The sequence below is a fragment of the Virgibacillus halodenitrificans JCM 12304 genome (genome assembly GCF_001310895.1).
Classification (GTDB): domain Bacteria; phylum Bacillota; class Bacilli; order Bacillales; family Amphibacillaceae; genus Virgibacillus_Q; species Virgibacillus_Q halodenitrificans.
Map to the genome: position 1 here is coordinate 1 of NZ_BAZS01000026.1, position 57,671 is coordinate 57,671.

A 57,671-nucleotide genomic window follows, 5' to 3' on the forward strand; every position below is an offset into this window, starting at 1 on the left:
GAATAGCATGAGCTGAAGACCCTGCACGGAGCGTAGCGGAGGAAGCGGCTGAAGCCATGCCGGCGGAAAGCGTCCATCTGTAATGGAAATCAATGGGTATATCCACTTTCTAAAGTCATTTAATACATATAAAAGTTTTCACTAGTTTGCAGCCTTCTCCTATTATGAATGTACAAGAGGTAGCCCTACATTTGAAATAGGGCAAAAATAAAAAGCGAAGCAGTTTATCACTGCCTCGCTTTTATTTTATAGTTCAGCTGGTCTTAAGCTGTTCAAGCGTAATTGCAACCATTCATATTCTCGAGTTTTACGTGGGATAAACTGTCGTATTTCATCGTCATGATACCCCACCTGCATTCGCTTCTCATCCATAATAATCGGACTACGTAACAAACCAGGATGCTTCTGAATAATTGTAATTAATTCTTGTAAAGATAATGCATCAAAATCCAAATCCAATTCCTTATACACTTTGGATCTTGTAGCAATGATTTCATCTGTACCATCTAATGTACGATGTAGAATTGCTTGTAATTCCTGCACTGTTAATGGTTCTTTTAATATATTTCTTTCTACAAAGGTTAGTCCATGATTTGCGAGCCAGTTTTTTGCTTTTCGAGTTGATGAACATGGTGCGCCGTAAACTTTAACAGTCATATTGCATACCCCATTTTCTAATTTAAAATTACCGTGAAATAATTCACATAGTAGCTTACTTTATTTCAAGGCATATCACTTGGATAAACCTCTTTTTAATAAGCTTATTTCAGCAGTATAATTATGTACTGCCTCTTTATACGTTAGATCCTTAGCAAAGGTTTCAATTAAATTACGCAAAGTTACCACGGTTAAAATCTTCATAATATGTGATAGATCACTCTCATGCTCAATATTTAACTTACCCTTATTAATTAAAGATCTCACTTCATCTAAGTGATCTTCCATAACCGTATCTATAAATATCTTTTCGAAGGTGTTCTCAATTTTATGGTTCATATTTAATAACGCGTTTTTAACAAAGTGAAGATTCCCCTTGTTTGTTGCATTACTTATTGTTTGACAATACATCTCTCTCATTGTCTCAAAGATATCACCATTCGTCTGTTTTAAAAAAGTAATAAAATTTATTTGTCTTCTTTTCGCATGCTCTTCCAGCAGAAAAAAATAGGCATCTTCTTTATCCTCAAAATACTGATAAAAACTTCCTCTAGGAACCTTTGCCATTTTAACAATGTTAGCAATTGAGGCTTCAGAAAGTGCAACTCTTGAAAATTCAGCTTCCGCAGCCTCCATTAATACTTTTTTCTTTGACTCTGCCAAATTATAAAAGGTTGGTTTGGGCATTCAATCCCTCCTCAAATGACATCGTGTCATCTTCTGTAATTTAAGTATAAATGACACCGTGTCATAAGTCAACCAAATTCGTTAATAGTTAACTTACCAGCGATTCACATGGTTCTTAAATGCCTGGATAAATAAATAAGGAGGTTGTGCTACCATATAAGTAAATATACCTTTCATTGTATGTAAGTATAATAAACCTCCACTTCCGTTTATTTCTCTAAATGATACATCGTTTACAATCTCTAATGGAAAGGTATGATACTGTGTAACGATTTCCTCTTCATACATGTACATCATTCTTTGATGCTTTATGTGTTGTTGGCCTGCGCTGCTTATAACTCGCTCCACCTTACTATAAGGCTGCCGTGCGATTAAATACATTGATTGATTCCTCCGTAGACATTACACATATCTTACTATTCCCCACTGTATTGTTCAATAAAACGCTGAATATGTAACAAATTTTTAACAAATTTGGCTTTCTTAAAAAATGCTCGCTCAAAAAACGAAAGCAACCGGCTCTCACAACCGGTTGCTTTCGTTATTTTACTTCAATATCATATTCTTTATGCTCATGAAGGTCTTTATCGTCTTCTACATGTATAACTGTAGTGTATGCTCCACTTTCTTTAAACGTATGCTCAGCTGTATATTCGCCAGCCTTATCTTCCTTGGCATCTACCCACATTGTTTTCTCTTTATTTCCATCAGGCACAATCTCATATCTCACTTTTACACCTTTTAATGGTTGGTCATCCTGAGTCAGATGAACAATTAACGGAGTAGTTTCTCCTGCTTTTACATCTTCAGGTTCCTTGAAGTGCATGGAGAATCCATCTGTGTGAGCATGTCCATCCCCATCACCTTCATGTCCACTATGACTTTCATGTTCTTCCTTGCCATCTTCATTAGCAGCATGATGCATGTCAGACTCCCCATCCCCAACGGTGACTGATTTCTTGGGCATCGTATGCAAATCTCTTGCTGTCACATGTGAGAATATCTCGAACATGGCATTTTTATCAAAGGTGACATTCGCTGTATACGTGCCGTCTTCATTGTTCGTAGCTTCTATCTTTGTGCTATCATCTTCATTGCCCTTTATCCAATACTCGAATTGTACTTCATCTGCATCTTTTACCTTCTCGTCGCCATATGTAACTACAGCTTTTAATTCCACTTCTTCTCCCTTTTCCACAGTTTCAGGCACTTCGAAATTTACATCTAATGATTTTAATTCTTCCTCGTCTGTTTTAGAATTGCTCTGATTTTCTTGATCTTCTCCACATGCAACAAGAAAAATTGCTGATAAAAGCAGGATTGTTCCTACCCAATATAATTTTTTCATGTGTGTACTCCTCCTATTATTGAACCTTTTCTAAATCCTTTACAATTTGATCTAACTGTTTGGAATCTATACCACTGTATTGTTTTATAACTTCTCCATCAGGGTTTACTAGAAAGAAACTTGTTCCATGTGTAACCTGATCTGATTCGGCAGGTGCTTCTTTTACTAAAGAACGGAATGATTTAATGGAAAGCTCTTTGATTGTTTGGAAGTCATAGCCTGTTAAGAATGACCAGTTTTTAAGATCTGCATTATATTTCGTTGCATAATCTTTCAATACTTCCGGAGTATCATTTTCCGGATCAACACTGAAGGATACTAACTGAGCATCAACACCAGCTTCTTTTAGATCTTTTTGCAGTTTTGCCATGTTTGATGTCATTGGCAGACAAACTGTCGTACAATTCGTAAAGACAAAATCAGCTACCCACCATTCGCCTTTTAAGTCATCAAGGCCTAATTTTTCCTTATCCTGTGTTGTAAATTCAAAATCAGCTACCTCTTCTGACATGTTTGTTTCAACCTTTTCTCCACACGCAGTAAGAAAAAGTATAAGTATAAAACCTAACAAACCTAGTTTCTTCATAAAGAATTCTCCTTTTGTTCATATATTTTCTACTTCATTAACACTATGGCAGCAGTCGCCATTCATCTGGTTGTAAATCATTTCAGATACTTCCTGAAATGGAAGTACTCTGCCACCAAAGCCTTTAACAAATTTATAAGCTTCTGTTTTCCTTTCAAAAGGAAGTGCTTGTGGCTGACAGCAGTCCAGTTGTAAACTAGTATCCACCACATACCATGCTACTAATGCACTGATTGTTGTATGTCTGAAAAAGTCCGCACAAATTGCTTGAACCACTTCTTTATCCAGTTGGCGGTGACGGATTAAACCACAATGAGCGCAACACGTTACTTCTATTCGATTATCAGAAGTTATCAATCTGTAAGCCATTCTCTCATTGACCGTTTTACAGCAAATCACACACTTTCCTTCATTCACTTTTTTTTCGTCCGCTTCGGATTGAAGAGATATTCCCCCAAATGTTTTTTCTATAAAGCCATCCTCAATCAGTGGCTTGACATCTCGGTGTATAGTCATTTCCGATACTTGAAGCTCTTTACTTAGCTCAGAAATCTTCATATGTTGATTATCCAAAATCAATTCTCTTATCCGCTTCTGCCGTTCAATTGGCAACATACCAAACCAACCTCCCACCATATAATGATTTCACTCACGAACTAATTCATAAATTTAGATAAATCGCGAACTAACTTTTGGTATTTAAGTTACGTATTAAAAATATATTTGTTGTTGGAAAGCTCACTGAAATATTGAAGAGGTAAGCCCCATTGATTTCCATTGCATGCGGACGCTTTCACACCTCCGGGTACAAGGGCGACATCTGTTCGTAACCTCACAGTGTCTTCTTTGCCGCCCGGCATGGCTTCAGCCGCTTCAGCCGCTTCCTCCGTCCAGGGTCTTCAGCTCATGCTATTCCGGCAGGAGTCGCGGGCCAACAGGACAGGGAAAGCTTCTAAGAGAAACATCGCACGCAGAAAAGCGGGTTTCTTTTTCAAGGACGTTGGTCATGCAATCGTTGCCACAAAGGTCTTCGGTGGGGCGAGTTAGCGCAGCCCCAGTCCCAGGACGTGGCGGTCTTAGATTGCCGCATTCCACTCCAATCAATTTGTATTGCGCTTTACTATAAAAATATATTTAAGTGAAAAAATGTACCTCAGCGAAGGAAAAATACGGAGACTTCTGGGGGAGATGAGGCATAGGTGAGACCCCGGAATGCGTTAGCATGAGGAGGCTCATCAGCCGCCCCCGAAAAGCGCAGTGTTTTTCCGTAGCGGTGTTATTTAGCTATTTTGTGTTAGCTGAGAAATAAGTTTCCTCAGTTCGCAGTTTCCTACTATATAAAAAATCATCTATATTATGAGAAATGTTTCTAATAATTAGTAACAATATCAAACAAAGCATAACATAGGAAGAGTTCTTAATCTGTGACATTCTTGTGAATCATAGATAGAAAAGAAAATAATTATGTGTTATTTTCATCAGATTTTCACAATTGCTCGTTATACTGGTAGAGACAGTGTTTACCTGTCATGCTATAGATATCTTAGTACATCAAAGCTCAAATGAAGGAGTAAAAAAATGGCATATACTGCTATCTTAACCAATATTGGAATACTTATATTAAGCATACTCGCCGGGCTATTCTCATTTTATTTAATAAGTGACCTACCAAAAGAAGAAAAAAAGAAGCAGGCAGAGGAAATTACATCACAGTTAATTAATTTTATACTGTTTATTTGGCTGGGGAAAATCATACTTCATCTCCCAATATTTATTCAAGATCCTCTGGCTGTCCTTGCTTATCCGAGCAATTCCCATGCTCTTTATCTTGGTTTATTATTTACCAGCTTAGCAATTGCTTACAAAAAATATAAACAAAAAATCGAAGTAAGCTCATTTATTCTTTCTTTTGTACCGGTATTTCTTGTAGCTTCTTTTGTATATGAATTCATCGAAGTTGTTTGGAGGGACAATTTTTACCACTGGAAGTACTTAACTTTATTACTAATCTTACTAGGCGCCTATTTAATTTTACATAATCGCCTGTCTAAGTGGAAATTGATTTGGGTGACACTGACCGGCTGGATAGCGGGGCAGCTCCTTTTAAGCTATCTCATGCCATATACTACAGCTTTTGGCTATACAATGGCTCCTTGGTTTTTAATCCTATTTTATATAGCTAGTAGTTCACTAATATTTTTTAGAAAGAAGGTATTTAAATGACATCAGCAGCTGATCTAACTATTTGGCTGGCATTTGGCGCAGGGTTGTTATCATTTCTTTCACCATGTACCCTGCCAATTTTTCCAGCATATTTATCCTATATTACTGGGATGAGCGTAAAAGAAATGCAGGACAAACCAAGTATGAAAATCCGAAGTAAACTATTAATTCATTCTGTTTTCTTCCTACTCGGCGTATCGCTCATATTTATAGGTTTGGGTATTGGGGTTTCTTTTCTTGGCCAATGGATTCAGGGTTTGCTTGCCGGTCAATCAGGCTTATTTATCCAGCGAATTGCGGGGATTTTCATTATCATTATGGGTTTATTTGTAGCAGGATGGATTAATATTACTTCATTTATGAAGGAAAAGAGATTTCGTTTTACAAATAAACCTGTAGGCTATCTTGGCACGGTTTTCGTAGGAATGGGATTTGCAGCAGGTTGGACGCCTTGCATTGGTCCTATTTTCGCTTCGATACTTGTAGTTGCTGCGAGTAACCCGGGTCAAGGCGGCTTTATACGCTTATGTATGTCATCGGCTTCGCTGTACCTTTCTTGGTACTAACTTTCTTCTTGGGATCAACTCGGTGGATTGTTCGGTACAGCGACAAAATTATGAAGGTTGGCGGAATTGTAATGATTCTAATGGGGGTTCTTCTCTTCACTGGACAAATGCCGCGAATTTCCGCTTTCTTACTAAAATTGGTGCAGGATACATGGTTAACGAAACTAGGATAATTGGAGGTATTGGGACATGAAAAAAATAATTATTGGCGTTATTATTACAGCTATGTTTGCATGGGCGGTTTTTGATTTAGTTAGTAATCAGTCAGATGATTCGACTAAGACAGAGAACGAGGAGTTCACTTCTACTGATAGCGGAAATAGTATAACCTCTCCACCAAAGGAAGAGAATCAGGAAAAAGAAAAGCCTGCCGATAGTAATGCAGTGGGCTTGGAGGTAGGTAATATTGCACCCGATTTTGAACTCAACACATTAAATGGTGAGGTTGTTAAACTATCGGAATTTAGAGGACAACGTGTGATGTTAAACTTTTGGGCCACTTGGTGTCCGCCATGCAGAGCGGAAATGCCTGATATGGAGAAATTTCATAAAAATAAAGATGTAAAAATCCTTGCTGTTAATTTAACGGAAACAGAGAGCAGCAGACAATCTATAGAAGACTTTATCAAGGAATTTGGAGTTAGTTTCACCGTTCCATTAGATGAAAAGACTACCGTTGCAGATCAATACCAAATACAGCCTATTCCAACATCCTACATGATTGATTCCGATGGGCGAATTCAATTTAAAGCGTTAGGGGCAATGAATTACGAGTTTATGGTTCAAGAGTTTGAAAAGATGCAATAACCCTTGGCAAGGTTTAGACTATTAAAGGGGTGTATTTTTCTTGAAACAAACCATTATGATTGTTGAAGATGATACAATGATTCGTCAACTCATCCGGATGTATTTAGAGAAGCATAACTATGATGTAGTTGAAGCAACTGACGGAGAAGAAGCACAGCATATATTTCTTACCTACCGTCCTTGCCTTATTATATTAGACCTTATGCTGCCAAAGTTAAGTGGGGAAGACTTCCTTACATGGCTGCGTGAAAAAGAAGAGCAGACGGTGTCCGTGATTATGTTATCAGCAAAAGCTTCCACCACAGATAAGATTGTTGGTCTTCGTTTGGGAGCAGATGATTACATCACAAAGCCTTTTGATCCAAATGAGTTGGTAGCTCATGTGGAAGCAGTACTTCGAAGGACAGGTCAATTTTGTCAAAAGGTGGTTCTGGACGGTTTATGTATTATGCCTCGTAAAGGTGAAGTACTACTTTATGATCAGGTAGTGAACCTAACTAAGCATGAATTTGAACTGTTATATTATTTCATGCAAAATCCAAATGTTGTCTTATCCCGTGAACAGCTTATTTCACAGCTCTACCCAAATGAAGAGCAAACTGTAATGGATCGAACGATCGATGCACATATAAAAAAGCTAAGAGAAAAAATTGAGACTTCGCCAGCTCAACCTAAAAGAATTCAGACGGTAAGAGGAATGGGGTATAAATTTGTTACAAATACGTAAATTTATCTCAGCAATTATTCCTTCAGGTTTTTTATTGAGATTAACCTTTTTAAATATTGTTATAGTTGGAATTGCGACCGTCATTCTAGGTTGGTCTTTATATAATACGGCTTGTACACTGGCTGATGCGGTTGGTAATATGAATGCATATTCGCAGCAGCAGTATAATAACACACTAAGAAACTATCTGATTATATTTCTTTTATTAACAATTACAATGGGAAGTCTTTTGCATTATTACTTAACTAAACACTTTATTAAACCAATTCGAATGTTAATGAAATCTACAGATCAAATGAAATCAGGCAATTTCCCCGAGCAAGTACCAATTAAAAAAGAAGATGAAATTGGGCTGTTAATAAAAAAGTTTAATGAGCTTGTACAACAATTAAATACAAATGAACAACATCGAAAAAGAATGGTTGCTGATCTATCTCATGAATTCCGTACGCCTTTGGCTAATTTAAATGGATACCTACTTGCTCTCGGAAATGGAGATATTAGAGGAGATGAGAACCTTTTCCGCTCCTTGCATCAAGAAGCAGAACGGCTGACTTCATTAGTTGAGCAATTGGATGATTTAAAGGAATGGGAATATTTGTCCAGTCATAACCTTTATGAAAAAGAGGAAACAGAAATCACAGAGTTAGTTCATCAATGTGTAACAATGTTTAATAGGAAGCTCAAGAAAACAGAAATAGCTCTTCATATCGATGTTACTCCTGCAAAACTACAGCTCCATAGGGAAGGTATCCAGCAAGTCTTAACAAATTTTCTTGATAACGCTATTCGCTATTATCAAGGTCCGGGTGATATTTATCTAAAGGGAGAACAACTCCAGCCCGGATATAAAATTTCTTTGGAAAGTCCTGGTCCAACAATAGAAGAAAACGAAAAAGAAATTATTTTTGAACGATTCCACCGGTTAGATCCCTCTCGAAATAGAAATACAGGTGGGTCTGGGTTAGGCCTGGCAATATCAAAGGCGATTATAGAACGGCATGGAGGGGAAATAGGGGTGCAACCTAAAGAAAGTACAAACACCTTTTGGATATTACTCCATATTAAATGATCTGTGACTTAACAATAATTTGGAAAGTTTTATCATGCGGATTGTTTTTTCAAATCCATAAGAGAGGCAATATAACTGAAGTCGCTAACTTTCCTAAATTAATAATTTCATATCTTTTCAGCATAGTAAATAGCCGTCTGACCTCCAGATTTTATTGGAAATCAGGCGACTTTTTTATAGTTTGGTAATAGGCCAATATATCCACTTGGCCGAATTAGCATAAGTATAATGATCTAAATACTTATAATAATATTTACAATTTACAGAAAAAATTATATTATAAAAATGTTCATTAACTTTTTTTGGAAACTATTAAGAAATAAGGGGGACATTAAATGAAGAAGAAACAAGCAATTATTTCTAGTACTTTAGCATGTATACTAGGGCTTGGAACATTTGGCGCTGTAACTACCACACCCACTGTCACCGCACCCGTCAAAGCTTCAGCAGCTACGGAAGTCGGTTCACCGATAGATTTGGGTATCGCAAATGAAGATAGATTAATAGAAAAGTTAAAGGAAGAAGGTATAATTCCCAAAAACGCATCACCTGCGGAAGCAGAAAAGAAGCTGAAAAAGTTTCTCCAAGCAAAGGCCAAAAATGCAAAAAAGACAAAGGACAAGCTCCCTAAAGGACTTGATGCAAACCTTAAAAAAGAGAATAATTCTGCCAATAAAGGGTTAAAAAAGGGCAAAGGAAATAAATTAGGCCAAGGAAAGAAAAATGAAGTTGATACTGTAAAGAAAGAAACATATAGTGGAGAAGTTCGTTCTGACAAAGTATTGGTATTAGCAATAGAATTTCCTGACTACTCCAAAAGCTCTATTACAAAAGAGGAATCGGATTTCTGGTATGAAAATTACACGCATGACCACTACCAGGATATGATTTTTGGAGAGAACGGATACACTGGACCTAATGGTGAAAATCTTGTATCTATGAAGCAATATTACGAAAAACAATCAGGTGGTAGCTATACCGTTGATGGAACGGTAGCTGGCTGGTATACAGCAGATCACCCTGCTGCCTATTATGGCGGAAATATTCCGTCACCTGATGGAAGTGATGCACGCCCTAGAGAATTAGTATATGAAGCGTTGACGAAAGCAGGGGCGGACCCCGAGGTTGATCTAAGTGAGTACGATGTCTGGGATAGAGATGACTATGACGGGGATGGCGTTTATAATGAACCGGATGGAATTATTGACCATTTGATGGTTGTTCATGCTGGAGTAGGTGAAGAAGCTGGCGGCGGTTCTCTCGGTGGAGATGCCATCTGGTCACATCGCTGGAACCTCGGACAATTGGTTGCAGTGCCTGGCGGAAAATCAGATAGTGATCGTTTCGGTGGTTTGTTAGGAGCCTATGACTACACTGTCGAGCCTGAGGATGGGGCAGCAGGCGTATTCATTCATGAATATGGCCATGATCTCGGTCTTCCAGATGAATATGATACGATATATAGTGGAGCTGGTGAAGCAGTATCCTATTGGTCTGTAATGGCAAGCGGTAGCTGGGCCGGAGATATTCCCGGAACAGAACCTCCTGGAATGAGTCCATATGCACGTGAAATGCTTCAGAATATGCATGGAGGAAACTGGTTATCTGGAGCTACACTGAAAGCAGATGAGATTACGAGTGAAGGTACTAATGTTTTAATTGATGAAGCAATAACAAAAGGTGTTAACAACGATGCTGTTCGCATTGATTTGCCTGATAAGCTAAATGTTTTAAATACTCCACGAACAGGTGAATTTGAATATTATGGTGGTAAAGGTGACGAAGCAGATCATAAAATGTTTACCAGCATTGATTTAAGTAATGCAACTACAGCCACACTTGAGTTTGATGCTTGGTATAATATTGAAAAATACTGGGATTATGCAATGGTACAGGTCTCTATTGATGGAGGGGAAACTTGGGAGTCTCTAGCTAGTGAGAATACCTCTAGTCAACTTGATCCAAATGGGTATCCAGCCATTTCAGAAAACCTCCCTGGATATACTGGTTCAAGCAATGGCTGGATTCATGAGTCATTGGATATTAGTAAATATGCAGGGCAGGAAATTCAGGTGCAATTTCGTTCAATGACAGATTGGGCAACAAATTTGGATGGTTTTTTTGCGGATAATATTACTGTAAGAGCAGACGGTAAGGAAATTTTTAAAGATGGGGCAGAGACCGAGCCGAATTTCACCTTAGATGGGTTTAAGAAGCACGATGGAACTTATACTACAAACCATTACTATCTTCTTGAATGGAGATCTCACAATGGGGTTGATGAAGGATTGGCGCATATTCGCCGTGGGGCAAGCCTGATGTCTTATGATGAAGGATTGGTCGTTTGGTATGTTGATGAATCCTATGATAATAACTGGACAGGAGAACATCCGGGAGAAGGATTCCTAGGCGTAGTTGATGCAGATCAGCACACCAATTATTGGAGTGATAAAACCGCTGGATCGACATCTTACCAGTTACATGACGCAGCCTTCAGCTTAGATAAAACGGAGAAAATGTCCATTACTTATCCTGATCTATATAATATGAAGGATAATTTCACTAAACGTATTCCTCTATTTGACGATAGTGCAGACTACAGCAACCCGGGGCAGATAGATGCTGGTCGGAATATTCCAGAATACGGTTTAAAATTCCGAGTAGCGGGACAAAGCAATGATGGAACAGTCGGAAATATACTTATTTACCGTTAGGCAAGCAATAGTTGAAGTGTTATTAATACAAAGAACCTACCTCTCGTTCAGAGGTAGGTTCTTTGTATGAGGGGGATACCTTATACCCAGGCACTCATACCGCCTTTTACATTGGATACTTTTTCAAAACCTTGTTTCTTAAGCATTTTTGCTGCCTTCGTACTGCGCATTCCGCTCTGACAAATGACAACAACCTCTTTAGATTTATCTAATTGCTTTGTTTGGCCTGCCAAATTGGATAAAGGGATATTCTTAAACGGCTTTCGATTCTTTGCTTTAAACTCCCCAGGGTACGTACATCAATGAATTGAATATTTCTATCCTTCATCTTCTGCTTTGCATCGGAGGACTTTATATTCTCCACCCCTTTTGCAGGCATAAAACGGCTAAATATAAACGCGATTGCCAACAAGATTACTATCCATTGTACTATTTCCATATCTACATACCTCCTAGAAAAAATCCAGCCAAATTTTTATAGCTGTACCTAGTATTAAGATCGCCAATAACCATTGCAAGATTTTCGTATTGACCTTTTGTCCGAACTTTGCTCCAAGTGGGGACGCAATTAAGCTTGCTACAATCATGATTACGGCAGGAACAAATAAAACCTGTCCCGTTAATAACTTCCCAGTAGTGGAACCAATGGATGAAATAAATGTAATCGCCAAAGAGGTGGCAATCGTCATCCGAGTAGGGATCTTTAGTACAATAAGCATAATTGGAACTAAAATAAATGCTCCCGCAGCTCCTACAATTCCTGCACCAACACCTACAATAAGGGCTAATACAGCTGCAAGCCATTTATTAAAAGTAACCTGATCCAGCGGAATATCATCGAGCCCTTTTTTAGGGACAAACATCATTACCGCTGCGATAGTCGCAAGTATTCCATAAACAAGATTAATTCCTTGGTCTGTCATGAGCTGAGAGCCATAGCCACCTATAAAGCTACCAATAAGAATGCTAATACCCATATAAATGATTAACGTCTTATTTAAATATCCGCCTTTTCGGTATGCCCATACTCCCCCAATGGTTGCAAATAGAACCTGTACTGCGCTAATCCCTGAGACTTCATGCGCAGAAAAGGCAGACAGTCCAAGCATGGCTGGGATATATAATAGCATTGGATATTTAATAATAGAGCCACCAATTCCTACCATTCCAGAAATAAACGACCCAATAAATCCAATGAGGAAAATGGTTATTAAAAAAAGTATACTATATTCCATCAATCTACCTCCTAACTAAGAAAAGCGGAAGCACCCGTTTAGCAACGTACAAACTGGAAATCTTCTGCACGAGATAAAGGAAACACGATGAGCTATCTAGCGAATCGATGTTGACTTATCGTAGAAAGAAGATTGAAGTTTGGGGCTGCGCTAAATGCTCGCCCCCTCAAAACCTCTGCTAGTTGCTGGGTGCTGTAGTTGGACATGACTTCTGCGAATTGAAAGCTTCACAGAGTCTGCAACTTCCTTTCTTATCATCTAGAGAAGACCCATATTGCATGGGTCTTCGTCTTTTTATGCTTTCTTAATCCAAAATTTAAATACGCCATCTTCTTCCGCGTCTTGAACGACTGTATGGCCACCTGATTTCGCCCATGCTGTCAAATCACTCTTTGACCCTTTGTCTGTCGCATGCACTTCCAAAATCTCACCTGAATTCAAGTCTTCCATTGCTTTTTTTGTTCTTACAACTGGCATCGGACAAGCAAACCCTTTTGCATCTAAAAATTTATTTGATTCCATCTTAAAATTCCTCCTAAAAAATAATTTGTTTTTATATTTCTATACTATTTATTACGATCGCAAGGTTTTTAAATTCTTCTTACTTTTCTCTAACCTTCTACCGCACAGCGGTTTGGGCCGGATTCCATTTCTTTTTGTTCTTCCACTTCAGGTTTTATTTTCCCCATATTTGTTTGGCGTATTTCCTGATAAGCATTTGGCTGTGGTGGTAAATTCTCTGTAACCATTCTCCTGAATTCACTTTCATCTTCCACGTTCAAGCCTTCATTCTTTTTATATAGATCTCCTAATTTAGCAGCAACTTTTCCGCCTTCTCCCAGCTCCTCTGCAAATGAATAGTGTGCCGGAAGAACAAGCAGGTCATCGCTAAGCTCTTTATACTTGTTATAAAGTGTATGACGGAGATCTCCCACCCAATCTTCTGCTTTTCCTGCTAAGTCTGGTCGACCAATGGATTTCACAAATAGGATATCTCCTGTTAATAAATACTTGTCATCAATAATAAATGACGTACTCCCGATGGTATGTCCGGGTGAATAAATTGGATGCACAACAACTTTTGTATTACCAACCGTAATGTCTTTTCCTTCTTCTAATGCACTATAATCAAACGTAACCTCTGTCGCATCCTTCGGTGGCAAGTGATATGTTCCACCTGCTTTTTCAGCAAGGGCACGCCCTCCTGATATATGATCTGCATGTAAATGGGTATCGATTAAGTGCTTGATCTCCACCCCTTTGTCCGCAGCAAATGTCTCATAAGCGTCAATCATTCTTGCCGTATCAATAATGGCAGCTTCTCCATTAGACTCTATAAAATAAGAAAGACAACCTTTTCCGAGACGGACAAATTGATACAATGCTCCTCCACCATTTAAATCACCAATTTTCACTGGCTCAAGATGTTCACTCCAGGCCTTCATACCACCTTCCAGATTATACACTTTGGTAAATCCAGCCTCTTCCATCATTTCGGCAACCATTTGAGAGGATCCGCCTTTTGCACAAACAACCACAATTTCTTTATCTTTATCTATTTCAAGGGAATCAACACCGTCTAATAAATTAAAGTACGGCTCGTTAATAACCCTGATTTTGCCACCTTCAATTTTCCAATTATCATATTCATCTGTATTTCGGACATCCAAAATTAACAACTCTTCGTTCGCAATGATTTTTCGGGCTATATCTTTTGTAGTTACTGATTTAGACAATCAGATCTCCTCCTTCATTAAAATGATAATGTTATATTTGCATCCTTCGCGTATTCAATAAATGAAGCGGCTCCGCCTACTTCAATCCCATCAATAAAGGCTTCCTTTTCGAGGTTCATAACATCCATCGTCATTTGACAAGCAATTATTTTAATATTTAATTCCTGAGCTATTCCAACCAGCTCTTCAATTGAGGGTACATTTGCCTGTTTAAAGCCTTCTTCAAAATGTTCTTTTCCTTCAGGAAGTGGTAAATTTTTGTGTGCTTCCTTATGAATGAGGTTTAATCCTTCAAACGTAAAGAATATGCCTACCTCTGCATCAGACGCTGCCGCTGCAGTCGCCACATTAAAAACTTTATATGCATCAAATAAACTTCCGTTTGCAGCAATAATTGCTACTTTCGTGTTAGCCATATTCCATTCCTCCATAGTAATTAGTTGTTTTTATCTGTTGGCCCTTCCCATGTGGACATACCAGGTATGACATTCTTTACATTAGGAAAGCCTTTCTCTGTCAACTTTTGTGCAGCTAGATCACTACGGTTTCCTGTACGACAAATTACATGTAGCTCGTTATCTTTATCCAATTCTTTCATTCTTTCCTCAAGATCTCCCAGTGGAATATTAATTGCATTAGGGATATGGCCAAATGCGAACTCAGCTGGTTCACGCACATCCAATATAGTCAGATTTTCTCCTGCTTCTATTTTTGATTGAAGATCTAATAATTGCTCCACATCTTCGTGCTTTGTTTCTTGTTTTGTTTCTGCATCACTTGCTTTACGTAAATAATGCGTTAAAACTCCAGCTTCTTCTACCGTGCCAAGATATTGATGACCTGTACTTTCTGCCCAGGCTTTCATATCTGTGGTAGAACCTTTATCTGTAGCTTGGACTTCAATAACCTGGCCAGCTTCCAGGTTGGTCATTGCTTTCTTCGTTTTCACAATTGGCATCGGACATGCTAATCCTTTTGCATCTAATATTTCATCTACTTGAATATTCATGTTCATCCTCCTATTTCTTTACTTCTCCATTCCAATCAAGCATACCGCCAGCAACATTGGTTACCTCATAGCCTTGACTACTAAGAAATTCACAAGCTTTCCCGCTTCTGCCGCCTGACCGACACACAATAAAGTGATGTTCATTCTTATCCATTTCATTCACTCGTTCAGGTATTTCACTTAATCGAATATGCTTTGCCCCAGGAATCATTCCCTGTGCTACTTCCTCATCTTCTCTAACATCGATTATGCTTAACCCCTTTTCGGTTTCCATCTTTTTTGCTAGTTCTGTTGTAGTAATTTCTTTCATTTTAAACAGCCTCCGTTTCGTATTATTATTTACCCCTATAGGTATTAGTAAAGGTAAAATTTTTTAAATAAATAAATTAATATTTCCATCCTCTGCATCACCTATATATGCAGCAACTCCACCGTAATCAACACCATCCATCATTTCCTTTTGTTCAATACCCAGTAAATCCATTGTCATTGTACAAGCGATTAACTTAACATCTAACTCTTTCGCAAGATCAATTAGATCTGGCAATGGCATGGCATTATGCTTTTTAATTACCTTCTTAATCATTTTCGGGCCCATTCCCAAATAATTCATATTGGAAAGCCCCATTTTGTCAGCACCTCTTGGCATAAATTTGCCAAACATTTTTTCCATAAAACCTTTATTTACAGTGATCTGTTCATCTTTTCGAAGAGCATTCAAACCCCAAAAGGTATGAAAAATAGTTACTTCATGATCATATGCAGCAGCCCCATTTGCGATAATATACGCAGCCATTGCTTTATCATACTCACCACTAAATAGTACAATCGTTGTTTTTTTCTTTTCCGCCATTTATTCTCTCCCTTTCTGCTACCTTTACTCATATTACATATACGTGTACGGGTATTAATTTATTTCTAAAAAATGGGCTAGCTATTTGCTTCACCCACTTGTATTATATTAAAGGTCCTTTAATTGTTCGTCAAACCTCTAGCCTTATCTGCTCTTCACCAATAGATTAACCGCTTCTTTAATAAGCTCCTCTGTATTTTCCCCGTTTTCTTTTTCCTCACGAATGCACTGCTCTAGATTCGTACTGACAATTAAAGCAGCAGTTCGATCTAGTGCGTTTCGGGCTGCAGACATTTGAGCAACTACATTTTTACAGTCCTTTTGCTCTTCCATCATTTTAATAAGACCTCTAACTTGCCCCTCTATCCGCTTCATACGATTCATTACTTTTTCATCATATTTCATAGGAATACTCCTCCTCTTTACAATCATTTGATAAACATAAACAATACCCTGTTACCTCAATTCCTTTTCCTTTCAGAAATCGAGCAGCCAGGTTTTTCTCAACCAGGTCAGTACCAATAAGGATAATGCGTTTATTTGGTATTTCATGATAATGACGTTTTAAATAAGGTAGCGGCAAGCAATGTGCGTCTATAATAAAATCACGATTGGAGGTCTGGTAATCTCTTATATCCAATAACTGCACGTTTTCTTCCCGAGAAGCTGCGACTTCTTGTGGAGTCATTTGTTTTACTCCTCGGACAGGCATATACCGTTGATAAACGAAATACGTTGCAGCCATTAGTCCTAAAGCAACCAAATAAATCATCGCCTACCCCTCTCTTCTTTGTAATACATTTACTATAATATACCCCTATAGGTATTTTGTCAAACCCTTTTATTGTTGTAAATTATTTTTTATTATTTGCACCCGTTTTAGCATACGTTCGTCTACGCTTAATACCTTAAATGATAAGTTATTTCTTTCAAGTGTTTCTCCTTCAGAAGGGAAATAATTAAACTCCCTCAGTAAATATCCAGCAAGTACATCCTCTTCCTCAGGAATATCTGTATGAAAAATAGTATTCAAGCGATGTAAGGGGATTTTTCCATTACAAATAATTTCTGTATTAGTAACCTTTTCTACAAGTGGCTCATTTCCTTTGTCCATTTCATCTTCTATTTCCAGACCAAGTAATACTTCTAGAATATCTTCGTGAGTAAGAATACCTTCGGTGCCGCCATACTCATCTAATACAATTGCCATGTGTTTCTTTTCTTGCATCATTTTACGAAATACCCATTCAATGGAATGAAATTCAAAAACAATTAATGGATCCATATCACTGTATGATTCAAGTGATTCCTCCGGTTCAATGGACCAGGACAGTACGTATTTCGAGTGAAATACTCCAACAATGTTATCAATATCTTCCTCGTAAATAGGGTAGCGGGTAAACGGATTTTCAATTGCCATATTCCTCACTTCTTCAAAATCTGCTGTGTGTGGTAGGGCAACAATATCTACACGAGGTGTTTTCAATGCATCTTTTACGTTCAGATTATTAAACTCCAAGACGCCTTTAATCCGGTACGACTCGTCCTGCTTAAATATCCCTTCTGTTCTTGCAATATCAACCATTGCTCTAATTTCATCTTTAGAAATAGAGGTGCTGTCTTCCTGCCCTTTGGACAGAAATTTTATAATGAAGCCAGTCATTGCATTTAGTACAATGGTTAACGGCTTAAACAACAAAACAATTCCTTTGATAACAGGATAAATTATATAAGAGATCCGATCAGGGAAGGTCGCCGCAACGGATTTTGGTATTACCTCTGAGAAAATAATGATTACAATAGTTAATACAGCTGAGGCAACCGCAACATTTATTCCATAATCTATTGCTACCATCGTTACTAACGTAGGTAGTAAAATATTTGCGATATTATTCCCGATCAGTATTGTTGTAATAAATTCTTCCGGCTTGGACACCAGATTTAACAGTTTCTCTGATTTTTTATCATTATTATTCGCTTTGGATTGCAAACGCATTTTGTTTGCAGCAGTTAAAGCTGTTTCACTTCCAGAAAAGAAAAATGAAACAAAAAGTAGTACGATGATCGCGATGATCACTATTATATTCCTCCTTATGTTGACTCACTTGTTTCTATGATAAAGGAACCTGATTAATAAGAAAAGTACAAGCGCTTTGCTTTAGTTGAAGTTTCTGTGAACATAGAGTACATTCGCGCCCCAGAGCTGCATATGGAAGGATGGCACCTAAAATAAATAAGAATTAGCGCTCCTGTGGCAATCTTAGCTTAAGTTTTTTGCCTTAGGTACTTATTTTTCCCACGTGTTTTTGATATAAACCTGGTTAAAGTAATAGTACCCCATTTATAGGAGGCTCAACATGAAAAGCACACATGAATTTGTAGAGAAATTTAATGATACAAAAAGAAAAGATCAGTTAAATAAACATCGACAAGGGCATAATGACCCGGCAAAAAAACTGCCTAATAAACGCCATTAGTTAGTGCTTAAAGAAGGAGTGGGGATAGTATGGATAAGCAGCGCGCCCAGGAAATCATGGATTCCTTGGCAATGATTCAGGTCCATTATCATGGAATCCCTGTATATATTGAGGGTATTAACAATAAAGATGAAACAGCAACTGTTTTCCCATTGGATGAGATGCATAACAGTCAGCACGTTGAATTGCATGGGTTAAGCGAGAATAGAAGTACACCTTAGAAAGCAGCCACACCGGTTAATAAAAACTCGACCGAGTGAGAAAAAAAACCGAACTGGAGCATAATGTATGAGCCAGTTCGGTATAAGAAATCTACCATACAATATGTCACCTTCGTATACCCACGCCCCTATTGTTTATCCTTGTTCTTTCTTTCCAAGGTCATATACGCAAGCGGTCGTTCTGGATCAGACATCAGTTTCGCTACATAGGAGGTTGTTAAATGGTATCCTTCTTCGACTTTCTCCGCTAAATAATTTGTTCTTTCAAATAGAATGGAACGAAAATGGTCCATTTGGCGGGTGATTTTCTCTGTAATCGCTTCTTGATTTTCCATTCTTTCCAGAACCTTTTCTTGACTCACTTCATGTTCCTTCACTTTTTCTCCAATTTCCTTTTGCCATTCTGTCTGTTGCTCAACTTTTGAAGTAAGCTTTTCATTTACTTCCCTGTGTCTTTCCAATTTGTCCGCGATGTCCTGGTAGCCTGAAGTAATCTCATTAAGCTGTTGGTCATACGTTTCCTTTGATAAATAATTTTCTTCTATTAATTTCTGTATGCTCAGCTGATTACCTTCCAACTTTTGCAGTACTTTTATAACATCGTTCTCCAATTTGTCATGTGTATCATTTAACTCCTTTAGTTGATTCAATTGGGTCGTAATATCTTTCCACTGATGTGTTTGTTTATTACTCTGTTGTTCATAGAGATTTTTTAATTCATAGAATGATGTAGATAGTGACTTATTTACCCTTTGCTGCTCTTCAATCATTTCTGCCACATGGTTTTTTATAAACACCTCCTGATTAGGTGCTTGTATTCCTTCATTATTTTTATAAATATCACCATGACGATGATTAATATATAAACCCATAAACTACACTCCTTGATCAGTTAACTGTTATAGCTTATGCAATTTCTGGACTTTTGACATAGAAGAGGGAGGTCAGTGTTACTGGGGCATATTATGCTAAAATAACGGGTATAACATTGGATGGAAGGGGAGAGTTCACATGTTAAAAAAGTGGCTACAGAATTCCAATTATACAGTCGTTTTCACTGGGGCAGGAATGTCTACGGAAAGTGGGCTACCTGATTTCCGATCTTCTAACCAAGGACTATGGAATAAAAAAGACCCAAGCAAAATTGCCAGTACGGATGCATTAAATAATAATGTAAATGACTTTATTTCCTTTTACAGAGAACGCGTATTAGGTGTGAAAGAATATAGTCCACATAAAGGGCATTATATTCTTGCTGATCTCGAAAAACAGGGATATGTGAAATCCATTATCACGCAAAATGTAGACGGCTTTCACCAACAAGCCGGATCGAAAAACGTAGCTGAACTGCATGGTACGTTACAAACGGTTCACTGTCAGAGTTGTGGAGAGGTGTATAGCAGCCAAGAGTACGTAGATAAAGAGTATTATTGTACCTGTGGAGGTATATTGCGTCCTTCTATCATATTATTTGGTGAGACACTGCCACAGGATGCCTTTCAATTTGCCTTAGAGGAAAGCCGAAAAAGTGATCTATTTATTGTTCTAGGCTCATCACTAAGCGTTACGCCTGCTAACCAATTTCCTTTAATAGCAAAAGAAATGGGCGCAAAACTTGTTATTATTAATCGGGAAAAGACTCCCTTTGATTACTATGCTGACCAAGTTATTAGAGACCAGGCAATTGGTAAAGTACTAGCAGAATTAGACATGTAGGCATACTAAAAGCCAGAGACTCAAAAGGTTGGATACTTTACAAATCTCTGGCTTAATATGTTTTTTTAAGTTTTGTGTGGTTTCAGCCATTTAAGCCATCCATTTTGGAGGGGTATTTTTATCCCAGAATATTTCTCCAATTTCATGATGCTTAACAAAGTTATCTTCCTGTAAATGATAATGGAAATTAAACCAGTATCCTTCCAGTGGGCGGTTATCTCTACGAACATCAAACCTAGCTATATCTTCATTGGTTCGGAGATCATAGACACTGAAAATTTTTTCACCAAATCCTTCTGTCGGCTGCTGGGTGATCTCGAAATAAAAGTCATGATCTTCTTCTGTAACCAAGGTTTCCACTACGGTCTCCATTTCCTTAATAATCACAGCTAAAAACTGATCATCCAAGCGCTCACTAATTCTAGGTCCTAACTTGGTATACGTCTGTGCTTTAACATCCTTCTTTAACGCATCTATATGTAAGCTGTCTGTTGATAATCCTGTCGCTTCAGTTGGCCTGTCTTCCACCATTTTTGGAGAGAAATCTTCGAGATGATCTCCTTTAGAAGACAAGGCATCTTTATTGTTTTCTGCATTTGTGTGTATATCCATTTGTGGCACATACATGCCAAGCGTCATAATTGCAACAAGAACGACGGCTATTTTTCTCATCCAAAGCTTCATGGTTTCCAACTCCTCACTATACATAAATTTTAACACTTTTTCAGAAGTTGTCCACCATTTTAAAAATTTTTGCAAAATTAATTTATTATAAAAAGCCCGCGTATTACACGGGCTTTAATAACTTATTAGACAGCGCAGCGATTAGGACCTATTTCCATTTCTTGTCGGGCATCATCATCTGGGTTTCTTTTACCCATATTTACCTCTCTAATCTTTTCATGACTGTTCGGTTGGGGAGGTAATTGATCTGTTACAAGGTTTTGGAATTCATCCTCATTCTCCACCTGCAAACGATCATTTTGTCTGTAAAGGTTGTTCAGATCGGCTTGAACTGTCCCATCTTTATTAATTTCTTTCATATCACCAAAGTGGCCAGGCAATACAATTAAATCCTGAGATAATTCTGGATATCTTGCGTACAGCGTTTCATAAAGATCTTTTACCCATTCATCTGCTTTGCCAGCTAGATCCGGACGACCGATGGAATCGATAAACAACGTATCCCCAGTCAGTAAATATTGATTGTTAATGATAAAGCTGGTACTCCCTGGTGTATGACCTGGAGAATGAAACGCTGAAATTGTTACAGATTTACCTACCTCTATCTCTGTATTACTTGTAGTTGCCTTATAGGTTAAATCAATATTTTCCTCTTCATTTTCAGGGAAATAATAATCAGCACTTACCTTGTCTGCTAACGTTTTTCCTCCAGAGATATGATCTGCATGAAGATGGGTATCCAGAACGCTATGAATAGAAGCTTGTTTATCTTCTGCGAAACGTTTATAGATATCTGTCATTCGAACAGGATCGACCACTGCTGCTTCACCATTATTAATAATCATATAAGAAAGACAACCCTTACCAATACGTAGAAACTGATAAATTTCTCCTCCATCAGATAAGTTTGCTACTTTGACTGGTTCAAGATGTTCGCTCCATGCTGTCATTCCCCCTTCTAAGTAGGTAATATTTTCAACACCCGCTTTTTTAAGGGTTTCCACTCCATCTTGAGAGGATATACCTCTTGCACAAACAACATATATGGTTTGATCGTGAGGAAGCTCTTCTTTTATATCTTCTACTTCATCTTTTAGTTGTTTAAAAGGAACATTTATACTTTTTACGTTTTCTCCTTCAATTTTCCAATCAGAATAATCCTCTTCTTTGCGGATATCAAGGATAAACACCTTTTCACCATTAAGAATTTTTTGAGCTAATCTTTTAGTTGTCAGTGGCTTTACTTCCGCCATTACTGATCCCTCCATTTAAAAATTCTTTATATAAAACCTCTATAGTATACCCGTACCCCTATAGTTATAGATTTAAACGACAGAAAGGAAGAGATAGGATATAATAGTTCAAATGAATTACAACGGAGGGTGAGTAGATGATTAAAATAAAGGAGCTACAATTAAAGGAAGATATTATAGAGGCTTTTCCGATTATGAATGAGCTTCGTTCGCATCTTGATCTCGATTCATATATAGAACTGGTTCAAGAAGCTATAGAAAAAGATATGTACCACCTTGTTGCTCTTTATGAGCACGGGGAAATAGCTGCTGTCATTGGATATAAACCAATGATCACCCTTTATTATGGCCGGTTCATTTGGGTGTGTGATTTGGTTACAAAAGAGGATAAGCGTTCCAATGGTTTCGGGGAGAAGTTACTGTCCTTTGTAGAGAATTGGGCTAAAAAAAACAAGTATCAAGCTGTTGCTTTGTCCTCCGGTTTACAACGTACAGAGGCCCATCGCTTTTATGAGGAGAGAATGGCGTATGATAGAGTAAGTTTCGTTTTCAAAAAATTAATATAGAAGATAAGTAATTTGCCAATTAGCGTTAATTTTCAATTCCTAGAAAACCTCCGACTGGTAGCCTCATCGGAGGTTGATTTCGTCACTTTTCCCAAATTCTGTGGATAGTTGCCTTTCCATTAGCTATATTGAGCTCAAATACATCTGGATTTGTAAGACTGCTCCAATCTTCAAATCCATAATTCGGATCTATGTACATGAGAAGAAGTGATAGCAAATTTCCATGTGTAGCTAGGATGGTACTCGTATCATCTTCTAATTCCTCTATTACGGACACAATGCGTTGTGTTGCTTTATTACTCGATTCCCCACCAGGATATGTTAGTTCCAGATCTTCAAACGTAATTCGTAGTTTTTCAAACCAATCTGAAAGATTCTCTTTACTTAATACACGTTCAGCAAGTCTTGGATCAGTTTCTATCTCCATATCCCATTTTGAGGCCAACGCATCGACCGACTGTTGGGCTCTTATAAAAGGACTTGAGATAATACGGTCTGGTCGTTTATTAAAAAAAGCTGCTAATTGATTTGCCTGCTGCTTGCCTTGTTCTGTAAGCGGAGCTTCTGGTTCTTGCCCCTCTGCCTTACAATGTCTTACTACATAGATTAATTTACTCATGTTTTTGCTCCTTCTTTATAATGGTATAGTAAGCATTTTTTCCATGAAAGCCTGTACTCTCTTTTTCCCTTCCAAATTCAGGGCGGAAATTATCCACTCCTTTTCGCTAGCAACAAGCTGTTGAATACGCCTTGCTGCTTGTGAATGAGCTTCAGGGGTAAGGCTTTCAAAAATAGCTGTAATACTACTTACCATCTGTTCCGGTACAGAGGATGCTATTGTCTTTAGTCCCAGTTGCGCACGTTCAGGACAATAATGATGAAGCAATACCCTTGCCATATGTGTCATCACATGCTGCAGCATAGCCACAGACCATAGGTCATTCCCTCTGGAAGCCGACTTCTTATATTGAAACAAAAACCACACAACATCTATGACATCATCTTTGAATTCTTCTTCCGACAATCGTAAATTTTGTGAGCTTTTATACTTGTCTAATCTGCCTTCCGGGTCATATAGTACCGTAAAATAATCCTTCTGCTTAAATGATTGTTCCGTAACTGTAAAGAGGTCGAGGTGAAGGAGATTATTATATACAGCAATAATTTGTGGTGCAATAATAAAAATATCATCCCAAAATAATATATCTTGATATGCCTTAAGGTGCATGAGTCGCTTTTCCAGAAACAGTGCTTCATCTTTTTGGTCAACCAGGCAGTATAGATCAATATCAGAATGCTCGTCATGCTCACCTCTACCCATCGACCCTTTAAGGAAAATTGCTTTCACAAGTGGATCTGCTTTTAGACTCTCCGTTATTTTTTCTACAGCATCTTCTTGAAGCAAACGCCTTTCCCCCTTTTCTTATATAAATAAATATTACGCCATTATATACTTATACCGAAAAATAAAACAAGTAGTAAAGAAAAAAATCGGGCTCTCATATAGTTCTCTTCTCCGGCCAATTTTCTGCTGTTGCAGTGGATATTCCCGCTCTATTCTCCGGCCGAATACTTCACTCTAGTGCTGAGCTTTTCGCCTTCCATAAATGAAACCCGGAAGATACATAGCGTACCTTCCGGGTTTCGTCTTTAAGCCTGTCTTCGGTTAATTTTATCGCCATTACATGAAAACACGACTTTCTTTTCCTCTACATATGTTTCCATATAAACGGTTCTTCCCCAAAGCTGATAAATATATGGTAAGACATTTTCCAAATATTTCACATCCAGCTCTGTTCCTTCATAGCTGTGTACCAAGTATAATTCGCCATTACGCAGATAATCCCCATTCTCAACACAAATATAAGGAAACCCACCATTCACACGCATGGAAACAAGCTGTTCCCGCACATTTTTATAGTCCTTATCCGTAATTTGATAATTCCTTCCCTTTTTCTCAAAAAGGTACATATCTTCACGTTGCACTAATTCTTTTGTTAAATAATTGCGGATAAAGGATATATCCGATTCCATCTCTCTTACCTCAAAAATCTTATCTCTTCCCGAATTTTGCTTCACACCTAGCATTTTCATTTCCTCTGTGGGATTGTTGTAACGTTCTTCGATGTCCTCAAATATTTTCAAACCTAAATAATAAGGGTTAATACTCTGCTTGGATGGCTGAACAACACCTGCATTTAGCGTCGCAAATTCAATCGTTTCATCTGAGGAAAGATCCATTTCTCTTAATATCCGTTGATGCCAATACGATGCCCAGCCTTCATTCATAATTTTGGTTTCAAGCTGTGGCCAGAAATAAAGCATTTCTTCCCGCATCATTGTCAAAATATCACGTTGCCAGTCTTCCAGCTCCCGGCTATATTCCTGAATAAACAGCAGTAAATCCTTCTCCGGTCTAGGCGGGAACTTTTTGGTTTTTCTTAATGCAGGTAATCGATTGTTTTTTTCTTCTACCCCATCTAACTTCCAAAGGTCGTCATAAGGCGTTTTAGCAGCTTTCTCCTCTGACTCTTCCTCCTCCATATCATAGGACGGTAAATTTGGGCGTACAATAGATGGGTCTATATGCTCCTGGATGGCAAGGATGGCATCCAAAAACCGCTCTACTTCCTTCTTCCCATGGATAAGTTCATAATTTGCAATTCGTTCTGCAGTAGCAGTCATACTTTCCACCATATCTCTACGCGTATTGGAAAAACGCACATTATTTTTGAAAAAATCACAATGTGCAAGAACGTGGGCAATAATTAATTTATTCTGGATTAAGTTATTAGTGTCCAAAAGAAACGCATAGCAAGGATTAGAATTGATAACTAACTCATAAATTTGACTTAAACCTAAATCATATTGAAGCTTCATCTTATGAAATTGCTTCCCAAAACTCCAATGCGAAAATCTTGTTGGCATTCCATATGCACCAAATGTATAAATAATATCTGCAGGACAAATTTCATAACGCATTGGATAGAAATCAAGGCCAAATCCAGTAGCAATTTCCGTTATTTCACTGATCGCATGACTGAGTTCCTTTGTCTCATTCAAAATAGAATCCCCCCAACCTGACTTTATATAATTTATGCTTCTGCAAATAAAACATGACCCCTCCTGAAAAATGTATGATTATTTTGGATAGGGAAAACTTATAGTATAGGAGGGATTGAAAATGCATCAACAGTATTTATCAATTGAGCAATTTAATAAACTACTTTATAAATGGAATGGTAAAACGGTGAAAATTGCCAAACAGGAATTGGATGATTATGATGAAATCATAATGCGCTTAGATCGCATTTCCTATGAAACCGACACACGGAGACTGGATGATTATGAACCGATGCATTCCTTGCACCTAAACGGCATAGGCGAAATTGAAAATGCCTCCAATCATTTTGAGCCATTGCCTTCTCCATTGTATGAGATACCTTTAGAGGGCACTTCTCTATACCAGTTTGATGGAGATCGATTTTCAATCGTAACAGACCGGGCTATTTATACAATTGAACTTGCAGGTGAATGAAACAAGTGCCAGACATTTAGCGTCATGGCACTTGTTCCAATTATACGTTTGCTGTTTCTTTTTGGAAGAAACTCTTCAATGCATGATAGACATCATTTTTCTCTTTTAAAATATAATGGCGAAACTTTTCATCACTAATATTCTCATATGCTCGCATTAAGGTTGATTTTCGGCTATACCCATTCACTTCCCCATATCCAAACATGCTTGATACATCCATAATTTCATTAACTAGCTTGATACATTTTGGATTATCGGATGTGATATTTTCTCCATCTGAAAAATGAAAAGGATAAATATTATAGCTTGTTGGGTTAAATCGTTCATCAATAAGCTCCAGAGCTTTATAATAAGCAGAAGAGCAAATGGTTCCACCACTTTCTCCTTTAGAAAAAAAGTCCTCCTCCGTTACAACCTTTGCTTCCGTATGATGGGCGATAAAAGCAATCTCTACGGATTCATATTTTGAACGAAGGAACCTTGTCATCCAGAAAAAGAAGCTTCGTGCTATATATTTTTCAAATGTCCCCATGGATGCGCTTGTATCCATCATTGCGAGCACTACCGCTTTGGATTCCGGTTTGATAACGTCATTCCACGTTTTAAAACGAAGATCATCATTATAAATTGGGGTCAGCCCCGGTCTTCCTTCTGTTGCATTTCGTTTAATTGCTGTTAAAATCGTACGTTTTTTATCAATATTGCCCATAAGTCCCTTTTTACGCACATCATTAAATTCTACTTTTTCTGTAATTATTTCAGCTTGGTCTTTCTCCTGAAGGTTAGGTAGCTCCATTTCCCTGAAAAGAGCATCCTCCAATTCAGCTAGAGAAACCTCTGCTTCATAATAATCCTGGCCAGGCTGATCTCCCGCTTTCTTCCCTTTACCAGCTCCGTCTTCTCCTTGACTACTGCCGTCTCTGGCAACAATATCACCAATTTGACTATCTCCATCGCCTTGCCCGACATGCTTTGTTTTATCATAATTGTACCTGATTTTATATTCATCCAATGACCGTATAGGAATCTTAATGACATCACGGCCATTTGACATAATAATATTTTCTTCGCTAACTAAATCCGGCAAGTTATTCTTAATGGCTTCCTTCACCTTATCCATGTGACGTTGTTGATCCTGATAGCCTTTGCGATGGAGGGACCAGTTTTCCTGGGAGACGACGAAATTTTCCTTTTTCTCCTGCATACTATCTCCTCCTGTATAGTTGTTAAAAACTTACCTTCCAAGCAATTGATTGCTTTCTTTATACTATGCAGCTCGGCTCTAGTTATTGCACTTTTTAGAAAACTTAGGTGTAAAAAAGTGGACTGGAATTTTGGAAGGAAAGTGTTAGAAGAATAGTTATAGCAGGCAGCGGGGGTAAGGGACTTAGAGCAAAATAAACTTTCTATTCACTGATAATGAAACAGGACCAGCTATTTGCTGATCCTGCACAACTATATCGCTATCTATTTAGTAAACTTCCAACATAACGGAGCAATTCATTTGCTGATACGGAATTATAGCCATACTCATCTATTAATCTGGCAATCACTTCGTTAACCTTCTTGAGCTGGGACTCATCTGGTGTTTTGGATGAGGTAGTGATTTTCACAACGTCCTTCAAATCAGCAAACAGCTTCTTTTGAATGGCTTCACGCAAACGTTCATGGGAACTGTATTCAAAGCGTTTACCCTTTCTGGCGTAAGCAGAAATTCGAATTAATATCTCTTCTCTAAAGGCACGTTTGGCATTTTCCGAAATTCCAATCTGCTCCTCAATGGATCGCATCAGCTTCTCATCCGGATTCATTTCTTCCCCTGTGAGCGGGTCTCTTAACTTATTTTTATTGCAGAATGCTTCCACATTATCAAGATAGTTATCCATTAAAGTTTTTGCAGATTCTTCATAAGAGTATACAAAGGCTTTCTGAACTTCCTTCTTGGCAATTTCATCATACTCTCTTCTGGCAATAGAAATATAATTCATATACGTTTCTTTATCATCGTCAGAAATGGAAGCATGTTGATCCAGTCCTTCTTTAAGCGAGCGGAGCACATCCAATGCATTAATGGACGGTACTTCTTTACGAATGATTGTGGATGAAATCCGGTTAATCACATACCGTGGATCAATCCCCTTCATCCCTTCCACAGGGAACTCCTTTCTCAATTCCTCCACATCCAGCTGGTTAAAGCCTTCAACATTCTCTCCATCATACAACCGCATCTTTTTAACAATATCGACGCCCTGTTTCTTGGAATCCTCTAGCCTGGTTAAGATCGAGAATATGGCAGCAACCCGAAGAGCATGTGGAGCGATGTGCACATGTGCCATATCGCTATCCGAAATCATTTTTTCGTAGATTCGTTCTTCCTGACTTACCTGGAGATTATACGGAATAGGCATAACAATAATTCTGGAATGGAGTGCTTCGTTTTTCTGATTTGCAATAAATGAGCGGTATTCCGCCTCATTCGTGTGTGCTACGATAAGTTCATCTGCTGAAATCAATGCAAACCTGCCTGCTTTAAAATTCCCTTCCTGCGTTAATGAAAGCAAATGCCAGAGAAATTTCTCATCACACTTAAGCATTTCCTGAAATTCCATCATTCCACGATTCGCTTTATTCAGCTCACCATCAAATCGATATGCGCGGGGATCTGATTCGGATCCATATTCCGCAATGGTGGAAAAATCAATGCTTCCTGTCAGATCAGCAATATCCTGTGATTTTGGGTCAGATGGACTGAAGGTACCAATCCCTACACGTTTATCCTCAGAAAAGAAAATTCGTTCTACCTGCACATCCTCCATACGTCCTCCGTATTCTTTTTCCAAACGCATGGTATTCAACGGCGATAAGTTTCCTTCGATACGAATGCCATATTCCTCAAAAAAGTCTTTACGCAAGTGTTGTGGAATCAGGTGCAATGGATCCTCATGCATTGGACATCCTTTAATTGCATAAACTGCACCCTCATCCGTCCGGGAATATCGCTCCAGACCCCTCTTAAGCATTGTAACAATTGTAGATTTCCCACCACTTACCGGCCCCATAAGTAAGAGGATCCGTTTACGTACATCCAATCTTTTCGCAGCAGGATGAAAATACTCTTCTACGAGCTTTTCAATTGCTTCCTCCAGACCGAAAATTTCTTCCCCAAAAAAGTGTACATTCGTTTACCGTCTCTTTCTGTCAGTCCGGAGCTTTTAATCATATTATAAACACGGGAGTGAGCGGTTTGGGCAACTTCCGGTCTTTGCTTGACAATATCCAAATAATCCGCGAACGTACCTTCCCAATTCAACTTTCTTTCTTCTTCTCGATAACTTTTCATCTTATTTAATATACTCATATAAACACCCTCCATTAAGGTCGCGGTTTATTAAATCATATGCAGGCTATTATCTTTCCATGCCTGTTTGTTTTTCCACGAACCAGAGGGATAGGAGAAAAAGCGCAAGTGCCTGTATTGGACTATTTAGTCGCCCTTACTTCGCACACGAATAGTAGTCAGTTTTATTATGAGAACTTGAGTTAGCTACTCATCAGGCACTGTGAACATGCTAACCAAGAAAACAAGGTAAAATTTATCCAGACATTAGAAAACACGGATCATTTAAAATGACCCGTGTTTGTTCTACTTCTATATATTATCTAAAAACAGACGGATAACGTCCAGCCCACCAATCAAGGTTCCAAGGGAGCTACCTAAATTAGCTAATACAACAATGAGTAAAATTCTCGTAACCTTATTTTGCCAAAACCCTTTTACACTGAAAACGTCTTCTGCCAATGTTTCAAAATCACGCACATGTGGTTTACGTATATATGCTTGAACAATCCCGGCAAACCAACCTGCTGCAATTAATGGGTTCAAAGACGTAATTGGTGCAACAAGGAATGCTGTAATTACCGTTAACGGATGACCAAGCGCAATAATCGCACCTAGCGCTGAGAATGATCCATTCCATAACACCCAGCGGATCGTCTGCTCCCACCCAGCTGATGGGTTAGCATAAAATGTATATGCAATGATAGCCAGAATAATTAGCGGAATCGACCAGCCAATTAGTTTAGGTATTTTAGATTTGGGTGGCAATTCCATTAACTTATCTAAGTCATGATCTCGATGGATCTCTTTAGTTATACCAGGCACATGTGCTGCACCAAGTACAGCTACAACTTTATCCCCTGGTGCTTCTTTTATTTTTTGAGCTAAATATTGATCTCGCTCATCAATCAACGGTCTCTTCAATTTCGGAAAGCTTTCCGTAAAATCATTCAGAATCGAATTGATAGTATCCTGCTCTTCATTTTCTCAAGCTCTTCTTCTGTAATACTCTCTTTACTAAAAATACTGCCAATTACCTGCATTAGTAAGATAGCCTTACCTTTTAGCCCGATGCCACGCCATATCCGTGAAAAAGTTGTTTGAATGTTTCGGTCAGCAAGCACCAGATCTGCTTTTATTTCTTCTGCTGACTCCATTCCTTGAATCATTTCTTGACCAGGATTAATCCCAAATTGCTTGGCCATTCTTTTCTGAAAAGAAGAAATGGCAAGGTTCATTAAAAGTAATGTTGCTTTCTTATCTTTAATGACCTTAAAAATATCCATATCTCTCCACTGATTTCCTTCACGGATGGTTTGATAACGCTGTTCATCCAGTTCAATGCATACCGCATCCGGTTGTTCTCGCTCAATAACTTCCTTCACCTGTGTTGCACTGTTTTTTGATACGTGAGCGGTACCAATTAAAATCAATTCTTTTCCGTCTATATGTATTCGCGTTATATTTTCTTCTTCCATATATAAACCTTCCTTTTGTAAATCTACCTTTATTATGAAGAGGTACCTGCACTTGTTAATTTCAATTATACGTTAAAATTACAGAATTTTATACTACTTGCATAGTAGTTTCTGAAAAAGAGAATGTGAAGCAGCAGACTAGAAACATATACTTTACTGCACGAAGGTCTATCTTTTCCTCCTGCTAATCCCGCGGCTCTATAAAAACTTCTTCTCTTTCTATATAAAAAAAGTCGCTTCTCCCAAAGGAAAAACGACTAATAATTCGTCTAGGGGTATTATTTTCCTATCTCTTTCACGACCTCTATGGCAAACTCAGCACCATACTGACCGGCCTTTTCCAAATCTTCAATATCATCGTTGGTAACCTCTGAATTTGAAACGGTGCGTATAGATAGGTATGGAATATCAAAGCCTTCAGCTACTTGTGCTACAGATGCTGCTTCCATTTCTTCGGCATCTGTTCCAGCCTTTTCATGAAACCATTGAATTCGGTCTATTTCTCTATTCCATACATCTGCACTACCAATTTTTCCTTTCACGACGTTACCATATTCATATTTTTCTTTTACATTCCATGCTTTTTCCACTAGTTCTGGATCACTTTTAAATGAAGCTACTTCTTTTATATCCCCATCTTCTCTCATTTGGGTTTTCATAAAATGCCAAGAGTCTGGTTCCATCCCCTTCTCATCATCCAAATGATCTGTCTTTATACTACCGATATTCATAACTTCCGTTCCAATGATTGTATCGAACACATGAATGTTCGGATTATGCCCACCTGCTGTACCTTGATTAATAATCGCCTTGGGCTCATATTCATCTATTAATAGCGTTGTAGATGCAGCTGCATGGACCATTCCCACTTCTGTTCTGGAAACGACCACCGGTATGTCATCAATTTCACCTACATAAAAAGTATAACCACCTTGCTGCTCTGTTTTATAATCCTCCATCTCATCAAGTAATGCTGACACTTCCACATCCATTGCTCCTTGAACTGCAACTGGCTTTGTAGCATTCTCTTGTTCACTTGAAGAATTTCCTCCTTCAGCATTCGAAGATCCACAACCACTAATAACCACAACTGTTAACAAAATCGCTAGCAGTCCCAATGCCTTTAAACTAGTTTTCATATTAAATCCTCCTTAGGTTAAAACCGAACATTAATTAAAATATTATTGAAATAGTTCGTGATTAACATTGTATAATATGAATTAACCTTTTGCAATATATTTTACGTATGGAATTATGTGGTATATATCATATCTTATACAACGCACTTAATAGTAGGAGATAACAACGAAGTGCAACAGTAGGGAGAGGTAATCCACCGCGGAAAAATTCAACCATCAGTAATGTGAGCGTATCCGTCGTACCTATTCATAGAATATAAAGGATTGGTTTATACTACGTCAGTTCGCACTTTATCCATCCTTTAAATCATTGAGTACCCCAACATATTTAGAGAACAAAAAAAACGAGGAGGTCCCTTTGGGTTACCTCCTCGTTTCTTACCGCTCATTTATTCATTTAACTTTTCCGCTATGAAGCTGAACTGAAAGTCTTATTACAACAGATATTCAATATCTGTAACGATAAAGTTTTTCTTTCTAAGATCCTGTTCAATCTCATCTACAGTTTCCTTATTCACTTCTTCAGGTAGTACAATACAAACTCTTCTAGCATATTTAGAATCGTTATTTAACGAAATAACACTTTGCACGTTGCAATATTTATTTACGATTCGCAGCATCTTTGTTAGTGCACCGGAATATTCTACTGTGCCAATAGTTAAGGAGTAACTTCCATTATTCGCTCCCCAAGCATTTTCAAGTACTTGAATAACATTTCCGTTAGTTAATATTCCTTGAAATTCTTCGGCATCATTAATGATTGCTAAATAAGGAAGTCGTTTTATAGTTGAGAATACCTTAAAAAAAGGATCGTTTTCTTTAACAAAACCTTCCTGGTCACGAATCAGCCCTTTAATTGATTCTGTCAGTGGATGTTCTTCATTTTCGTACTCCAAAATATCTACTTTATAAATATTACCGACAAACTTAGTTTCCGAAGCATCTAACACAGGAATACAACGGTAGCCTGATTTTTCAATCGTAGCCTTTGCCTGCGCTACATTATCGGACTCTTTGGCGTAGACTACTTCCCGAATGTTTACATAATCATTTTTTACTAGCATGTTTTTGACCTCCCAAGATTTCTTTTTCTAGGAATACTGCTTCTGTCCATCTTGTGATGTATATGCTTGATTCTATAGTTTTATTATAGCATGTATTTCAGTGAACAAAGAGGCAAAGTAATAGAAAAATGAATTGCTCCATAAATTTGTGAAAGAAGTTACTTTTCATATGTCCTCATTACTTAGCGGTTTAATTTCCATATGGAATAGTTCAACGTTGACGCAAAGCCTACCCATCCCAGATAAGGAAGCATTAATGCTCCTGCAAGTCGATCCACCTTATAAAATTGAGTAGCACTCCACCCAATGGCCGCCATCATCATGCCAATTTCCAACAGTGCGGCGCCACGTAAATTCCATTTAAAGAATAAAAATGACCATAAAAAATTCAACCCCAGTTGAATGGAATAAGGAGTTATCACGGTTGCTTCGATCTGGCTGGTATCCACTTTTTCATAAGCACGATATTGGGCAAGGCCCATCATACTGTATAAGGAGGTCCATGCTATAGGAAATACTCGAGGAGGTGGAGAGAAAGCAGGCTTTTTTAATTTCTTATATTGTGCCTGTGTATCTTTATTAGCATAGTAGCCAACTAATGCACCACCTACTACTGGTATTAACACCCCTATTGCGAGACGCTTTTTATTCACCGTGCCATTAACCTTAAAAACTTCCATATGCACACTCCTATTCCTTCTGACTAATAGTGTTGATATTTTTCCCTGTTTTTACACAATTAAACTAGTTAGGTAAATACAGACCTTCAAAGGGAATGTCTTTAAAAAAGGAGGAAGCATAGAATGAGCGAGTTATTTAATCAATTTTTACCAAAAATTAAAAGCCTTCCATGTGATCGTATTCTTAATAAAAGTGATATTCTAAATGAAGCTTTTTTACTTCAAGAGGAGAAGAAATTAAAGATGTATTACTCTCCACACAATGAATATGTTAACACAGCTGCCAAAATTGTAATTGTTGGCATTACCCCTGGGTGGCAACAAACAAAAACTGCCTATGAAAGTGTAATAAGCAATCTCCCGTATCTGAGTAAGGCGGACCTTCTGCGAAAAGCAAAAATAGCTGCAAGCTTCTCGGGAACTATGCGTAATAACTTAATTCAGATGTTGGATGAATCCGGGGTGGCAGATGCATTAAATATAAATCATGCCTCTACCCTTTTCTCAACAAACCGAGACATCATACATACTACCTCAATCATTAAATATCCTGTTTTTTATAAAGATAAGAACTATACAGGACACCAGCCCAGGATTGACCAGTCAGAAGTGTTAAAACATTACGTATATACTGTATTTCCAGAAGAGCTTAACCTCATTCGTGAAGCAGCTCTGGTTATTCCGTTAGGTAAATCTGTTGAGAATACAATCCACTCCATAATATTTGATAGCAAGCATACACTTCTATCTGGTTTTCCACACCCATCCGGAGCAAACGGCCATCGTAAAAAGCAATTTGTTGACCAAAAGGAGCAGCTAATATCAACAATCAAAAATTGGGCAGATTAAATCCTGCGTTTATTAGTATGTTTAACTAAAAACATGCTGCTTAGCAATATCCGCAATAACCCCAAACTACAAGTAATGAGTATAGCTGGAAGTTGTGAATGCTATTTCACTTACTAAAGACAATTTCACATTATATTGTTATCAAAGTATCGAAGTGAGAAGGTTTTACCATTCTCGCAGTGTATGTTGTTATGTTAACTCGCATCTGTTATCCTAGATAAGTACGCGTCAAACAGGACCGGACCACTTTCTAGTAAAGAAGATTATTGTGAAATTATTCACAGAGGGAGAGATACTAGCCGACAAATTAATAAAAGGAGTTGATTTAATGGAATCGGCGAAAATAAATACAAATGAAGTAGAAGCAAATGCTCAAGACGATTATTCTTTGGACAAAGTCCCAAGAGACAAACGTACAATGGGGTGGTTTAGTGTAACAAACATTGCGTTTGGTATAGCTACAGCCATTTTTTATTTTCAAATGGGAAGTGTGATGGCACTTCAATTTGGAGCAATGAATGCAATCATTTCCGCTACGTACGCAATTATTGTCGCTGGGATTCTAGGAACATTTATCGCTTATTTGTCTGCTAAATCAGGCATGAATGTAAACTTATTGTCACGAGGTGGTGGCTTTGGTTACATTGGAGCGTCGTTGACCTCGTTTATTTACGCTACAAATTTTATCATGTATTGTGCTTTTGAAGGTCTTATTCTTGTTTCCGCTATTCATACCTTCTTCCCAGTTATACCCGAATGGGCGTTAATCGTGTTTTTCGGAGCCCTAGTTATCCCTCTCAATTGGTTTGGTATTAAACAACTAGATAAATTACAAAAGTGGTCTTTACCAATCTTCGGTATATTTCTTATTACCGCAATCGTTGTTTCTTTTTATAAGCCCTCTGGCTATGAAGGAGCATTTTGGACGTATATGCCTGAAGGTGTAGAAGTAGGCGGAAAAGCTCTCCTTATGTGTATAGGAATGCATCATGGAATTATGGGGCTAACTGCACTACTTGCATCTGACTATGCCCGTTTTCTTAAACCAAAAGATACGAAGCTAGGATCTCTGGCTATTGGTTTTATCCCGCAAATCTTCTGTTTTGGCGTGATGGGCGGTTTAGGAATTTGGTTCGGTGTACGTCTTGGTGATCCGAATCCCGGCGTGTATATCGTATTATTATTAGGTATGGGAGGCGCCTTGTTCACTTTGCTGACTCAACTGCGAATTAATGTTACCAATGTGTACAGTGCTTCGTTGTCCTTATCTAATTTCTTTGAAAATATCTTTAAATTCACACCCGGCAGACGATTTTGGGTAGTTGTTTCAGGTATCAGCGCTATCCTTCTTATGCTTGGTGGAATTGTAGACCATCTTGATACAGCCATGACCTTCCAAGGTGTATTTTTACTAGCATGGGCAGCAATTTTAGTGACGGACGCCATGGTAGTCAAAAAAATATTGAAAATTGGTCCGAACTTTTATGAAGCTAGACAGGAATTTTTATACAAGTGGAATCCAGTAGGTGTACTCTCTCTTGTTGTAGCAAGTGGATTAGGAACCATTGCTGCGTTAGGATACATGGGATCTTTCCTGGAAAGTACGGCAGCATTCTTCTCTGCAATACTTGCAGCTGTACTGACGGTTGGCATTGCTATTATTACAAAGGGTAAATACTATACCCATTCCATGCCTGAAGATATCCATGACGATGATCGAATCGCGTAATGCTTTATAAAGTATAGACATTGAATTGCACAAAGCACCCTCTCTTTAGCAGAAAAGAGACGGTGCTTTGTTTTAGTATCTTAAAACATTTGGATATTGTAACAATTCGCTGTTTAGGTAGAATGCGAAGTAACTTTGTAGTAGTTTATTTCATTTTAAGGAAGCGAATGGACCCATTGATTTCCACTGCAGGGGGACGCTTTCCGCTCCAATCAATTGGTATATGCTACTATTAATTAAATGCATTTAATAGCAGAGAAAAATATTTTTTATCTTTAATCGCTTTAGAAAAATTAACGTTAGCGAAGGGAAAATGCGGAGACATCAGCTGCCCCCGGAAAGCGCAGTATTTTTCCGTAGCGGTGCTATTTAGCTATTTTATATTAACTGGGAAATAAGTTTCCTCTAGTTCGGAGTTTCCTCTGAATCCGTAAAAAATGGGAATGTATAAGATAACGCTTATACATTCCCATTGCTTTTTTAATCTATTTCATCATTTCTTTAACAAGCTCTTTATTTCGAGCTTTAAACACTTCATTGTGGGAAGATACCATTCCGGTATTTTGGGCTTTTGGTTCAATATATTGCTTCGCCTTGTTCACTGCATTTGCAGCATCTTGAAATGCACCAGCAATTAGATTTAATTTACCTTCATGGGCTAAAATATCACCTGCAGCATATAGACCAGGCACTGATGACTCACTATTTTCGTTTCCATGAACAAAATAGTCATCCTTTATTTCAATAGGTAAATCACTCTGGCTAAGTAGAGAAGTATCGCGTTCATAGCCATGATTAACAATCACTTCATCAATCGGCAAGTAAGATACAACACCTGATTCAAGATTGGTAAGCTCTACCTTTTCAATTTTTTCATGGTTTTCATCTGCAATAAGCTTTGTTATTTGCGTATTAAAGAAGCACACGACAGAACTCTCTTGAAGTTGAGTGGATTGCGCTTCATGACAAGCAAAATTTCCTTTTCTGCACGTAATGAATACACGACTGGCAATAGGCTCTAATTCGTTGGCCCAATCGATCGCTGAATTTCCACCACCGGAAATAACGACGACTTTATCTTTAAAACTCTTTAATGATTTAACTGTATAATTTAAATTGGAAATTTCAAACCTTTCAGCGCCTTCAATTTCCAGCTTTTGAGGATTTAGTATCCCACTTCCAACCGCCACAATTACGGTTTTTGAATAGTGGGTTTCACCTGAAGAAGTATGTAGTTCAAAAATTCCTTCTTCATTCTTTGTGATTTTCTCTACCTTTTCACTCACTACAACGTTCGGATTAAAAGTTAAACCTTGCTCAACAATCTGATCAATAAATTTTGCTCCTGAAATTGGCGGTTGTCCTCCAATATCCCAGATCATTTTCTCCGGATACACGTGAACCTTTCCACCAAGCTCGGGTTGATATTCAATAATCTTTGTTTTCATTTCCCGAAGCCCACTATAAAACGCAGAATATAATCCAGCAGGGCCGCCACCAATGATGGTTACATCAAATAATTCATTGCGAGTCAATTGCGTCACTCCTCATCCACTCATTGTAAGTGAGTATCATTCTCATTTAACTATACACCCATTCTCATGAATTTGCAAATAGATATTGACAAACAATAGAACGAAATATATTATTTAAATTGTCAATAATGAGAATCATTATCATCGTTAACACGCATTTTTTATGGAGGTCATGCTATGTACCGCCTGTATACAGACGCACTTAATATCGGATATGGAGAGCAGTTAATTGTTAAAGATCTTAGCATCCAGATTCCTGATAAACAAATCACAACCATTATTGGATCCAATGGTTGTGGTAAATCAACACTTTTGAAAGCTATTACAAGGATCATTTCCCAATCATCCGGAAATGTAGTTCTTGATGGTAAAAATATTTTAAAAGAAAACACCAAACAGCTTGCCAGAAAAATGGCTATTCTCCCTCAGTCTCCTGAGAGTACAGGAGGTCTAACCGTCGGAGAGCTCGTATCATATGGACGTTTTCCTTATCAAAGTGGTTTTGGGAGACTGACTCGCCGAGACCAAGAAATGATCGATTGGGCGTTGGAGGTAACAGGAATAATTGACTTTAAATATCGCCATGTAGATGCCCTTTCCGGTGGCCAGCGGCAACGCGTTTGGATTGCTATGCTCTAGCCCAAGAAACAGAGATTATCTTCTTGGATGAACCAACAACATACCTTGATATGGCACATCAGTTAGAGGTCTTAGAGTTATTGCAACGCCTAAACAAAGAAGAGGAACGTACTATTATTATGGTACTTCACGACCTCAATCAGGCTGCCCGCTTTGCTGATTACATTATCGCATTAAAGGATGGAGAAATTGTAAAATCCGGAGACTGTGAAACCATTATGCAGCCAGATGTTCTAAGAGACGTTTTTCATATTGATGCCGAAATTGGCAGAGACCCACGAACAAACAGACCAATTTGCCTTACTTATAACTTACTACAAGGAGAAAAACAAAATGAAAAAGTTGATTCCACTGCTTATTTTAATGCTCGTACTTATTAGTGCATGCAGTAATGATCCAAATAATGATTCCGCTTCGGATAAGAAGGAAGAAACCAATGGAGATAAGAAAGAAACCATTACGTATCAGTCAGAAGATGGGCCTGTCGAAGTGCCTGCCAATCCTGAGCGAGTTGTCGTATTATCCACTTATGCTGGAAATGTTATGGCCTTAGACGTTCCAGTAGTAGGTGTAGATTCTTATTCAAAAATGAATCCGCGATTTGAGGATAAATTAGAAGGCGTAGAAGAAGTTTCAGAAGAAAATCTTGAAAAAATAATTGAACTGGATCCAGATCTAATCATTGGTCTTTCCACTGTGAAGAATTTGGATAAAATAAAAGAAATAGCGCCAACAGTTACCTACACGTATGGTAAAGTCGGCTATTTGGAACAGCATTTGGAAATAGGAAAACTGTTAAATAAAGAAGAAGAAGCTCAAGCTTGGATTGACGACTTTAAAGAACGAGCACAAAAGGCCGGCGATGAAATACGCAATAAAATAGGAGAAGATGCAACCGTCTCTGTAATTGAGAACTTTGATAAGCAGATTTATGTTTTTGGTGACAACTGGGGACGTGGAACAGAAATTCTTTATCAGGAAATGAAATTGAAAATGCCTGAAAAGGTAAAAGAAATGGCATTAAAAGATGGGTTTTATGCCTTATCGCTTGAAGTGCTACCTGAGTTCGCTGGAGACTATATGATTTTCAGTAAGAATCCTGACACGGACAATGCCTTCACAGAAACAGATACGTATCAAAATATCCCTGCTGTGAAAAATGATCGTGTATTTGAAGCAAATGCGAAGGAATTCTACTTTAATGACCCTATTTCATTGGATTATCAGTTGCAGTTCTTCAAAGATAACTTCCTTGGTGAATAAAACGTGAGAACAGTGTGCTAGTCCATACGATTAAATAAAGTAATAAAAAATCCTTAATTATACACAATCAGAAAATCCGAACTATCATTCATGTAAATTTGAATCGGTTCGGATTTTCATTAACTAAAAGAGCTCTCATTCTATATAACATCTGCATCGTTTACTTCTTTAGATTGTGGACATATGTTACATTTAGTAATAGTACCATTAATATAAAAATTTATGTTGTTTATTTTACATACTATACTTTACATAGAAAGATGCGATACATAATGAAAAGAACGAACAGAAAAATTCCCTTTCTATTCAGCTTTATACTTGGGCTTGCTATTTTAATAGGTATGTTCGTCATTGCTATGACATTTGGGGCTGCAGATGTTCAGTTTTCTCATGTTTGGCAAGCTATTTTTACAAGTTCAAATGAAAAAGGTATGTCCATTATTCGCGAGCTTCGCCTTCCCCGAGAGGTTGCTGCAATGTTTGTGGGTGCTGCTTTAGCCGTTTCCGGAGCAATTATGCAAGGAATTACGAGAAACCCACTTGCCGACCCGGGACTGCTTGGGTTAACTGCAGGTGCGAATATGGCATTAGCAATCACGCTTGCTTTTTTACCTGGAACGGGATATTTCGGTATTATGGTTGCCTGCTTTATCGGTGCTTCTATTGGAGCAGGAATGGTGTTTGGAATTAGCGCAATAAAAAAAGGCGGATTTTCACCATTTCGAATTGTTCTTGCGGGTGCAGCTGTCTCTGCCTTTCTTTACGCGATTGCAGAAGGTGTAGGCATCTATTTCAAAATTTCCAAAGATGTATCAATGTGGACTGCTGGTGGTGTCATTGGCACATCGTGGGGCCAGGTTCAGGTAATCGTTCCTTTTATTACAGTTGGAATCATCATTGCCCTAATGTTATCCAGACAGCTTACCATTCTCAGCTTAAATGAGGAAGTGGCTATTGGGCTTGGGCAGAAAACAACGTGGATTAAAGCTGTTTTATTTATAATCATTACGTTGCTTGCTGGGGCTTCAGTAGCACTTGTCGGAAATATGGCCTTTATTGGTCTTATGATCCCACATATCGTCCGTGCCTTGGTTGGAACCGATTATCGGCTGATTTTACCTATGTCTGTTTTAATTGGCGCTGCTTCATGCTTATGGCAGATACACTTGGCAGGACAATCAACGCGCCTTTCGAAACTCCAGTCGCTGCCATCGTTTCCATTATGGGGCTCCCATTCTTTTTATTTATCGTACATAAAGGAGGGAAAGCATTCTTATGATACATCCTTCCTTGCTGCGAAAACAACGCATGATACTAATTTTATTAATTTTCCTCATTATAATTACAATTATTATTGGGATGGGTATTGGTGGAACGAGCCTCTCATATGACAGATTACTTCCTGCATTATTGGGAAATGGAACATTTAAAGAGGAATTTGTGCTTTTTTCGATACGTCTTCCCCAAATAATCATTACATTATTAGGTGGGATGGCATTAGCCCTATCTGGGTCCATTTTACAAACGGTCACAAGAAACGACTTAGCAGACCCGGGAATTATCGGTATTAATTCAGGGGCAGGGGTTGCGATTGCTATTTTCTTTCTATTTTTCCCAACGGAGGGTGGCTCGTTTGTATATGTTCTGCCCCTCGTAGCGTTTTTAGGTGCTTTCATTACTGCTATATTCATTTACCTCTTCTCCTACAATAGAAGAACAGGAATTCAACCTGTGAAGCTCGTACTTACAGGTGTTGGATTTTCCATGGCACTCTCAGGAATTATGGTTGTACTTATTTCGTCTGCTGAGAGAGAAAAAGTAGACTTCATTGCGAAATGGTTGGCGGGAAATATCTGGGGGACAGATTGGCCATTTATTATTGCATTACTGCCTTGGCTAATTATTCTTATTCCCTTTGTTTTATATAAAGCCAATCGTTTAAATATCCTTGGGCTGAATGAACCCGTAGCTATTGGACTCGGCATTTCGATTGAAAAAGAAAGAATTGTTGTTTTACTCGCTGCAGTGGCACTAGCAGCGTCCGCTGTATCTGTAACTGGGGGTATTGCGTTTGTAGGTCTCATTGCACCACATATTGCCAAAGCACTTGTAGGGAGTCGAAACCAGCTCTTTATTCCGGTAGCTATCTTAATCGGAGGTTGGTTCTTATTAGTTGCAGATACTATTGGGCGCAATTTAATCGAACCAAATGGAATCCCTGCTGGAATTATCGTGGCCTTAATTGGTGCACCTTATTTCATGTATCTATTACTAAGAAAATAGGGAGAGATTGTGGCAAATGTTAGTGCATACACGTACCCACTAAGAGCCGTACATTAACGAGCAGGCACATGATCAAATGTACCTGCTCGTTTACTAGCTTGGGTAGTAAGCTTGTATTTTCTCCTACTTTATTTTCGTCGACTCTTCAATCCCTGAAAGTATGATCTTCAATAAAAGAATGAGCAGCATAAAGGAGAACAATGGTGCCAGGACAATCCAAGGATGATGCAGAAATTCCTTATAGGAGGAGCCGATCAAACCGCCCCATTCATTCGTAATGGAAAGCAACACACTCGTTTCCTCTGTCATATTTATTTGTCTGCTGCCACCAATAAAAATGCCTAATACACCCAGATGAATTAATAATAAGAGTAACTGTATATTATTTTGAATGAAAAAAATCCCAATCCTCGCTTGATGATTCGCCAAATGTGTTTCTTAAAGATATAAAAATTACTCACACCTTGCAACCTCGCAATTTTTATATAGTCCATTTGGAGCTCTCCTTTTATTTCGTCGCCAATTAACAAGGCTAATGGAGGTGTACCAATTGCAATTAGTACTAAGGCAAGCAATAGCATAAATTGAAGACTATTTTCCTGAAAAACAAAGAGCATTGGTGCAAGCAGAAAAAAGACAATAATAACAGGTGGTATAATATAGGCAATCTCCACGGCCCGTTGTACCAAATTTCTAAATCGATGAATATAAAACGCATAAATGAGCGCAAGTGCTGAAGATATAATAAAGCGAAACAAGCAGACAATAGTTACAAATAGTATTGTATATTTAGCCCCTGCTAATAAGTTATATAATAAAGGCTCTCCTATATTATTCGTTCCAAAGGGAGGCAATTCCATTGGAGAATAAGGTGGCTTGGCAATTACATTTCCGGAATCGTCCAACATAAGAGTTGGCGCCTTTTCATGTGAAACAATCAGGTCGGGAAAGAAACTAAAAAATACAAGGAACACAACAAAGCTGATTCCCCCAATTATTTTTAGATTTCCTTTACTACTCCACACCCTCATCACCTACCTCACCAAACGTCCATTTCGTTACAATAAATTCGCCCAATTTTATAAATAAATATAACGGAAAATACAACAGAACGAGAACCCACATCAATATACGGAAATCTCCAATACCATATACTTTAATAAAGCTCATGATTCCGCTTAAACGAAGGATTATTTCTAATATTAATAGACTGGAAATCATGTAAAGAAAGATATTTTTGGAGTATTGAATCAGGGTCAAAAGTGTATTTCTGAAAAGGTGAATAAAAAAGATATAGCTTTCCCTGAAACCTCTTGATTTAGAGAATAAGTAATAGTCCTTGGTCTTTTCTTCATCAATCCCAGCAGCCATATATTTAAATAGAAAAAGACTTGGTATAGAGCTTAAAGCGAGGATGGGCAGTAGATATATTGTTTCTCCACCAAATTCGTAAATTCCCAACGAAATCCCTGTTGTTTTGAAAATCCAAATAAAAAATTGAATGGATAGTAAAACAATTAATACATCAGGCATTGCTTCAATGACGAATAAAACACCTGATACTACTTTTTTTAAAGTAGCTGTCAACATGTGAAATAGATACGTAAATAAAATTGCTATCACAATGGATAAAACGAGGGAGCCTATGATAATGACTGTAGAATTGAATAACTCGTCCGCCACAGCCGAAAAGAAAGTTACTTCTTCTCCATTACTTAACGGAATAATTATCTTCTGTGGTTGAAACAAATAATAAATGCCTGACCCTAAACTTCTAAAAAAGTAAGTAAGGCTTTGAGTTTGAAATAAACCGGGTGTACAGCTGATTAACAATATAACAACTAGAATAAGAATAATTTCTTTGAAGAGCTTGGCTATATTTATTAACATACCTACTCTAAGCCCACCTGATCTTTACTGGAAAGCTTGCCGTCTCTGAATCTTAGAGTTATCCCGGAATTTGGTGCGGCACCGTTCCAGCTGTACATCGTGTTCTCATCGATATATTCAACTTCTTCTTCGTTATGTTCTTTGAAATTAATCAGATCCGGTTGGCCCAACATATCAATCACATCATCAAATTCCATTCTGTTTTCCAGTTGATTATACTGCTGGATGGTTACAGGGCCATCAGGGCTTTGACCAGCACCTTCCTCACAACTTGTCAGAAAAATAACAAATGCTGTTAATACGATAAAAAACCAATTCATTTTTTTCACAGAATTCCCCTCTCCACTAATTTTTTGTTTGTTTTGTATGTCTATGTAAATGAATTAACATTATCTGTATTTTATCATACTATTTACCAATTTATTTTAAAAAAATGAATTTTATGATATTTAATGCCGATTTAGTAAGAACCAACTATATAGAGAGCAAATAATTTTAAATGTTGATAATAGAATGCATGCTAAAAGGCTCTCCATCTCACCTGTTAGGTACTGATTGAAGAGCCTCTCTAATTTTTTTATTCAATTTACTTCCATTCAAAAGGTGTTTGCTGGTAAACATAATAATTTAACCAATTGGAGAACAATAAATGTGTATGTGCTCGCCACGTATGAGGCGGCTTTTTACTGACATCATTATTTGGATAGTAGTTTATTGGAAGATCGATTTCTAATCCTTTGTTACAGTCACGTTCATATTCCTCAGCAAGTGTTGTTGCATCATACTCCAAATGTCCAGTAATCATAATGTGGCGTCCATCCGCTGACATAATAATAAACGCTTCCCCATCCTCTGTAGAAGATAGTAGACGTAAATCAGGGTGTTCCCGTATGGCTTCGGTTGCAACCGTAGTATGCCGGGAATGGGGCGCTCGGACAACTTCGTCAAAGCCCTGAACAAGTTTCTCAGTTGGATCTGTTATGTCGTGGGTGAATATGCCGAAATACTTTTTTGATAGAGCTTCTTTTTTAATGCCGTAATGATGATATAATGCCGCCTGAGCCCCCCAGCATATATGTAAAACTGAAGTCACATGCTGCTTTGACCAATCCAGTACCTTTTGGAGTTCCTCCCAATATGTCACCTGTTCAAATTCAAGCTGCTCAATCGGGGCACCAGTAATAATCATTCCATCAAAGCGCCGCTCTTTAATTTCATCAAAGGTACAATAAAATGTATCCAAATGAGACTTGCTGGCATTTTTAGATTCATGTGTAGCCATTCGCAAAAATGTAATATTTACTTGTAGTGGCGTATTTCCCAGTAACCTTAATAGCTGAAGCTCTGTTTTTTCCTTTTGCGGCATTAGGTTCAAAATTACTATATTTAATGGGCGAATGTCCTGTGTTCTCGCTCTGTCTTCATCCATCACAAATATTTTTTCCTGTTTCAATGCTTCGCCGGCAGGCAATTCTTTCGGAATATTAATTGGCAATAGTATCTCTTCCTTTTTGTGTTTTCTGATAATTTACCTTATTATAAAGTTTCAAGGTAATTTCAGCAACCCAATTGTATATCTTATTGTTGCCTTCTATACTGAGTCTCTAAATTGAAAAGCTGTAACAGTCCCTCTTTTGGATTCTGCTACCTTCTTTTTGCATTTTTTCTATAGGATAAACGGAGTTAATAAGAAGATGCACATAATCCTCTACCAGTTGAGCGTTGTACGAGTATATCATTCTAACTTTTGTTAAACTAAATATATTGTAAATTGGAAAAGAAGGCGTTGATAAAGCTTATGAGAATATGGAAAAAATATAAGGATTCCTCCTTTGTATTAAAAATGGCCATTGGTTTTCTTGCTGGTGCCCTTGTTGGAATTCTTTTTGGTAAAGATGCGTCTATTATTAGTCCGCTTGGTACGTTATTAATTCATCTGTTAAGTTTAATTGCCATACCTGTTATTTTTCTAACGGTTGTACTGGCTGTGAATCAAATGAATATTAAGCAGCTGGGCAAAATTGGCGGCAAGCTTATTTCTTACTATATGATGACTACTGCCGCCGCTGTACTTATCGGTTTGGCACTTGCTTTGTTTTTCCGACCAGGCGCGAATCTGACCTTACCTAATGCCGATGTAGAAAAACCGGAGACGCCCCATATATCTGATGTGATTCTGGGAATAGTCCCAGAGAATATATTTCAGGCGTTTACTGCCGGTGATCTTATGTCCATTTTATTTTTAGCTATTATTATAGGTATGGGAATATCCACGATGAAATTTTCTACTGAGGAAAAGATGCGTAATTATGGAGAAATGTTGGATACATTTTTCAATGCATTGAATGAGCTATTCTTTAAAATCTTGAAAGGTGTGCTATTATATGCACCGATTGGTATATTTGCAATAAGTGCACAGGCTTTTGGCAGCCAAGGATGGAGTACGCTAGCTTCCCTTCTCAAGTTAGCCGGAGTATTTTATCTCGGTATTCTCATTCTCTGGGTAGTCGTTTATGCAGGTTTCCTTAAAATCTCAAAGACTCCTGTATTTCCTTTCTTCAAGAACACGAAAGAAGCTTACACGACAGCTTTTTTCACATCAAGTAGTATTGCTTCCTTACCTGTAGCGATTGATGCAGCTAAAAAGGCTGGGATATCAGAGCGCACGGCTAATTTCGCTCTGCCTTTGGGAGCAGTTTTCAACTCAGATGGTGGTGCGTTACGCATGGGGATCTCCCTTGTATTTGCAGCCAACATTACGAATCTCAGTTTATCACCAACGGATTTCTTCGTTATTGTTCTAATTGGTACGCTACTATCTATTGGAACTGCAGGTGTGCCAGCAGCAGGGCTTGTTACATTGTCTGCCGTATTAAGTATGTTTGGTCTTCCTCTGGAGATAGTTGCACTCATTGCTGGTGTTGATGCACTCATTGGCATGGGAGGAACCGCTTCGAATGTGTTAGGTGATATCGTAGGCGCTGCATTTGTGGACCATACCGGAAAAGAAAAAACAGCAACGTAAATCAGATTTATTGCACGTTGGGGTGGAAAACTTTATCTCGTGCATTCATAGTAGGAATGATAATAGGAATGCTGCAAACTAATGATTATCCTAATTTAAGGAAATGGATAAACTCAGTGATTTCCGCTGCAGGGGGACGCTTTCCACTTGACTTTTTTAAATAAGATATTGCAAGGGTATCTTGCTTGTACTTGACGATGTTAAGCGAGCGTTTTCACTAAATACTAAAGTTATATATTGCTACAAAGCAAAAACTAAGCGGAGGAAAATACGGAGACTTCTGGGGGAGATGAGGCATAGGTGAGACCCCGGAATGCGTTAGCATGAGGAGGCTCATCAGCCGCCCCCGAAAAGCGCAGTGTTTTCCGTAGCGGTGGTGTAACCAGATTAATATTTTAGTAATCTTTCAAGCAACAAAGCTTTTCAAAGTTACTTCGCAGTGTATATGTTTTACAAATCATTGATTTTTCCAACATACAGACCCATAAATTAAGCAAAAAAGCTCTTTCTAGGCAGAAAGAGCTTTTTTACTGTTTAATATCCAATTACATCATTATTTTTAACTAATAAAGGCTGTAGCACGTGGTGAAGAGCTACTCTTTCTTCCTGATTTAGTGGAATCATCGGTAAGCGTACATGTTTTTCTTGGAGAATGCCAAGCATGCTTAATGCTTCCTTCACTGGAGATGGGCTTGGTGCGGCAAATAAAGCTTCATCATTGGAAGAAGCTCACGATGCATTTCTGCCGCTCCTTTGACATTGCCTTGTGTAAAAGCCTGGACCATATCTTGCATTTCATTCCCTAGAATATGGGATGCAACGGAAACAACGCCATTGCCTCCTACAGACATGACAGGAAGTGTCATCCCATCGTCTCCACTGTAAACGGTAAAGGAATCGGCTGTGCGCTTGATTATTTCTGACACAGCATCCAAGTCACCACTTGCTTCTTTTACTGATACAATATTATCTATATCCGAAAGCCGGACGATTGTTTCAACAGACATGCTGACAACACTTCGACCTGGTATATTATAAAGCATTACCGGCAAGGAAGTATTTTCAGCAATTGCTTTAAAATGCTGATAAAGTCCTTCTTGTGACGGTTTATTGTAATATGGACTTACTAGCATGATGGCATCCACACCAGTTGCCTCTGCTTGTTTCGTAAGCTCAATAGAGCCATAGGTATTATTTGAGCCTGTACCTGCAATTACTGACACTCTCCCGTCCACAACCTCACTAACGAATGAAAACAAGCGTATTTTCTCCTCATTAGTTAACGTTGGCGACTCACCTGTAGTGCCTGCTACTACTAATCCATCTGAACCATTTGCAATTAAATGATTGACCAGCTTTCTTGTAGCTTCAAAATCAATTTCTCCCTGAGGAGTGAATGGGGTTACCATTGCAGTCAATACCTGACCAAAATTCATGATCCTCACACCCTTTTCTATTATTAATTGCAGAGGTGTTTAGAGCTATTAATCATCAGCAAAAAACAGCAACGAAGGGTCGCTGCTGTTAGAAACATATTCGATGATTGTTTCCTTTACGATAGCCCTCCATATAGTCACCTATATGACAGTCCTGTATTTATTCAATACAGACCCAGCCTTAAGATATATGAGCTTCTTAAAGCTTCGGCAAATTCCCCTTTCCACAATGTTCACAGGAACCCATTTTCCTCCGATTGTGTACTGATGTTATTTGCACCTCTATCCCCAAATCGATTATATAGAAATGGGAAATTATTTAATTGCCTTAACTATAGCAGAAAATGCCAAGGTCCGCAATTATAATTTATATACCCCTTTTAACCGATAATGACACGTTCTTTTGGATTATCATAGGATACATCTCTATTTCTCCGATTAAATAATAAAATAAATGACAGAATTCCTATTCTTCCAATGAACATAAGCGAAATGATTATAAGCTTTCCGACTGTGCTTAAATCAGCCGTAATCCCCATGGAGAGACCGGTTGTACCGAATGCAGAACATACTTCGAACAGGATCTGCAGTGTAGTAAATGGCTCAATTGCAGATAAAATAACAGTCGCCGAAAAACAAATAAGGATGGCTAATAACGTGACAATTACTGATTTTCGCTCATCCTCTTCATGAAGCTGCCTGCCAAAAACTCGGATCTTTTTATGCCCTCTGGCAAAGGAGATCAGCATAAGTATATTAACTGCAAAGGTTGTTGTTCTTACTCCACCTCCTACAGAACTTGGCGAGGCCCCGATAAACATTAATAAACAAATAATCAGTAATGTAGCTTCAGAAAACTGACTTACATCCATCGTTGCCAGTCCACCGTTTCTAGTTGTGGCAGATTGAAAAAACGCATAGAAAAAGGATTCATGCCAGCTCTTGCCAGACAAAAAATGATTTGCTTCAAATACCAGAATAGCCAGGGTTCCAAATACCATTAAAGAAAAAAACGTGATAACCGTCAGTTTTGTATATAAAGAGAAGTGATGTCTCATTTTCTTTTTATCCAGAATATAACTTTTTAGTTCAATTAACACCGGAAAACCAATAGCTCCTAAAGTTAATAAAAGAATAGTCACAAACTGAACAAAGTAATCATTAGCGAATGGAATTAAAGAATCCCCCGTTATATCAAAACCGGCATTCGTCGTAGCACTAACAGATGCAAACAAACCTTGCAAGTATGCTTCCTGCCATGTCGGGAAGTAATTTAAAAAATACGTTCCAAGAATTAGTGCGCCAAAAAATTCAATAAGAAGAATAATGCCTAAAATCTGTTTCATTAATGTGACAAGTCCGGATAAGTTCGTTTGATTTTGATCTGTCATAATTAATTGTCTTTCTTTTAAACCAATCCGCTTCCGCAATAGTAACCAAATAAACGTCCCAAGGGTCATAATTCCGATACCGCCAAATTGAAGAACAAACATTAATATAAATATCCCTGTAGTACTAAATGTATCTACAATAGGTACAACAGATAAACCAGTAACACTTACAGCACTTGCTGCAGTAAAAACAACATCGACAAAGCTCCAACTCACACCAGGCTTAAGCGCAATTGGTAAGCTTAATAAAATAGTTGATACAATGACTGCTAATAGATAGAATGATACGATAAGCTGTGCTGGTTTTAAATGCAGCTTGTTTAGAAATTTGACCAAATAAAACCCATCTCCTCCATAAATGGAATGATGACTTATTATACTGCTATAAGACTTCCTTTTCCAGTGTTTCTTTGCCAATTAAATAAAGAATACTTACTTGTAATTTAAAATTCTTCACTTTAACAACTCTGCTAAGAATTCACTAAACCAAATTGTACATTGATACGTTTGCTTCCACTCAGGTACGCCGTCCTCTTGGGCCCAACATGCGTAGAGGGTAGATAGCGCCACTGCTGCTTTTAACAGCCGCTTCTCCTCCAGTTGAAGAAGCTCACTTAATCTTTTTACCCTATATCGCAACACATATCTCTGATTTGACTTCCCTTCCAATTTATTAATCAGAAACGACACTGTATCATAATACTCATCTCCAATAACTCCCTTTGGATCAATGGCCAGCCACCCTTTATGCATTGAATATAAAATATTTTCATGATGTAAATCACCATGTAGCAATGCTGCTCCTTTCGTCGTTTGGTTTATCTCTTCTATGTACTGTTCAGCCAGAAGTAGGTGTTCTTCCTTAATCCTATCTCCTTCTCTATAGGTTTTACGATATGTTGTAATTCCTTGAAACCAATCTGCAATGAACGGTGTTTGCTGCTTTTCCTGTCGAGGTATTGGTCTGCGAATTGCCTTCCACACGTTTACAAATTGCTCTAATTGCTCTTCTTCCGTTTCTAATGTGTCAAGCATAGTACCCGGTTGTAGCTGTTCCAGTAGCATAACCCCCTCTTCTGGTACAGCTTTTATTACACGGGCACAGCCTGTCCCATTATAAATTTGTACTGTGCGTATTTCATTAGCAAAGTCAGCATTTGGCACCCCAAGCTTCAATATATAAGGATTCCCCTCTGTATCTGTCACGTTTAAGACATAATTGTAAGACAGATTCGTTACCGGCCCATGATTAACTAGCTTCCACTTATGTAAATAGATATCCACCCGCTTTGGTAACAGGTTTAACCACTTTTCCCCTTCCTTGCCGAACGCATTATTTATCTTTGTTTGAAATGCCTGGGGCATTTGCATGTTTCTATTCTCCTCCACCCAAAATCCGTTTTACTTTACTCTAAACGATATTGACACATATGGAAAGCGCATACTTTTGTTTATCGCATTAGTCTTTAGGCAATGGATATACTAAATAAATAATTCATTGAATTAGAAAGGGTTATTTTATGCAAGATTTGGATTTACACCATGTATTTGAACTTGGCCTGATTATGATTATGATCGCAGCAGGCATTACTGCTATTGCTAAAAAATTCAAGAAACCATACCCTATTGCACTTGTTATTGTAGGAGCCATCATCGGATTATCAGATATCACCGTTTTAAAACCATTAAAGGACTTCATTACAGAAGGAGAAGTGTTTAATTTTGTTATCATCACATTGTTTCTACCTGCTTTACTAGGTGAAGCTGCATTAAAGCTTCCCTTTTCTCATTTGAATGAAAACAAGGCACCAATACTAACGTTAGCATTTGGAGGGACATTCTTATCCTTTCTCATTATTGGCTTTTTATCAATGGGCTTATTGGACTTCCCAATCGCAGCCGCTTTCGTATTTGCGGCAATTATGAGTGCGACTGATCCTGTCAGTGTCCTCTCCATTTTCAAAGGCCTTGGAGTAAACAAAAAGCTGGCAACCATCATTGAAGGTGAAAGTTTGTTTAATGACGGTCTGGCTGTTGTTTTATTCAATATTTCTGCCTTTTCCCTCATTACCTATCTTGATTTGGGTCTGGAAGGCGCAGGTCTTGGTGTATGGGAGTTTATTAAAGTAATCTCCTTGGGTCTAATTATTGGTGGTGCTCTTGGATTTGGCTTTTCACGTTTAACCAGATATTTTGACGATTATCCTCTCGAAATTATTTTCAGTATTATACTTTTTTATGGAGCTTTTTTACTCGCAGAGAGTTTTCATGCTTCTGGGGTAATAGCGGTAGTTGTCGCTGCACTTGTATTCGGAAACTACGGTGGAAAGATTGGTATGAGTCCGACCACGAAATTGAATATAAATAATTTTTGGGATGTTACTGCATTGCTTGCTAATTCCCTTGTATTTCTCATGGTTGGATTGGAAATAACCAGGATAGATGTACATGATAAATGGGGGTTAATTTCCCTGGCCATACTTATTGTCTTTATTGCCAGAAGCCTAGCTGTATACACCAGTTTGTTATTTATCAAAAATATCCCCACTTCCTGGAAGCATATTTTTAACTGGGGCGGATTAAAGGGGTCTCTTTCTATTGCGCTAGTTCTAAGCCTCCCTAGAGACTTTCCCGGACGTGAAGATATATTAATTGTGGCATTCAGTGTTGTTCTATTCTCTCTTGTCATCCAAGGTCTTACTATTAAAGGACTGTTATCTTGGCTCGGAATTAGCCGTAAGCGTGAGGGCCATGAAGAGTATGAGGAGATTATTGCACATTCTCATCAATATGAAGCTGCTATCCAAGAAATAAACAAGGTAAAGAAAAATTTATTTATCGCTGAGCCCGTATCCGCTGAGATTGTTCATGCATATAAAGAAAAATTGGATAAGCTCCATGAAGAAATGCATCAGCTCCTGGAAAAATATCCAAACTTAAAACAGGAACAGCAAATTGTCTTAAGAAAATATGCGCTATATGCTCAACATGAAGCGGTTGAATTACTTGAAACAAATGATGTGATTTCAAGTGAAATTGCAGAAAAGGAGAAAGAAGCAGTAACGGAAAAATTAGTGGAATTGGAAGAGGAGGATTAATTTATAGTATCGAACTCTATTATGTATGGATTGGAGGCTGGGACAAAAGAATTTTATACATTGAAAATCCGAACCGATTCGTACTACTAATGAATCATGGTTTGGATTCTTTTTGTAACAAATTAGCGGAGGTAAAACGCGTAGACTCCAGTGGGAGAAAAAGCCTAGATTAGACTCCGGAGTGCGTAGCACGAGGAGGCTTAGCAGCGCCCACGGAAAGCGAAGCGTTTTTCCGGAGCGGGGTTCCCATACTTTAGATCGTTCGTCTTTATAATAGCTCTATTTAGTTATGTCCCAGTCTCCAAAAATAAAAATAGCGGGCAAAATCATCCGTTGATGACCTTACCCACTAATCTTAGTTTGTTTTTAATAGTATACATAGTTTTTTGCTCTAAACTTCTCTAGTGGGCTACCTCCACTTCATCCACATGAGAAATATGCTTGGTATTGTACCAAATAAACATCACGGATAGAAAAACAAACACAGCTGCCACAACAAAAGGCATGCTTGAATTAAATACTTCCGCAAGCTTACCGGCAAGATATGGTGCGATGGCTCCTCCAATAAACCGAAGAAAGCTATATGCGGCTGAAGCGGTAGACCGTTCCACAGGACTTGCATTCATTACAGCAGTCGTTATTAAGGTGTTGTTATTACCAAGTAAAGCCCCTGCAACAATGACAGCCGCAATGACAACCCACTGGATCGATGTCCAGATTCCCATAGCTAGAAGAAGTAATGCAAATAAAGTCAGCATGGCACACATTGATTTTACTGTCCCAAATCGATGCTGCAGTTTTGGTGCCATGAACACAGAGGTGACTGCCAATAAAATCCCCCAACCAAGAAATACGTAGCCAAGACCACGTTCATCCAACCCTAATACAAAAGGGGCATATGCCAATAGTGTAAAAAAGCCAAAGTTATATAATGCTGCCGCAATACCAAACACAAGCAAAGAACGATGCTTCAATGCCCGGAAAGGATCAAGAATCGAAGTCTTCTTTGTTTCAGTTGTGACCTTTTCGGATTTAGGCATTAAAATAGATAAACCAATAAAAGCAATGACCATTAAGGTGGCCACACCAAGGAAAGGCCCTCTCCAGGAGATGGCGCCTAACTCTCCACCGATTAATGGACCTACGGAAATCCCCAGTCCAATAGCGGCCTCATATAATATAATTGCTTTGGCATTTCCACTTTTAGAAAGAGTAACAATAGCTGTTAAAGCTGTTGCTACAAATAAGGCATTACCAAGTCCCCAGCCACCTCGCAAGCCGACAAGCTCCCAGATTCCATTGGAAAGACCACCCAAAGCAGAAAATAGGGCAATAATCACAATCCCGGACAAGAGAGTGTTTTTCATACCAATACGTGAAGTAATAGTTCCTGTTACAAGCATGGCGACTGCCATTACAGCATTATAACTCGTAAACAGCAAGGCCGTCTGACTTTCTGTCGCTTCTAGCTGATTTGATATGGCAGGCAGTATCGGGTCAACCAGACCAAGACCCATAAATGCGATAATTGACGCAAAAAAAACAGCCCATACGGCTTTTGGTTGTTTTAATAAGCTTGATTCTTTTTCTATTGTTGTTGATGTCATAAAAAATCCCCTATCCTATGAAAATAATATTACTTATAAAAAACGTTGAAATGCATGGCGGATCACATCACCACGGCTAATAATTCCTACTAGCTTCTCATCTTTTTCTACCGGTAGTTTTTTAATTTGTTTTTTACCTAATATAGCTGCAACGTTCTCTATGTGCGCAGTTACATCTACTTTAACTATTTTCTTTTTTGCCAGTTTCATTACATTCAGATCCAACACATGCTGGATACGTGCCTCGAAATTCTCTTTATCTCCTTTAAAAACAGTAACGTTATATAAGGAATCAACGAAAATATCCTTATGTTTGCCAATATAACGCATAATGTCACCATCGCTTATATAGCCAACTATTTTCTCTTCATCATTAATTACCGGAAGACCACTAATACGATAATCAATAAAATAATTTATCACGGAACGAATCGTATCTTTCTGGTTAACTTTATAAACATCAGAAATCATTACTTCCTCTGCTATCATTTCCACGCATCCTTTCTACAATTCGTAAAGCTCATTTAGTTGCACTGTACAACTATTTACTTGTATAATACAACTAAACGAGGATTATTGTCAAGTTTTCCTTGCTGAATCATGCTATCATGTAGTTAAGAAGATCTTCACAGAGGTGAAAAATATGAAGAGACAAGCTTTGGAAACCATTGAAAACGAAGTGACTGATTTCATAAGACGCATCGTTTTGTCAGAAAGACGGGACGGGAGCCTGGATCGATCTAGCTTTGTTATTTTACGTCAACTTACTACTCATGGGCCTGCAGGTGTTAAATCATTGGCTAAAGAATTGAACCTTGATATCTCAACAATCAGCAGACAAGCTGCGACTCTTGTAGATAAGCAATATGTAGAAAAAGTTCCCAATCCGGATGATGGCAGGGCATTCTTTTATCAAATTACGGAGCCGGGTGAAAAAATGCTGGACGAGAACAGGAAGAGACGCTTTGCAGGATTGGAGCGGGCACTCGAGGAATGGACCGAGGAAGAATGTGAGTCTTTCGCCCATTTATTGAAAAAATATAATCATTCGGTAATAAAGGAAAAGAATAAAAAACAGAGTGATGGCTAAGAATTTCAAATGAGCTAAAAAGAGCCTAACTCCTTTTTCTTATGTTTCTTCCATTTGTGTATAGGGAATTTATCCTATATAGAAAAAAGAAGGACAGGGAGGAATTCACATGACCATCGATTGGGCAGCCACACAGGTATATAATACCATCATGTGTGTGGCAGCAGGAGTAGGATTATTATTGATTTTGCGTTTTTTAAAACGACTTAGACAAAATAAAATAGGTCAACTGGAAGGATGGGCAATGGGATTTGGCGTACTAGGCTTTATATTAGTACTTACTGGTGCCCATATGAGTTTAACCTGGCCGTTGGCTGAGATTGGTTTCCCGTTTGATGATATTATCTTTGGCGAACCTTCCTTAGCATTTGGAGTGCTATTATTTGCTGCAGCCATTTTACTTTGGAGGAAATCCAATGTATACATGAAACAAGGAATTAACCCAAAAGATCGCAAAGCCGTTTCGGAGCAGCTAAAAGGGGACCTACCTGACTTAATGAAGCCAATGTCATATTTTGGTGCAGCGATGGGCCTTGCTTTAATTGCCATTGGAATTGCCGGGGTTACGTACCAGCTATTTGCAGCACCACCTCAAGAGCCTATTTCGGGTGCTTTTGCCGAATACCCAATGGTCGAAGCAATCTTCATCTCCGCTCTTTACGCCCTTACTGGAATTGGAGCTTTTCTATTTACCTTTACTTTAAAATTGAAGCCGGCAAAATGGATAATCCGAGTATCGTATAGCTGCATGTATGTATCTGGTCTTCTATTGACGGCATTCGGTATCATGAATTACTTTACTCATATCGGATTAATTGTAAATACAATGTAAGACGAAAAAACCTTGCACCCTTTTCATAGAAAGGCTGCAAGGTTTTTTTATTGCTCTAAAAGAAGGGGAGACATGCTGGAGAGCCTATCATAAACGGGATGATAGACATTGGGAGACGGATTTCATGCGGGAATGTCTTTCATAAGTGCGATGACGGACATTGCGAGACGGATTTCATGCGGGAATGTCTTTCATGATGCCGATGACGGACATTGGGGGCAGGTTTTCATGCGGGATTGTCTTTCATGATGCCGATGACGGACATTGGGCGCTCAATTTCATGCGGGAATGTCTTTCATGATGCCGATGACGGACATTGGGTGTAGGTTTTCAAGCGGCATTGTCTATCATAAGTACAATGACGGACATTGCGACTCTGAAATCGAACGGCAATGTCCATCATAATACTTTTCAAATAAATCATTCACTCTCATTGATCGTTAATGAATGTTTTTGATTGAAAATGGTTGAATTTTATTCTGTACGGAGCTATAATAGAAATATAATTAATGAAAGCGTTTTAGGAGATGATCTTTTGTTGGAATCAGAGCGTCATCAAATTATTATAGATAGTTTAAAAGAAAAGCATACTGTTAAACTTCAAGAGTTAGTGGAGCTGACACAGTCGTCA

55 protein-coding genes, 7 pseudogenes and 1 riboswitch (1 of these 63 running past the window's edge) are annotated in these 57,671 nt (G+C 38.2%); of the genes and pseudogenes, 22 read left to right on the forward strand and 40 right to left on the reverse strand.

All coding sequences use genetic code 11. The annotated features are described in order from the left end of the window. Positions 1-246 precede the first annotated feature (246 nt). The 6 genes from spx to JCM12304_RS13295 form a co-directional block, all read right to left on the reverse strand. Positions 247-657: a transcriptional regulator Spx gene (gene spx / locus JCM12304_RS13270; RefSeq protein ID WP_019376317.1), complete on the reverse strand. Its 411-nt coding sequence runs from the start codon at positions 655-657 to the stop codon at positions 247-249. Positions 658-732: 75 nt separating this feature from the next. Beyond that, positions 733-1,344, reverse strand: coding sequence for a TetR/AcrR family transcriptional regulator (locus JCM12304_RS13275; RefSeq protein ID WP_060680905.1), 612 nt, complete (start codon positions 1,342-1,344; stop codon positions 733-735). A 93-nt stretch (positions 1,345-1,437) separates the two neighbouring features. After that, positions 1,438-1,725 (reverse strand): hypothetical protein, encoded by a 288-nt coding sequence (locus JCM12304_RS13280; protein WP_060680907.1) that lies wholly within the window; start codon positions 1,723-1,725, stop codon positions 1,438-1,440. A 160-nt stretch (positions 1,726-1,885) separates the two neighbouring features. Continuing rightward, on the reverse strand, positions 1,886-2,692 hold the full coding sequence (locus tag JCM12304_RS13285; protein WP_040956714.1) for a FixH family protein: 807 nt from the start codon (positions 2,690-2,692) through the stop codon (positions 1,886-1,888). Positions 2,693-2,708: 16 nt separating this feature from the next. Beyond that, entirely contained in the window at positions 2,709-3,278 is a 570-nt protein-coding gene (locus JCM12304_RS13290; protein ID WP_060680909.1) for an SCO family protein, read from the reverse strand. An 18-nt stretch (positions 3,279-3,296) separates the two neighbouring features. After that, entirely contained in the window at positions 3,297-3,893 is a 597-nt protein-coding gene (locus JCM12304_RS13295) for a DeoR family transcriptional regulator (RefSeq protein WP_040956715.1), read from the reverse strand. A gap of 963 nt (positions 3,894-4,856) precedes the next feature. On the opposite strand from JCM12304_RS13295, the gene JCM12304_RS13305 reads away from it, so the two are divergent. The 6 genes and pseudogenes from JCM12304_RS13305 to JCM12304_RS13330 all read left to right on the forward strand — a co-directional run bounded on the left by JCM12304_RS13305 (position 4,857) and on the right by JCM12304_RS13330 (position 11,387). Then, the gene (locus JCM12304_RS13305) at positions 4,857-5,501 is read left to right on the forward strand and encodes a hypothetical protein (protein ID WP_060680912.1); all 645 of its coding nucleotides are present in this window, start codon (positions 4,857-4,859) and stop codon (positions 5,499-5,501) included. Then, a pseudogene (locus JCM12304_RS13310) lies at positions 5,498-6,240 on the forward strand (cytochrome c biogenesis CcdA family protein). The gene JCM12304_RS13305 and the pseudogene JCM12304_RS13310 overlap by 4 nt, the downstream one beginning before the upstream one ends. 16 nt (positions 6,241-6,256) lie before the next feature. Further along, complete coding sequence (locus JCM12304_RS13315; protein ID WP_060680914.1) at positions 6,257-6,874, forward strand: TlpA disulfide reductase family protein; 618 nt, start codon at positions 6,257-6,259, stop codon at positions 6,872-6,874. A 40-nt stretch (positions 6,875-6,914) separates the two neighbouring features. Beyond that, complete coding sequence (locus tag JCM12304_RS13320; RefSeq protein ID WP_060680917.1) at positions 6,915-7,601, forward strand: response regulator transcription factor; 687 nt, start codon at positions 6,915-6,917, stop codon at positions 7,599-7,601. Continuing rightward, positions 7,585-8,673, forward strand: a complete 1,089-nt coding sequence (locus tag JCM12304_RS13325; protein ID WP_060680919.1) for a sensor histidine kinase — start codon at positions 7,585-7,587, stop codon at positions 8,671-8,673. Before JCM12304_RS13320 ends, JCM12304_RS13325 begins: the two co-directional genes overlap by 17 nt. 335 nt (positions 8,674-9,008) lie before the next feature. Further along, on the forward strand, positions 9,009-11,387 hold the full coding sequence (locus JCM12304_RS13330) for an immune inhibitor A domain-containing protein (RefSeq protein WP_060680921.1): 2,379 nt from the start codon (positions 9,009-9,011) through the stop codon (positions 11,385-11,387). An 80-nt stretch (positions 11,388-11,467) separates the two neighbouring features. On the opposite strand, the pseudogene JCM12304_RS13335 reads toward JCM12304_RS13330, so the two are convergent. The 11 genes and pseudogenes from JCM12304_RS13335 to JCM12304_RS13385 all read right to left on the reverse strand — a co-directional run bounded on the left by JCM12304_RS13335 (position 11,468) and on the right by JCM12304_RS13385 (position 18,297). After that, positions 11,468-11,826: pseudogene (locus JCM12304_RS13335) on the reverse strand (rhodanese-like domain-containing protein). Between the two features lie 13 nt (positions 11,827-11,839). Further along, entirely contained in the window at positions 11,840-12,622 is a 783-nt protein-coding gene (locus tag JCM12304_RS13340; protein WP_019376331.1) for a sulfite exporter TauE/SafE family protein, read from the reverse strand. 294 nt (positions 12,623-12,916) lie between these two features. After that, positions 12,917-13,144: a sulfurtransferase TusA family protein gene (locus JCM12304_RS13345; protein ID WP_019376332.1), complete on the reverse strand. Its 228-nt coding sequence runs from the start codon at positions 13,142-13,144 to the stop codon at positions 12,917-12,919. A gap of 89 nt (positions 13,145-13,233) precedes the next feature. Further along, positions 13,234-14,358, reverse strand: a complete 1,125-nt coding sequence (locus JCM12304_RS13350; protein ID WP_060680923.1) for an MBL fold metallo-hydrolase — start codon at positions 14,356-14,358, stop codon at positions 13,234-13,236. 17 nt (positions 14,359-14,375) lie between these two features. Beyond that, the gene (locus tag JCM12304_RS13355; RefSeq protein WP_040956719.1) at positions 14,376-14,774 is read right to left on the reverse strand and encodes a DsrE/DsrF/DrsH-like family protein; all 399 of its coding nucleotides are present in this window, start codon (positions 14,772-14,774) and stop codon (positions 14,376-14,378) included. A gap of 20 nt (positions 14,775-14,794) precedes the next feature. Then, on the reverse strand, positions 14,795-15,367 hold the full coding sequence (locus tag JCM12304_RS13360; RefSeq protein ID WP_060680925.1) for a sulfurtransferase TusA family protein: 573 nt from the start codon (positions 15,365-15,367) through the stop codon (positions 14,795-14,797). A gap of 10 nt (positions 15,368-15,377) precedes the next feature. Further along, a complete protein-coding gene (locus JCM12304_RS13365) occupies positions 15,378-15,677 on the reverse strand; it encodes a rhodanese-like domain-containing protein (RefSeq protein ID WP_077358915.1) in 300 nt (99 codons plus the stop codon). A gap of 63 nt (positions 15,678-15,740) precedes the next feature. Then, complete coding sequence (locus JCM12304_RS13370; RefSeq protein WP_019376337.1) at positions 15,741-16,220, reverse strand: DsrE/DsrF/DrsH-like family protein; 480 nt, start codon at positions 16,218-16,220, stop codon at positions 15,741-15,743. Between the two features lie 144 nt (positions 16,221-16,364). Next, positions 16,365-16,625, reverse strand: coding sequence for a metal-sensitive transcriptional regulator (locus tag JCM12304_RS13375; RefSeq protein ID WP_019376338.1), 261 nt, complete (start codon positions 16,623-16,625; stop codon positions 16,365-16,367). Then, positions 16,615-16,992 carry a hypothetical protein gene (locus JCM12304_RS13380; RefSeq protein ID WP_060680930.1) on the reverse strand — a complete coding sequence of 126 codons (378 nt, stop codon included), beginning with the start codon at positions 16,990-16,992 and terminating at the stop codon, positions 16,615-16,617. Before JCM12304_RS13380 ends, JCM12304_RS13375 begins: the two co-directional genes overlap by 11 nt. A 69-nt stretch (positions 16,993-17,061) precedes the next feature. After that, the gene (locus tag JCM12304_RS13385) at positions 17,062-18,297 is read right to left on the reverse strand and encodes a hemolysin family protein (RefSeq protein ID WP_040956723.1); all 1,236 of its coding nucleotides are present in this window, start codon (positions 18,295-18,297) and stop codon (positions 17,062-17,064) included. 280 nt (positions 18,298-18,577) lie between these two features. Here JCM12304_RS13385 and JCM12304_RS19135 point away from each other — a divergent pair, with 280 nt between their 5' ends. Together JCM12304_RS19135 and JCM12304_RS13390 are read left to right on the forward strand one after the other, a co-directional pair. Continuing rightward, on the forward strand, positions 18,578-18,697 hold the full coding sequence (locus tag JCM12304_RS19135) for a DUF4023 domain-containing protein (protein WP_019376341.1): 120 nt from the start codon (positions 18,578-18,580) through the stop codon (positions 18,695-18,697). A gap of 29 nt (positions 18,698-18,726) precedes the next feature. Further along, positions 18,727-18,918 carry an H-type small acid-soluble spore protein gene (locus tag JCM12304_RS13390; RefSeq protein ID WP_019376342.1) on the forward strand — a complete coding sequence of 64 codons (192 nt, stop codon included), beginning with the start codon at positions 18,727-18,729 and terminating at the stop codon, positions 18,916-18,918. Positions 18,919-19,046: 128 nt separating this feature from the next. Here the strand turns inward: JCM12304_RS13390 and JCM12304_RS13395 are convergent, their stop codons facing one another. Beyond that, positions 19,047-19,790: a hypothetical protein gene (locus tag JCM12304_RS13395; protein WP_060680931.1), complete on the reverse strand. Its 744-nt coding sequence runs from the start codon at positions 19,788-19,790 to the stop codon at positions 19,047-19,049. Positions 19,791-19,929: 139 nt separating this feature from the next. On the opposite strand from JCM12304_RS13395, the gene JCM12304_RS13400 reads away from it, so the two are divergent. Then, a complete protein-coding gene (locus tag JCM12304_RS13400) occupies positions 19,930-20,634 on the forward strand; it encodes an NAD-dependent protein deacylase (RefSeq protein ID WP_040956724.1) in 705 nt (234 codons plus the stop codon). A 90-nt stretch (positions 20,635-20,724) separates the two neighbouring features. Here the strand turns inward: JCM12304_RS13400 and JCM12304_RS13405 are convergent, their stop codons facing one another. After that, a complete protein-coding gene (locus JCM12304_RS13405) occupies positions 20,725-21,393 on the reverse strand; it encodes a YpjP family protein (RefSeq protein ID WP_256200834.1) in 669 nt (222 codons plus the stop codon). Between the two features lie 50 nt (positions 21,394-21,443). Then, a complete protein-coding gene (locus tag JCM12304_RS13410; RefSeq protein WP_060680933.1) occupies positions 21,444-22,571 on the reverse strand; it encodes an MBL fold metallo-hydrolase in 1,128 nt (375 codons plus the stop codon). Between the two features lie 137 nt (positions 22,572-22,708). Here JCM12304_RS13410 and JCM12304_RS13415 point away from each other — a divergent pair, with 137 nt between their 5' ends. Next, entirely contained in the window at positions 22,709-23,137 is a 429-nt protein-coding gene (locus JCM12304_RS13415) for a GNAT family N-acetyltransferase (protein ID WP_040956727.1), read from the forward strand. 82 nt (positions 23,138-23,219) lie between these two features. Here the strand turns inward: JCM12304_RS13415 and JCM12304_RS13420 are convergent, their stop codons facing one another. The 3 genes from JCM12304_RS13420 to JCM12304_RS13430 all read right to left on the reverse strand — a co-directional run bounded on the left by JCM12304_RS13420 (position 23,220) and on the right by JCM12304_RS13430 (position 26,200). Then, positions 23,220-23,756 carry a histidine phosphatase family protein gene (locus tag JCM12304_RS13420; RefSeq protein ID WP_019376348.1) on the reverse strand — a complete coding sequence of 179 codons (537 nt, stop codon included), beginning with the start codon at positions 23,754-23,756 and terminating at the stop codon, positions 23,220-23,222. A gap of 15 nt (positions 23,757-23,771) precedes the next feature. After that, on the reverse strand, positions 23,772-24,542 hold the full coding sequence (locus JCM12304_RS13425) for a nucleotidyltransferase domain-containing protein (RefSeq protein WP_040956729.1): 771 nt from the start codon (positions 24,540-24,542) through the stop codon (positions 23,772-23,774). Positions 24,543-24,787: 245 nt separating this feature from the next. After that, positions 24,788-26,200, reverse strand: coding sequence for a SpoVR family protein (locus JCM12304_RS13430; RefSeq protein ID WP_060680935.1), 1,413 nt, complete (start codon positions 26,198-26,200; stop codon positions 24,788-24,790). Between the two features lie 121 nt (positions 26,201-26,321). Here JCM12304_RS13430 and ymzB point away from each other — a divergent pair, with 121 nt between their 5' ends. Beyond that, a complete protein-coding gene (gene ymzB, locus JCM12304_RS13435; protein ID WP_060680936.1) occupies positions 26,322-26,675 on the forward strand; it encodes a protein YmzB in 354 nt (117 codons plus the stop codon). Positions 26,676-26,715: 40 nt separating this feature from the next. On the opposite strand, the gene yhbH is transcribed toward ymzB, so the two are convergent. The 6 genes and pseudogenes from yhbH to JCM12304_RS13465 form a co-directional block, all read right to left on the reverse strand. Then, positions 26,716-27,879 carry a sporulation protein YhbH gene (gene yhbH, locus JCM12304_RS13440; RefSeq protein ID WP_019378562.1) on the reverse strand — a complete coding sequence of 388 codons (1,164 nt, stop codon included), beginning with the start codon at positions 27,877-27,879 and terminating at the stop codon, positions 26,716-26,718. Between the two features lie 259 nt (positions 27,880-28,138). Further along, positions 28,139-30,033, reverse strand: a pseudogene (locus tag JCM12304_RS13445) (PrkA family serine protein kinase). A gap of 291 nt (positions 30,034-30,324) precedes the next feature. Then, positions 30,325-31,490 (reverse strand): annotated as a pseudogene (locus tag JCM12304_RS13450) (TraB/GumN family protein). Between the two features lie 278 nt (positions 31,491-31,768). Next, positions 31,769-32,629 carry a 5'-methylthioadenosine/S-adenosylhomocysteine nucleosidase gene (gene mtnN, locus JCM12304_RS13455; protein WP_060680938.1) on the reverse strand — a complete coding sequence of 287 codons (861 nt, stop codon included), beginning with the start codon at positions 32,627-32,629 and terminating at the stop codon, positions 31,769-31,771. Between the two features lie 434 nt (positions 32,630-33,063). Continuing rightward, complete coding sequence (gene cbpA, locus JCM12304_RS13460) at positions 33,064-33,693, reverse strand: cyclic di-AMP binding protein CbpA (protein WP_060680940.1); 630 nt, start codon at positions 33,691-33,693, stop codon at positions 33,064-33,066. 182 nt (positions 33,694-33,875) lie between these two features. After that, on the reverse strand, positions 33,876-34,373 hold the full coding sequence (locus JCM12304_RS13465; protein WP_060680942.1) for a TspO/MBR family protein: 498 nt from the start codon (positions 34,371-34,373) through the stop codon (positions 33,876-33,878). Between the two features lie 123 nt (positions 34,374-34,496). Between JCM12304_RS13465 and JCM12304_RS13470 the strand changes: the two genes are divergently transcribed. Both JCM12304_RS13470 and JCM12304_RS13475 read left to right on the forward strand, forming a co-directional pair. Next, positions 34,497-35,222, forward strand: coding sequence for a hypothetical protein (locus tag JCM12304_RS13470; protein ID WP_060680944.1), 726 nt, complete (start codon positions 34,497-34,499; stop codon positions 35,220-35,222). A gap of 328 nt (positions 35,223-35,550) precedes the next feature. Beyond that, the gene (locus JCM12304_RS13475; protein WP_019378541.1) at positions 35,551-36,951 is read left to right on the forward strand and encodes a purine-cytosine permease family protein; all 1,401 of its coding nucleotides are present in this window, start codon (positions 35,551-35,553) and stop codon (positions 36,949-36,951) included. A gap of 485 nt (positions 36,952-37,436) precedes the next feature. On the opposite strand, the gene JCM12304_RS13480 is transcribed toward JCM12304_RS13475, so the two are convergent. Then, on the reverse strand, positions 37,437-38,486 hold the full coding sequence (locus JCM12304_RS13480) for an NAD(P)/FAD-dependent oxidoreductase (RefSeq protein ID WP_019377901.1): 1,050 nt from the start codon (positions 38,484-38,486) through the stop codon (positions 37,437-37,439). A gap of 177 nt (positions 38,487-38,663) precedes the next feature. On the opposite strand from JCM12304_RS13480, the pseudogene JCM12304_RS13485 reads away from it, so the two are divergent. The 4 genes and pseudogenes from JCM12304_RS13485 (at position 38,664) to JCM12304_RS13500 (ending at position 42,671) form a co-directional block, all read left to right on the forward strand. Beyond that, positions 38,664-39,505: pseudogene (locus JCM12304_RS13485) on the forward strand (ABC transporter ATP-binding protein). Continuing rightward, positions 39,459-40,388: an iron-hydroxamate ABC transporter substrate-binding protein gene (locus tag JCM12304_RS13490; RefSeq protein WP_019377899.1), complete on the forward strand. Its 930-nt coding sequence runs from the start codon at positions 39,459-39,461 to the stop codon at positions 40,386-40,388. The pseudogene JCM12304_RS13485 and the gene JCM12304_RS13490 overlap by 47 nt, the downstream one beginning before the upstream one ends. Positions 40,389-40,660: 272 nt before the next feature. Further along, a pseudogene (locus tag JCM12304_RS13495) lies at positions 40,661-41,667 on the forward strand (FecCD family ABC transporter permease). Beyond that, entirely contained in the window at positions 41,664-42,671 is a 1,008-nt protein-coding gene (locus tag JCM12304_RS13500) for a FecCD family ABC transporter permease (protein ID WP_060680946.1), read from the forward strand. The pseudogene JCM12304_RS13495 and the gene JCM12304_RS13500 overlap by 4 nt, the downstream one beginning before the upstream one ends. 123 nt (positions 42,672-42,794) lie before the next feature. On the opposite strand, the gene JCM12304_RS20115 is transcribed toward JCM12304_RS13500, so the two are convergent. From JCM12304_RS20115 to metA, 5 genes are all read right to left on the reverse strand, one after another. After that, on the reverse strand, positions 42,795-42,980 hold the full coding sequence (locus tag JCM12304_RS20115) for a hypothetical protein (RefSeq protein WP_060680947.1): 186 nt from the start codon (positions 42,978-42,980) through the stop codon (positions 42,795-42,797). A gap of 50 nt (positions 42,981-43,030) precedes the next feature. Continuing rightward, positions 43,031-43,702: an ABC transporter permease subunit gene (locus JCM12304_RS13510; protein ID WP_060680949.1), complete on the reverse strand. Its 672-nt coding sequence runs from the start codon at positions 43,700-43,702 to the stop codon at positions 43,031-43,033. Next, on the reverse strand, positions 43,686-44,561 hold the full coding sequence (locus JCM12304_RS13515) for an ABC transporter permease subunit (protein ID WP_060680950.1): 876 nt from the start codon (positions 44,559-44,561) through the stop codon (positions 43,686-43,688). The genes JCM12304_RS13510 and JCM12304_RS13515 overlap by 17 nt, the downstream gene beginning before the upstream one ends. Before the next feature lie 2 nt (positions 44,562-44,563). Continuing rightward, positions 44,564-44,881: a DUF3862 domain-containing protein gene (locus JCM12304_RS13520; protein ID WP_157360464.1), complete on the reverse strand. Its 318-nt coding sequence runs from the start codon at positions 44,879-44,881 to the stop codon at positions 44,564-44,566. A gap of 266 nt (positions 44,882-45,147) precedes the next feature. Further along, positions 45,148-46,056: a homoserine O-acetyltransferase MetA gene (gene metA, locus JCM12304_RS13525; protein WP_060680954.1), complete on the reverse strand. Its 909-nt coding sequence runs from the start codon at positions 46,054-46,056 to the stop codon at positions 45,148-45,150. Positions 46,057-46,359: 303 nt separating this feature from the next. On the opposite strand from metA, the gene JCM12304_RS13530 reads away from it, so the two are divergent. Beyond that, positions 46,360-47,586 carry a dicarboxylate/amino acid:cation symporter gene (locus tag JCM12304_RS13530; RefSeq protein WP_060680956.1) on the forward strand — a complete coding sequence of 409 codons (1,227 nt, stop codon included), beginning with the start codon at positions 46,360-46,362 and terminating at the stop codon, positions 47,584-47,586. A gap of 534 nt (positions 47,587-48,120) precedes the next feature. Here the strand turns inward: JCM12304_RS13530 and dapA are convergent. The 3 genes and pseudogenes from dapA to JCM12304_RS13545 form a co-directional block, all read right to left on the reverse strand. Beyond that, positions 48,121-49,025 (reverse strand): annotated as a pseudogene (gene dapA / locus JCM12304_RS13535) (4-hydroxy-tetrahydrodipicolinate synthase). A gap of 111 nt (positions 49,026-49,136) precedes the next feature. Further along, positions 49,137-49,315, reverse strand: a riboswitch (Lysine riboswitch). A gap of 87 nt (positions 49,316-49,402) precedes the next feature. Then, positions 49,403-50,749 carry a TrkH family potassium uptake protein gene (locus tag JCM12304_RS13540; protein WP_019375906.1) on the reverse strand — a complete coding sequence of 449 codons (1,347 nt, stop codon included), beginning with the start codon at positions 50,747-50,749 and terminating at the stop codon, positions 49,403-49,405. Positions 50,750-50,866: 117 nt separating this feature from the next. Continuing rightward, positions 50,867-51,784 (reverse strand): aminoglycoside phosphotransferase family protein, encoded by a 918-nt coding sequence (locus JCM12304_RS13545; protein WP_060680958.1) that lies wholly within the window; start codon positions 51,782-51,784, stop codon positions 50,867-50,869. A gap of 149 nt (positions 51,785-51,933) precedes the next feature. On the opposite strand from JCM12304_RS13545, the gene JCM12304_RS13550 reads away from it, so the two are divergent. Further along, the gene (locus JCM12304_RS13550; RefSeq protein ID WP_060680961.1) at positions 51,934-53,511 is read left to right on the forward strand and encodes a cation:proton antiporter; all 1,578 of its coding nucleotides are present in this window, start codon (positions 51,934-51,936) and stop codon (positions 53,509-53,511) included. A 401-nt stretch (positions 53,512-53,912) separates the two neighbouring features. Here the strand turns inward: JCM12304_RS13550 and JCM12304_RS13555 are convergent, their stop codons facing one another. Both JCM12304_RS13555 and JCM12304_RS13560 read right to left on the reverse strand, forming a co-directional pair. Next, a complete protein-coding gene (locus JCM12304_RS13555) occupies positions 53,913-55,118 on the reverse strand; it encodes an MFS transporter (RefSeq protein WP_060680963.1) in 1,206 nt (401 codons plus the stop codon). A gap of 33 nt (positions 55,119-55,151) precedes the next feature. Further along, positions 55,152-55,607 (reverse strand): CBS domain-containing protein, encoded by a 456-nt coding sequence (locus tag JCM12304_RS13560; RefSeq protein WP_060680965.1) that lies wholly within the window; start codon positions 55,605-55,607, stop codon positions 55,152-55,154. A gap of 154 nt (positions 55,608-55,761) precedes the next feature. Between JCM12304_RS13560 and JCM12304_RS13565 the strand changes: the two genes are divergently transcribed. From JCM12304_RS13565 to JCM12304_RS13575, 3 genes are all read left to right on the forward strand, one after another. Then, positions 55,762-56,208: a MarR family winged helix-turn-helix transcriptional regulator gene (locus JCM12304_RS13565; RefSeq protein WP_060680967.1), complete on the forward strand. Its 447-nt coding sequence runs from the start codon at positions 55,762-55,764 to the stop codon at positions 56,206-56,208. 109 nt (positions 56,209-56,317) lie between these two features. After that, the gene (locus JCM12304_RS13570) at positions 56,318-57,040 is read left to right on the forward strand and encodes a DUF981 family protein (RefSeq protein ID WP_060680969.1); all 723 of its coding nucleotides are present in this window, start codon (positions 56,318-56,320) and stop codon (positions 57,038-57,040) included. Positions 57,041-57,575: 535 nt separating this feature from the next. Next, on the forward strand, positions 57,576-57,671 hold the start of the coding sequence (locus JCM12304_RS13575) for a DeoR/GlpR family DNA-binding transcription regulator (RefSeq protein WP_060680971.1). 654 nt of this gene lie beyond the right edge of the window; the window shows 96 of its 750 coding nt (coding positions 1-96); its start codon is at positions 57,576-57,578; its stop codon lies beyond the right edge, outside the window.

Excerpts from the sequence above, each read along its gene's own strand:
- spx (WP_019376317.1), bottom strand. The coding sequence starts at position 657 with ATGACTGTTAAAGTTTACGGCGCACCATGTTCATCAACTCGAAAAGCA.
- JCM12304_RS13275 (WP_060680905.1), bottom strand. The coding sequence starts at position 1,344 with ATGCCCAAACCAACCTTTTATAATTTGGCAGAGTCAAAGAAAAAAGTA.
- JCM12304_RS13280 (WP_060680907.1), bottom strand. The coding sequence starts at position 1,725 with ATGTATTTAATCGCACGGCAGCCTTATAGTAAGGTGGAGCGAGTTATA.
- JCM12304_RS13285 (WP_040956714.1), bottom strand. The coding sequence starts at position 2,692 with ATGAAAAAATTATATTGGGTAGGAACAATCCTGCTTTTATCAGCAATT.
- JCM12304_RS13290 (WP_060680909.1), bottom strand. The coding sequence starts at position 3,278 with ATGAAGAAACTAGGTTTGTTAGGTTTTATACTTATACTTTTTCTTACT.
- JCM12304_RS13295 (WP_040956715.1), bottom strand. The coding sequence starts at position 3,893 with ATGTTGCCAATTGAACGGCAGAAGCGGATAAGAGAATTGATTTTGGAT.
- JCM12304_RS13305 (WP_060680912.1), top strand. The coding sequence starts at position 4,857 with ATGGCATATACTGCTATCTTAACCAATATTGGAATACTTATATTAAGC.
- JCM12304_RS13315 (WP_060680914.1), top strand. The coding sequence starts at position 6,257 with ATGAAAAAAATAATTATTGGCGTTATTATTACAGCTATGTTTGCATGG.
- JCM12304_RS13330 (WP_060680921.1), top strand. The coding sequence starts at position 9,009 with ATGAAGAAGAAACAAGCAATTATTTCTAGTACTTTAGCATGTATACTA.
- JCM12304_RS13340 (WP_019376331.1), bottom strand. The coding sequence starts at position 12,622 with ATGGAATATAGTATACTTTTTTTAATAACCATTTTCCTCATTGGATTT.
- JCM12304_RS13345 (WP_019376332.1), bottom strand. The coding sequence starts at position 13,144 with ATGGAATCAAATAAATTTTTAGATGCAAAAGGGTTTGCTTGTCCGATG.
- JCM12304_RS13355 (WP_040956719.1), bottom strand. The coding sequence starts at position 14,774 with ATGGCTAACACGAAAGTAGCAATTATTGCTGCAAACGGAAGTTTATTT.
- JCM12304_RS13360 (WP_060680925.1), bottom strand. The coding sequence starts at position 15,367 with ATGAATATTCAAGTAGATGAAATATTAGATGCAAAAGGATTAGCATGT.
- JCM12304_RS13365 (WP_077358915.1), bottom strand. The coding sequence starts at position 15,677 with ATGAAAGAAATTACTACAACAGAACTAGCAAAAAAGATGGAAACCGAA.
- JCM12304_RS13370 (WP_019376337.1), bottom strand. The coding sequence starts at position 16,220 with ATGGCGGAAAAGAAAAAAACAACGATTGTACTATTTAGTGGTGAGTAT.
- JCM12304_RS13375 (WP_019376338.1), bottom strand. The coding sequence starts at position 16,625 with ATGAAATATGATGAAAAAGTAATGAATCGTATGAAGCGGATAGAGGGG.
- JCM12304_RS13380 (WP_060680930.1), bottom strand. The coding sequence starts at position 16,992 with ATGATTTATTTGGTTGCTTTAGGACTAATGGCTGCAACGTATTTCGTT.
- JCM12304_RS19135 (WP_019376341.1), top strand. The coding sequence starts at position 18,578 with ATGAAAAGCACACATGAATTTGTAGAGAAATTTAATGATACAAAAAGA.
- JCM12304_RS13390 (WP_019376342.1), top strand. The coding sequence starts at position 18,727 with ATGGATAAGCAGCGCGCCCAGGAAATCATGGATTCCTTGGCAATGATT.
- JCM12304_RS13395 (WP_060680931.1), bottom strand. The coding sequence starts at position 19,790 with ATGGGTTTATATATTAATCATCGTCATGGTGATATTTATAAAAATAAT.
- JCM12304_RS13400 (WP_040956724.1), top strand. The coding sequence starts at position 19,930 with ATGTTAAAAAAGTGGCTACAGAATTCCAATTATACAGTCGTTTTCACT.
- JCM12304_RS13410 (WP_060680933.1), bottom strand. The coding sequence starts at position 22,571 with ATGGCGGAAGTAAAGCCACTGACAACTAAAAGATTAGCTCAAAAAATT.
- JCM12304_RS13415 (WP_040956727.1), top strand. The coding sequence starts at position 22,709 with ATGATTAAAATAAAGGAGCTACAATTAAAGGAAGATATTATAGAGGCT.
- JCM12304_RS13420 (WP_019376348.1), bottom strand. The coding sequence starts at position 23,756 with ATGAGTAAATTAATCTATGTAGTAAGACATTGTAAGGCAGAGGGGCAA.
- ymzB (WP_060680936.1), top strand. The coding sequence starts at position 26,322 with ATGCATCAACAGTATTTATCAATTGAGCAATTTAATAAACTACTTTAT.
- yhbH (WP_019378562.1), bottom strand. The coding sequence starts at position 27,879 with ATGCAGGAGAAAAAGGAAAATTTCGTCGTCTCCCAGGAAAACTGGTCC.
- mtnN (WP_060680938.1), bottom strand. The coding sequence starts at position 32,629 with ATGAAAACTAGTTTAAAGGCATTGGGACTGCTAGCGATTTTGTTAACA.
- cbpA (WP_060680940.1), bottom strand. The coding sequence starts at position 33,693 with ATGCTAGTAAAAAATGATTATGTAAACATTCGGGAAGTAGTCTACGCC.
- JCM12304_RS13465 (WP_060680942.1), bottom strand. The coding sequence starts at position 34,373 with ATGGAAGTTTTTAAGGTTAATGGCACGGTGAATAAAAAGCGTCTCGCA.
- JCM12304_RS13470 (WP_060680944.1), top strand. The coding sequence starts at position 34,497 with ATGAGCGAGTTATTTAATCAATTTTTACCAAAAATTAAAAGCCTTCCA.
- JCM12304_RS13475 (WP_019378541.1), top strand. The coding sequence starts at position 35,551 with ATGGAATCGGCGAAAATAAATACAAATGAAGTAGAAGCAAATGCTCAA.
- JCM12304_RS13490 (WP_019377899.1), top strand. The coding sequence starts at position 39,459 with ATGAAAAAGTTGATTCCACTGCTTATTTTAATGCTCGTACTTATTAGT.
- JCM12304_RS13500 (WP_060680946.1), top strand. The coding sequence starts at position 41,664 with ATGATACATCCTTCCTTGCTGCGAAAACAACGCATGATACTAATTTTA.
- JCM12304_RS20115 (WP_060680947.1), bottom strand. The coding sequence starts at position 42,980 with ATGACAGAGGAAACGAGTGTGTTGCTTTCCATTACGAATGAATGGGGC.
- JCM12304_RS13510 (WP_060680949.1), bottom strand. The coding sequence starts at position 43,702 with ATGAGGGTGTGGAGTAGTAAAGGAAATCTAAAAATAATTGGGGGAATC.
- JCM12304_RS13515 (WP_060680950.1), bottom strand. The coding sequence starts at position 44,561 with ATGTTAATAAATATAGCCAAGCTCTTCAAAGAAATTATTCTTATTCTA.
- JCM12304_RS13520 (WP_157360464.1), bottom strand. The coding sequence starts at position 44,881 with ATGAATTGGTTTTTTATCGTATTAACAGCATTTGTTATTTTTCTGACA.
- JCM12304_RS13530 (WP_060680956.1), top strand. The coding sequence starts at position 46,360 with ATGAGAATATGGAAAAAATATAAGGATTCCTCCTTTGTATTAAAAATG.
- JCM12304_RS13545 (WP_060680958.1), bottom strand. The coding sequence starts at position 51,784 with ATGCAAATGCCCCAGGCATTTCAAACAAAGATAAATAATGCGTTCGGC.
- JCM12304_RS13550 (WP_060680961.1), top strand. The coding sequence starts at position 51,934 with ATGCAAGATTTGGATTTACACCATGTATTTGAACTTGGCCTGATTATG.
- JCM12304_RS13555 (WP_060680963.1), bottom strand. The coding sequence starts at position 55,118 with ATGACATCAACAACAATAGAAAAAGAATCAAGCTTATTAAAACAACCA.
- JCM12304_RS13560 (WP_060680965.1), bottom strand. The coding sequence starts at position 55,607 with ATGATAGCAGAGGAAGTAATGATTTCTGATGTTTATAAAGTTAACCAG.
- JCM12304_RS13565 (WP_060680967.1), top strand. The coding sequence starts at position 55,762 with ATGAAGAGACAAGCTTTGGAAACCATTGAAAACGAAGTGACTGATTTC.
- JCM12304_RS13570 (WP_060680969.1), top strand. The coding sequence starts at position 56,318 with ATGACCATCGATTGGGCAGCCACACAGGTATATAATACCATCATGTGT.